The sequence below is a fragment of the Gordonia sp. BP-119 genome (genome assembly GCF_016924115.1).
Lineage (GTDB): Bacteria > Actinomycetota > Actinomycetes > Mycobacteriales > Mycobacteriaceae > Gordonia > Gordonia hongkongensis.
Window position 1 is genome coordinate 1 of record NZ_JAFFZF010000002.1, and the last position, 56,094, is coordinate 56,094.

Annotated in this window: 59 protein-coding genes; 29 read left to right on the forward strand and 30 right to left on the reverse strand. The window is 66.6% G+C overall.

What is annotated here, in order from left to right; all coding sequences use genetic code 11:
* The 4 genes from JW364_RS01300 to JW364_RS01315 all read left to right on the forward strand — a co-directional run.
* The coding region (locus JW364_RS01300; RefSeq protein WP_240198503.1) for an LCP family protein at positions 1-1,847 on the forward strand (1,847 nt) is incomplete at its 5' end.
* Entirely contained in the window at positions 1,835-2,551 is a 717-nt protein-coding gene (locus tag JW364_RS01305; RefSeq protein ID WP_055475040.1) for a TIGR03089 family protein, read from the forward strand. The genes JW364_RS01300 and JW364_RS01305, both read left to right, overlap by 13 nt.
* Positions 2,552-2,589: 38 nt before the next feature.
* Positions 2,590-2,964 (forward strand): nitroreductase family deazaflavin-dependent oxidoreductase, encoded by a 375-nt coding sequence (locus tag JW364_RS01310; protein ID WP_055475041.1) that lies wholly within the window; start codon positions 2,590-2,592, stop codon positions 2,962-2,964.
* Positions 2,965-2,968: 4 nt separating this feature from the next.
* Entirely contained in the window at positions 2,969-3,799 is an 831-nt protein-coding gene (locus JW364_RS01315; RefSeq protein ID WP_055475042.1) for a dienelactone hydrolase family protein, read from the forward strand.
* 12 nt (positions 3,800-3,811) lie between these two features.
* Here the strand turns inward: JW364_RS01315 and purE are convergent, their stop codons facing one another.
* Positions 3,812-4,324 carry a 5-(carboxyamino)imidazole ribonucleotide mutase gene (gene purE / locus JW364_RS01320; protein WP_055475043.1) on the reverse strand — a complete coding sequence of 171 codons (513 nt, stop codon included), beginning with the start codon at positions 4,322-4,324 and terminating at the stop codon, positions 3,812-3,814.
* Positions 4,321-5,517 carry a 5-(carboxyamino)imidazole ribonucleotide synthase gene (locus JW364_RS01325; RefSeq protein WP_171011628.1) on the reverse strand — a complete coding sequence of 399 codons (1,197 nt, stop codon included), beginning with the start codon at positions 5,515-5,517 and terminating at the stop codon, positions 4,321-4,323. The genes purE and JW364_RS01325 overlap by 4 nt, the downstream gene beginning before the upstream one ends.
* Positions 5,518-5,699: 182 nt before the next feature.
* Here JW364_RS01325 and JW364_RS01330 point away from each other — a divergent pair, with 182 nt between their 5' ends.
* Positions 5,700-6,260 carry a GtrA family protein gene (locus JW364_RS01330; RefSeq protein ID WP_197282748.1) on the forward strand — a complete coding sequence of 187 codons (561 nt, stop codon included), beginning with the start codon at positions 5,700-5,702 and terminating at the stop codon, positions 6,258-6,260.
* On the opposite strand, the gene JW364_RS01335 is transcribed toward JW364_RS01330, so the two are convergent.
* The 3 genes from JW364_RS01335 to JW364_RS01345 are packed head-to-tail and all read right to left on the reverse strand — an operon-like array spanning position 6,232 to position 8,928.
* Entirely contained in the window at positions 6,232-7,629 is a 1,398-nt protein-coding gene (locus tag JW364_RS01335; protein ID WP_055475045.1) for a sensor histidine kinase KdpD, read from the reverse strand. The two genes, JW364_RS01330 and JW364_RS01335, sit on opposite strands and share 29 nt — an antisense overlap.
* A gap of 7 nt (positions 7,630-7,636) precedes the next feature.
* A complete protein-coding gene (locus tag JW364_RS01340) occupies positions 7,637-8,311 on the reverse strand; it encodes a response regulator transcription factor (protein ID WP_004572230.1) in 675 nt (224 codons plus the stop codon).
* Entirely contained in the window at positions 8,308-8,928 is a 621-nt protein-coding gene (locus JW364_RS01345) for a PH domain-containing protein (RefSeq protein WP_055475046.1), read from the reverse strand. The genes JW364_RS01340 and JW364_RS01345 overlap by 4 nt, the downstream gene beginning before the upstream one ends.
* A 144-nt stretch (positions 8,929-9,072) precedes the next feature.
* Between JW364_RS01345 and JW364_RS01350 the strand changes: the two genes are divergently transcribed.
* Positions 9,073-9,693 (forward strand): hypothetical protein, encoded by a 621-nt coding sequence (locus JW364_RS01350; RefSeq protein ID WP_055475047.1) that lies wholly within the window; start codon positions 9,073-9,075, stop codon positions 9,691-9,693.
* Between the two features lie 35 nt (positions 9,694-9,728).
* Here JW364_RS01350 and JW364_RS01355 read toward each other — a convergent pair whose 3' ends face one another.
* Positions 9,729-10,520, reverse strand: coding sequence for a biotin--[acetyl-CoA-carboxylase] ligase (locus JW364_RS01355; protein ID WP_055475048.1), 792 nt, complete (start codon positions 10,518-10,520; stop codon positions 9,729-9,731).
* A gap of 158 nt (positions 10,521-10,678) precedes the next feature.
* Here JW364_RS01355 and JW364_RS01360 point away from each other — a divergent pair, with 158 nt between their 5' ends.
* The 3 genes from JW364_RS01360 to JW364_RS01370 are packed head-to-tail and all read left to right on the forward strand — an operon-like array spanning position 10,679 to position 13,229.
* Positions 10,679-12,307 (forward strand): acyl-CoA carboxylase subunit beta, encoded by a 1,629-nt coding sequence (locus JW364_RS01360; protein WP_055475049.1) that lies wholly within the window; start codon positions 10,679-10,681, stop codon positions 12,305-12,307.
* Between the two features lie 32 nt (positions 12,308-12,339).
* Positions 12,340-12,558: an acyl-CoA carboxylase subunit epsilon gene (locus JW364_RS01365; RefSeq protein WP_171011626.1), complete on the forward strand. Its 219-nt coding sequence runs from the start codon at positions 12,340-12,342 to the stop codon at positions 12,556-12,558.
* 2 nt (positions 12,559-12,560) lie between these two features.
* Complete coding sequence (locus JW364_RS01370; RefSeq protein WP_055475051.1) at positions 12,561-13,229, forward strand: nucleoside triphosphate pyrophosphatase; 669 nt, start codon at positions 12,561-12,563, stop codon at positions 13,227-13,229.
* 25 nt (positions 13,230-13,254) lie between these two features.
* Here JW364_RS01370 and JW364_RS01375 read toward each other — a convergent pair whose 3' ends face one another.
* Positions 13,255-14,238 (reverse strand): metalloprotease, encoded by a 984-nt coding sequence (locus tag JW364_RS01375; RefSeq protein ID WP_231632652.1) that lies wholly within the window; start codon positions 14,236-14,238, stop codon positions 13,255-13,257.
* A gap of 152 nt (positions 14,239-14,390) precedes the next feature.
* Here JW364_RS01375 and JW364_RS01380 point away from each other — a divergent pair, with 152 nt between their 5' ends.
* The 5 genes from JW364_RS01380 (at position 14,391) to JW364_RS01400 (ending at position 19,746) form a co-directional block, all read left to right on the forward strand.
* A complete protein-coding gene (locus JW364_RS01380) occupies positions 14,391-15,287 on the forward strand; it encodes a sulfurtransferase (RefSeq protein WP_055475116.1) in 897 nt (298 codons plus the stop codon).
* A gap of 13 nt (positions 15,288-15,300) precedes the next feature.
* On the forward strand, positions 15,301-15,738 hold the full coding sequence (locus tag JW364_RS01385; RefSeq protein WP_055475052.1) for a SufE family protein: 438 nt from the start codon (positions 15,301-15,303) through the stop codon (positions 15,736-15,738).
* Positions 15,735-17,273 carry a condensation domain-containing protein gene (locus JW364_RS01390; protein WP_055475053.1) on the forward strand — a complete coding sequence of 513 codons (1,539 nt, stop codon included), beginning with the start codon at positions 15,735-15,737 and terminating at the stop codon, positions 17,271-17,273. The genes JW364_RS01385 and JW364_RS01390 overlap by 4 nt, the downstream gene beginning before the upstream one ends.
* Before the next feature lie 206 nt (positions 17,274-17,479).
* The gene (locus JW364_RS01395) at positions 17,480-19,282 is read left to right on the forward strand and encodes an acetyl/propionyl/methylcrotonyl-CoA carboxylase subunit alpha (RefSeq protein WP_055475054.1); all 1,803 of its coding nucleotides are present in this window, start codon (positions 17,480-17,482) and stop codon (positions 19,280-19,282) included.
* Between the two features lie 101 nt (positions 19,283-19,383).
* Positions 19,384-19,746: a GNAT family N-acetyltransferase gene (locus tag JW364_RS01400; RefSeq protein WP_055475055.1), complete on the forward strand. Its 363-nt coding sequence runs from the start codon at positions 19,384-19,386 to the stop codon at positions 19,744-19,746.
* A gap of 112 nt (positions 19,747-19,858) precedes the next feature.
* On the opposite strand, the gene JW364_RS01405 is transcribed toward JW364_RS01400, so the two are convergent.
* Positions 19,859-20,194, reverse strand: a complete 336-nt coding sequence (locus JW364_RS01405) for a hypothetical protein (RefSeq protein ID WP_055475056.1) — start codon at positions 20,192-20,194, stop codon at positions 19,859-19,861.
* Positions 20,194-20,388 carry a hypothetical protein gene (locus JW364_RS01410; RefSeq protein ID WP_137809921.1) on the reverse strand — a complete coding sequence of 65 codons (195 nt, stop codon included), beginning with the start codon at positions 20,386-20,388 and terminating at the stop codon, positions 20,194-20,196. Before JW364_RS01410 ends, JW364_RS01405 begins: the two co-directional genes overlap by 1 nt.
* Before the next feature lie 193 nt (positions 20,389-20,581).
* Here JW364_RS01410 and JW364_RS01415 point away from each other — a divergent pair, with 193 nt between their 5' ends.
* Together JW364_RS01415 and JW364_RS01420 are read left to right on the forward strand one after the other, a co-directional pair.
* Positions 20,582-21,499 carry a hypothetical protein gene (locus tag JW364_RS01415; protein WP_055475058.1) on the forward strand — a complete coding sequence of 306 codons (918 nt, stop codon included), beginning with the start codon at positions 20,582-20,584 and terminating at the stop codon, positions 21,497-21,499.
* Positions 21,500-21,607: 108 nt separating this feature from the next.
* Positions 21,608-23,068, forward strand: a complete 1,461-nt coding sequence (locus JW364_RS01420; RefSeq protein WP_240198504.1) for a DUF222 domain-containing protein — start codon at positions 21,608-21,610, stop codon at positions 23,066-23,068.
* Between the two features lie 75 nt (positions 23,069-23,143).
* On the opposite strand, the gene JW364_RS01425 is transcribed toward JW364_RS01420, so the two are convergent.
* The 7 genes from JW364_RS01425 to JW364_RS01455 all read right to left on the reverse strand — a co-directional run bounded on the left by JW364_RS01425 (position 23,144) and on the right by JW364_RS01455 (position 30,633).
* Positions 23,144-23,389 carry a hypothetical protein gene (locus JW364_RS01425; RefSeq protein WP_137809920.1) on the reverse strand — a complete coding sequence of 82 codons (246 nt, stop codon included), beginning with the start codon at positions 23,387-23,389 and terminating at the stop codon, positions 23,144-23,146.
* Between the two features lie 277 nt (positions 23,390-23,666).
* On the reverse strand, positions 23,667-25,115 hold the full coding sequence (locus JW364_RS01430) for an aldehyde dehydrogenase (protein WP_137809919.1): 1,449 nt from the start codon (positions 25,113-25,115) through the stop codon (positions 23,667-23,669).
* A gap of 25 nt (positions 25,116-25,140) precedes the next feature.
* Positions 25,141-26,253 (reverse strand): NDMA-dependent alcohol dehydrogenase, encoded by a 1,113-nt coding sequence (locus tag JW364_RS01435; protein ID WP_055475060.1) that lies wholly within the window; start codon positions 26,251-26,253, stop codon positions 25,141-25,143.
* A gap of 154 nt (positions 26,254-26,407) precedes the next feature.
* Positions 26,408-26,560, reverse strand: a complete 153-nt coding sequence (locus tag JW364_RS01440) for a hypothetical protein (protein ID WP_205333738.1) — start codon at positions 26,558-26,560, stop codon at positions 26,408-26,410.
* 30 nt (positions 26,561-26,590) lie between these two features.
* Entirely contained in the window at positions 26,591-27,574 is a 984-nt protein-coding gene (locus tag JW364_RS01445) for a helix-turn-helix domain-containing protein (RefSeq protein ID WP_165630250.1), read from the reverse strand.
* Between the two features lie 116 nt (positions 27,575-27,690).
* On the reverse strand, positions 27,691-28,851 hold the full coding sequence (locus JW364_RS01450) for an acyl-CoA dehydrogenase family protein (RefSeq protein WP_055475062.1): 1,161 nt from the start codon (positions 28,849-28,851) through the stop codon (positions 27,691-27,693).
* 120 nt (positions 28,852-28,971) lie between these two features.
* Positions 28,972-30,633, reverse strand: coding sequence for a long-chain-fatty-acid--CoA ligase (locus tag JW364_RS01455; protein ID WP_223258868.1), 1,662 nt, complete (start codon positions 30,631-30,633; stop codon positions 28,972-28,974).
* Between the two features lie 108 nt (positions 30,634-30,741).
* Between JW364_RS01455 and JW364_RS01460 the strand changes: the two genes are divergently transcribed.
* Positions 30,742-31,362 (forward strand): TetR/AcrR family transcriptional regulator, encoded by a 621-nt coding sequence (locus tag JW364_RS01460; protein WP_055475064.1) that lies wholly within the window; start codon positions 30,742-30,744, stop codon positions 31,360-31,362.
* Positions 31,363-32,089: 727 nt separating this feature from the next.
* Here JW364_RS01460 and JW364_RS01465 read toward each other — a convergent pair.
* A complete protein-coding gene (locus JW364_RS01465) occupies positions 32,090-32,800 on the reverse strand; it encodes a creatininase family protein (RefSeq protein ID WP_055475065.1) in 711 nt (236 codons plus the stop codon).
* Positions 32,797-34,008, reverse strand: coding sequence for a helix-turn-helix domain-containing protein (locus tag JW364_RS01470; protein ID WP_055475066.1), 1,212 nt, complete (start codon positions 34,006-34,008; stop codon positions 32,797-32,799). Before JW364_RS01470 ends, JW364_RS01465 begins: the two co-directional genes overlap by 4 nt.
* Before the next feature lie 158 nt (positions 34,009-34,166).
* Here JW364_RS01470 and JW364_RS01475 point away from each other — a divergent pair, with 158 nt between their 5' ends.
* From JW364_RS01475 to JW364_RS01500, 6 genes are all read left to right on the forward strand, one after another.
* A complete protein-coding gene (locus tag JW364_RS01475) occupies positions 34,167-34,493 on the forward strand; it encodes a hypothetical protein (RefSeq protein WP_055475117.1) in 327 nt (108 codons plus the stop codon).
* Between the two features lie 128 nt (positions 34,494-34,621).
* Positions 34,622-36,022 carry an FtsK/SpoIIIE domain-containing protein gene (locus tag JW364_RS01480; protein ID WP_055475067.1) on the forward strand — a complete coding sequence of 467 codons (1,401 nt, stop codon included), beginning with the start codon at positions 34,622-34,624 and terminating at the stop codon, positions 36,020-36,022.
* Between the two features lie 15 nt (positions 36,023-36,037).
* Positions 36,038-37,363 carry a replication initiator gene (locus JW364_RS01485; protein WP_083229338.1) on the forward strand — a complete coding sequence of 442 codons (1,326 nt, stop codon included), beginning with the start codon at positions 36,038-36,040 and terminating at the stop codon, positions 37,361-37,363.
* Positions 37,360-37,521: a hypothetical protein gene (locus JW364_RS01490; protein WP_156354182.1), complete on the forward strand. Its 162-nt coding sequence runs from the start codon at positions 37,360-37,362 to the stop codon at positions 37,519-37,521. Before JW364_RS01485 ends, JW364_RS01490 begins: the two co-directional genes overlap by 4 nt.
* A gap of 29 nt (positions 37,522-37,550) precedes the next feature.
* Entirely contained in the window at positions 37,551-38,405 is an 855-nt protein-coding gene (locus JW364_RS01495) for a hypothetical protein (protein WP_055475070.1), read from the forward strand.
* 243 nt (positions 38,406-38,648) lie between these two features.
* On the forward strand, positions 38,649-39,092 hold the full coding sequence (locus JW364_RS01500) for a hypothetical protein (RefSeq protein WP_137809918.1): 444 nt from the start codon (positions 38,649-38,651) through the stop codon (positions 39,090-39,092).
* Between the two features lie 31 nt (positions 39,093-39,123).
* Here JW364_RS01500 and JW364_RS01505 read toward each other — a convergent pair whose 3' ends face one another.
* Positions 39,124-40,518 (reverse strand): recombinase family protein, encoded by a 1,395-nt coding sequence (locus JW364_RS01505; protein ID WP_055475072.1) that lies wholly within the window; start codon positions 40,516-40,518, stop codon positions 39,124-39,126.
* Between the two features lie 170 nt (positions 40,519-40,688).
* On the opposite strand from JW364_RS01505, the gene JW364_RS24075 reads away from it, so the two are divergent.
* Entirely contained in the window at positions 40,689-40,859 is a 171-nt protein-coding gene (locus JW364_RS24075; RefSeq protein ID WP_223258865.1) for a hypothetical protein, read from the forward strand.
* A 39-nt stretch (positions 40,860-40,898) separates the two neighbouring features.
* Here JW364_RS24075 and JW364_RS01515 read toward each other — a convergent pair whose 3' ends face one another.
* Positions 40,899-41,753, reverse strand: coding sequence for a sigma-70 family RNA polymerase sigma factor (locus JW364_RS01515; RefSeq protein ID WP_055475073.1), 855 nt, complete (start codon positions 41,751-41,753; stop codon positions 40,899-40,901).
* Positions 41,754-41,908: 155 nt separating this feature from the next.
* Between JW364_RS01515 and JW364_RS01520 the strand changes: the two genes are divergently transcribed.
* Complete coding sequence (locus tag JW364_RS01520; RefSeq protein ID WP_055475074.1) at positions 41,909-42,271, forward strand: DoxX family protein; 363 nt, start codon at positions 41,909-41,911, stop codon at positions 42,269-42,271.
* Positions 42,272-42,293: 22 nt separating this feature from the next.
* On the opposite strand, the gene JW364_RS01525 is transcribed toward JW364_RS01520, so the two are convergent.
* Genes JW364_RS01525 through JW364_RS01535 form a run of 3 tightly spaced genes read right to left on the reverse strand, consistent with a single transcriptional unit; the run spans position 42,294 to position 45,514 of the window.
* Positions 42,294-42,851 (reverse strand): nuclear transport factor 2 family protein, encoded by a 558-nt coding sequence (locus JW364_RS01525; protein ID WP_055475075.1) that lies wholly within the window; start codon positions 42,849-42,851, stop codon positions 42,294-42,296.
* Positions 42,848-44,020 (reverse strand): flavin reductase family protein, encoded by a 1,173-nt coding sequence (locus JW364_RS01530; RefSeq protein WP_055475118.1) that lies wholly within the window; start codon positions 44,018-44,020, stop codon positions 42,848-42,850. Before JW364_RS01530 ends, JW364_RS01525 begins: the two co-directional genes overlap by 4 nt.
* A gap of 39 nt (positions 44,021-44,059) precedes the next feature.
* Positions 44,060-45,514, reverse strand: coding sequence for an MFS transporter (locus JW364_RS01535; protein WP_055475076.1), 1,455 nt, complete (start codon positions 45,512-45,514; stop codon positions 44,060-44,062).
* 157 nt (positions 45,515-45,671) lie between these two features.
* Here JW364_RS01535 and JW364_RS01540 point away from each other — a divergent pair, with 157 nt between their 5' ends.
* The 3 genes from JW364_RS01540 to JW364_RS01550 are packed head-to-tail and all read left to right on the forward strand — an operon-like array spanning position 45,672 to position 47,903.
* Positions 45,672-46,967: an amidase gene (locus tag JW364_RS01540; RefSeq protein WP_055475077.1), complete on the forward strand. Its 1,296-nt coding sequence runs from the start codon at positions 45,672-45,674 to the stop codon at positions 46,965-46,967.
* A 25-nt stretch (positions 46,968-46,992) separates the two neighbouring features.
* Complete coding sequence (locus JW364_RS01545; RefSeq protein ID WP_055475078.1) at positions 46,993-47,271, forward strand: hypothetical protein; 279 nt, start codon at positions 46,993-46,995, stop codon at positions 47,269-47,271.
* Positions 47,268-47,903: a response regulator transcription factor gene (locus JW364_RS01550; protein WP_374100783.1), complete on the forward strand. Its 636-nt coding sequence runs from the start codon at positions 47,268-47,270 to the stop codon at positions 47,901-47,903. The genes JW364_RS01545 and JW364_RS01550 overlap by 4 nt, the downstream gene beginning before the upstream one ends.
* 32 nt (positions 47,904-47,935) lie before the next feature.
* Here the strand turns inward: JW364_RS01550 and JW364_RS01555 are convergent, their stop codons facing one another.
* The 6 genes from JW364_RS01555 to JW364_RS01580 form a co-directional block, all read right to left on the reverse strand.
* The gene (locus tag JW364_RS01555) at positions 47,936-48,886 is read right to left on the reverse strand and encodes a PDR/VanB family oxidoreductase (RefSeq protein ID WP_055475079.1); all 951 of its coding nucleotides are present in this window, start codon (positions 48,884-48,886) and stop codon (positions 47,936-47,938) included.
* A 41-nt stretch (positions 48,887-48,927) separates the two neighbouring features.
* On the reverse strand, positions 48,928-49,680 hold the full coding sequence (locus JW364_RS01560) for an SDR family NAD(P)-dependent oxidoreductase (protein ID WP_055475080.1): 753 nt from the start codon (positions 49,678-49,680) through the stop codon (positions 48,928-48,930).
* Between the two features lie 14 nt (positions 49,681-49,694).
* Entirely contained in the window at positions 49,695-50,192 is a 498-nt protein-coding gene (locus JW364_RS01565) for an aromatic-ring-hydroxylating dioxygenase subunit beta (protein WP_205333736.1), read from the reverse strand.
* Positions 50,185-51,462, reverse strand: coding sequence for a Rieske 2Fe-2S domain-containing protein (locus JW364_RS01570; protein WP_055475082.1), 1,278 nt, complete (start codon positions 51,460-51,462; stop codon positions 50,185-50,187). The genes JW364_RS01565 and JW364_RS01570 overlap by 8 nt, the downstream gene beginning before the upstream one ends.
* 76 nt (positions 51,463-51,538) lie before the next feature.
* A complete protein-coding gene (locus tag JW364_RS01575; RefSeq protein WP_205333735.1) occupies positions 51,539-51,904 on the reverse strand; it encodes a hypothetical protein in 366 nt (121 codons plus the stop codon).
* 50 nt (positions 51,905-51,954) lie between these two features.
* Positions 51,955-53,130, reverse strand: coding sequence for an acyl-CoA dehydrogenase family protein (locus JW364_RS01580; RefSeq protein ID WP_205333734.1), 1,176 nt, complete (start codon positions 53,128-53,130; stop codon positions 51,955-51,957).
* A 175-nt stretch (positions 53,131-53,305) separates the two neighbouring features.
* Between JW364_RS01580 and JW364_RS01585 the strand changes: the two genes are divergently transcribed.
* Entirely contained in the window at positions 53,306-54,832 is a 1,527-nt protein-coding gene (locus JW364_RS01585) for a PAS domain S-box protein (protein WP_159371874.1), read from the forward strand.
* Between the two features lie 49 nt (positions 54,833-54,881).
* On the opposite strand, the gene JW364_RS01590 is transcribed toward JW364_RS01585, so the two are convergent.
* Positions 54,882-56,009, reverse strand: a complete 1,128-nt coding sequence (locus JW364_RS01590; protein ID WP_055475085.1) for a nitronate monooxygenase — start codon at positions 56,007-56,009, stop codon at positions 54,882-54,884.
* Positions 56,010-56,094: the final 85 nt, after the last annotated feature.

Sequence of the window (56,094 nt, forward strand, 5' to 3'; positions counted from 1 at the left end):
ACCCCCGGCGTCGGCCGGCCGCCGACACCCGCAACTCCGAACGTCGCGCCCCCGGCGGTCGACGAGCCACGCCAGAAGCCGTGGAACCCACCCCTACCCGGCAGCGCCGCCCCGGCGAGCCGCGGCCCGTCCGACGCACCTCCGGCGAGATCCACACCCGCCCGGCCCCGGCCGCTAAGCGGACGTCCGAGCAGAAGCCGGGCGACCCCAAGACGAGCCCGCGGAAGCCGACCGCACGTCAGTCCACCGACCCGAAGCCGACCGGACCCAAGCAGACCGGACCCAAGCAGATTGGACCGAAATCGGCCGGACCGAAGCAGACCGGACCGAAGTCCGGCGACCGACGCACGGCGGCGACGTCGTCGACACCGGAACCACCGTCGAAGCCGCCGGCGGACAGCCGACGCAAAGGTGCCCGGACCCCGGGGGCCGGCTGGGGTCGTGCGCTCATCGCGGTCGCCTCGGTGGCGGTGCTGTTGTGCACCGGATACGCCTGGAACACGATGTCGGATCTGCAGACCCGCATCACCCAGCTCGGCGGACTCGATCTCGGCGGTGGCGCCGAAGACGGGGCCGTCGACATCCTCCTCGTGGGCACCGATTCGCGGACCGACGCCAAGGGCAATCCGCTGTCGCCGGAGGAACTCCGACTCCTGCGGTCGGGCGACGAGGTGGCGACCAACACCGACACCATCCTGCTGATCCGCATCCCCGACGACGGCTCGTCGGCGACCGCGATCTCGATCCCCCGCGACTCGTATGTCGACGTACCCGGTGTCGGGATGAGCAAGATCAACGCCGCCTACGGCACGACGCGCGAAACCGTTCGCGCGCAAGCGGTCACCGATGGCAAATCCGAGAGCGAGGCCGAGTCCGAGGGCACCCTGGCTGGCCGGAAGGCGTTGGTGGACACCGTCGCCAACCTGACCGGCGTGCAGGTCGACCACTACGCGGAGGTGGGCCTGCTGGGGTTCGTGCTGCTGACGAACGCGGCCGGGGGCATCGACGTCTGCCTGAACGACGCGGTCCGGGATCCCTTCACGGGCGCGCGGTTCCGCGCCGGCCGTCAGACTCTCGACGGGCCCAAGGCGCTCAGCTTCGTGCGCCAGCGCCACGGCCTCCCCCGCGGCGATCTCGACCGCATCACCCGTCAGCAGGCGTTCATGGCGTCGCTGACGCAGAAGATCATCTCGGCGAACACCCTGACCGATCCGGGTAAGCTGTCGGAGCTGCAGGACGCGGTGTCGCGATCGGTGGTCATCGACGACGACTGGGACATCATCCGGTTCGCCGAACAGCTCAAGGATCTCAGCGGCGGCCGGGTGAAGTTCGCGACCATCCCGATCGTGACCGAGCAGGGCTGGAGCGAGGACGGTCAGCAGAGCGTCGTCCAGGTGGACCCGCGCGAGGTCCAGGCCTTCACCGGTGACCTGCTGGCACCGAAGCAGACGCAGGGCATCCAGCGCGGCGACTACACGGTCGACGTGGTCAACGCCGGCACCATCGACGGGCTCGCCTCGAACGTCGCGAACATCTTGACCAACAAGGGTTTCCGGGTCGGAGCCACCTCCAGCGGCAAGGCCGACACGAAGGACTCGATCGTGTACGCCAAGGAGGAGAGCGACGCCGCTCGGCTCCTCGCCAAGGATCTCGGCGGCGCCCAGGTCGTCGCCGATCCCGCCCTCGGCGACGATCAGTTGAAGGTGGTGCTCACCAACACCTACGCCGGTCCGGGCTCGATCAGCGACACCGGCGACCAGACCGACAACACGCCGGCGAGCGAGCGCGTCGGCAACAAGCGCCCGCCGATCACCGCGGGCAACGAGGGGCCCATGTGCGTGAACTGACTCCGAACACTCTCACCGACGCGATCTTCGCCGCGGTCGCCGATCATTCGCGTCCGCTGCTGACCTACTACGACGACGCGACCGGTGAGCGCACCGAGCTCTCGGCGGCGACCCTCGGCAACTGGGCGGCCAAGACCGCGAACTACCTACGCGACGAGATCGGGGTCGCCGAAGGCGATGTCGTCGCGGTCGATCTCCCGGAGCACTGGCAGACGGCCGGCATCCTGCTGGGCGCGCTCTGGGCGGGCGCCGAGGTGCACTTCGACTCCACCGAAGACCCGATGATCGTGTTCACCAGCCGTGATCGCCTGGACAGCCATCCCGACGTCGACGAGGTCGTGGTCGCCTCGCTCGATCCGTTCGCGCTGCCGCTGCGCGACCTGCCGCCCGGCGTCGGCGACTACGGCAGCGTCGTCCGCGTCCACGGCGATCAGTTCTCGTCTCGGTACCCTGCATCGGCCACCCTGGAGGGCGCCCCCATCGGCGAGGTGCTCGACGACGCCCGGGCGACGGCTGAGCGCGAGGGAATCGGACCGGGCGCCCGCGTGGTGTCCACCCGGCCGTGGTACTCCGGCGACCGGGTGATCGCTCACCTCCTGGCACCTCTGCTGGCGGGCGGCAGCCTCGTCCACGTCTCCGCGGCCTCACCGGAACGGCTCGCGGCGATCGCCGAGATGGAAAAGGCCACCCTGATCCTGTCGTGAACCCCGCGGGCACGCCGCCGATCGGGCACAGTGGGGACATGCGAATCCCCCGCGTGGTGGCCCGGCTGAACAAGCGAGTGACCAACCCCATCCAGCGACAATGGGCGCCCAGACTGGCTCCGTACGCGATGGTCGAGCACGTCGGACGCAAGTCCGGCAGGCACTACTCCATCCCGGTGATGGCGTGGGTCGACGGCGATCGTCTCACCATCATCCTCACGTACGGGCGGCACACCGATTGGGTCCGAAACGTGCAGGCCGCCGGGACCTTCGGCCTGATCCGCAAGAACCGGCACTACCGGGTGACCGGTCCGCGGGTGGTGCCGTCGGACTCGCCGGACATCGCCCAGGGTGCCCGCATCCCGGCGCGACTCTTCGACTCCGCGCTCCTCGGCACACTGCACGCGGCGTGATCTGATGGCCGACGACCCGCTCGACGACTTCGTCGCCGAGGACGTGACCCTGTACGGGACCACCCGCCGGGTGCATCGCCTCGGCAGTGGTCCCGCCGTCATCGTCATCGCCGAGATGCCGGGGATCAGCCCCAAGGTCGCCGACGTCGCGCGCCGGGTGGCCGGGGCGGGCGCCACCGCGGTGCTGCCGTCGCTGTTCGGCGTCGACGGCCGTGATCCTCGCCCGGACAACCTCGGCGCGGTCGGCTCGGCGACGAACATGCTCGGCACCATCGCCCGGGCCTGCATCACCCGCGAGTTCACGATCCTGGCCACCGGCAAGACGTCACCGGTCGCGTCGTGGCTGCGGGCGTTGGCCGCCCGCGAACACGACCGGTGCGGCGGCCCCGGGGTCGGTGCCGTCGGGATGTGTTTCACCGGCGGGTTCGCACTCGCGATGGCCACCGACGAGCGGATGCTCGCCCCGGTGCTGTCCCAGCCCTCACTGCCGTTCGCGGTGTTGCCGGGACGCGCGCGGGCCATCGACGTGAGCGAGTCGGATCTCGCTCTGGTGCAGGCGCGGTGCGCACGCGGCCTCGAGGTGATGGGTCTGCGTTTCCAGGGCGACCGTCTGGTGCCGGGAGCCCGATTCGCGTATCTCCGGGAGATCCTCGGCGACGCCTTCATCGGCATCGAGCTACCCGACGAGTCCGCGAACCCGGATTCGATGCTGCCGCGGCCACATTCGGTGCTCACCGAGGACCTCCGCGACGAGCCAGGGCAACCGACCCGCGAGGCCTACGATCGGGTCATCGACTTCTTCACCGCGAAGCTCGGCCTGCAGCCGACGATCTGATCGGCGGAAGTGCTACTCCCCCAGCAGTTCCTGCTGGAGTGCCGCGTCCTTGTCGAGAACCATCTGTTCGAGCCCCTGCTGGAATTCGACCATCCGGGCGCGCAGGTCGGCGTCGGCGGCGGCGAGGATGCGGACCGCGAGCAGCCCGGCGTTGCGGGCGCCGCCGACCGACACCGTGGCCACCGGGACCCCGGCGGGCATCTGCACGATCGACAGCAGCGAATCCAGTCCGTCGAGATGCCGCAACGGGACCGGTACCCCGATCACCGGCAGCGGGGTCGCCGACGCGACCATGCCCGGAAGATGCGCGGCGCCACCGGCTCCCGCGATGATCACCTCGATGCCGTGGCCCGCCGCCCCTGCCGCGTAGTCGAGCATGCGCTGCGGTGTGCGGTGAGCCGAGACGACGCCCACCTGGAACGGCACGTCGAACTCGGCGAGGGCCTCGGCGGCCGCCTTCATCGTCGGCCAGTCCGAATCACTGCCCATGATCAGGCCCACCCGCGGGCCGTGCGTCTCACTCATGAATGTTCATCCCATCCGTCGGTCCACGTCGCCCGCGACATCCACTGGGCCGCGCGTTCGGCACGCTCCCGTACCGACTCCGGCGAATCCCCTTCGCGCCCGACGATGTTCACATGCCCGATCTTGCGATCGGGCCGCTCGCCCTTGCCGTAGAGATGCACCTTGGCCTCGGGCATCCGGGCCATGAGGTGGTGCAGCCGCTCGTCCATCGACATCGCCGGTGCGTCCGCCGCGCCGAGGATGTTGGCCATCACCGTCACCGGCGCACTCGGTGCCGTGCTGCCCAACGGATAGTCGAGGACGGCGCGCAGGTGCTGCTCGAACTGCGAGGTCACCGCGCCGTCCATCGTCCAGTGCCCGCTGTTGTGCGGACGCATCGCCAGCTCGTTGACGACCAGCTCGCCGTCGACGGTCTCGAAGAGTTCCATCGCCATCACACCGACCACACCGAGCTCGTCGGCCAGCCGCAACGCCATCTGCTGTGCCTGCGCGGCGACCTCGTCGTCGAGCCCGGGAGCCGGTGCCAGGACGACCGCGCACTGCCCGTGGCGCTGGATGGTCTCGACCACCGGCCACGCCCCACCCTGACCGAACGGCGACCGCGCGATCATCGCCGACAACTCTCGTCGCATCGGCACCTTCTGTTCGGCGAGCAGCGCCGGTGCGTCGTCGGGGTACTCGTCGAAGACCGCGAGAGCGTCGTCCGCGCCGTCGACGAGCCACACCCCGCGGCCGTCGTAACCGCCGCGGACCGCCTTGACGACGATGGCCCAGTCGTTGGCCTCGCCGAACTCGATCAGACGAGACCGGGCCGCGGCCCGGTCCCCGGACAGGTCGGCGAAGTCGGGCACGGGCAGTCCGAGCTCGGCCAGCCGGACCCGCATGGCGAGCTTGTCCTGCGCGAAATGCAGCGCCTTCGACGGCGGCAGCACCGCGACGCCGTCGGCTTCGAGTGCCTGCAGGTGCGCCAGCGGGACGCCCTCGTGGTCGAAGGTCACCGCGACCGACCCGGACGCGGCGCGCCGCAGATCGTCGAGGTCGTCGTGCGACCCCAGGACGATGTCGGCGCTCACCTGGGCGGCCGGATCGGATTCCGAGGCCGCCAGTACCCGCAGGCACTGGCCCAGGGCGATGGCGGCCTGGTGGGTCATCCGAGCGAGTTGGCCGCCGCCGATCATCGTCACGGTCGGCATCCCCGACGCCCGGCCGCCCGGGCGCCCCGATTCAGGGACCGGCGGCACCTGCGACGACGGGGACACGGCCCCGCCGACCTGCTCGCGTGAATTCACGCGCACCATCGTGGCATGTATGCGGCATCATTCGCACAACCGCCCGGCACGTGTCCCGGCGGTTTCGTTTCGTACACTCGGATCTTGTGCCATTGATCGACGAGATGATCGCCCGCCTCCCAGCGCCGGTCCGTCGGCTCGTGATGCGGCACCACGAACTGATCAAGTTCGCGATGGTCGGCGGGACCACCTTCGTCTTCGACCTCGCCATCTTCTACAGCCTGAGCCTCACGGTCCTGGAGACCAAGCCGGTCATCGCCAAGGTCATTGCCGGCGTCCTGGCCACCATCCTGAGCTACATCCTCAATCGCGAGTGGGCGTTCAAGAACCGCGGCGGCCGCGAACGTCACCACGAGGCGATGCTGTTCTTCGCCATCAGCGGTATCGGCGTCATCCTCCAGGCCGCTCCACTGTTCGTCGCCAACAACATCTTCGACATGCGCTCCAACCTGAGCGTGTCCGAGATCGTGGTCATCGACTTCGTGCTCGGCTACATCATCGGCAACCTCATGCAGATGGCGTTCCGGTTCTGGGCACTGCGCAAGTTCGCCTTCCCCGAAGAACAGTTGCGCGGCGGGGACGCCGGATCGACCGACCTGCACCCCTCGCTCGCCGAGCTCAACGATGAGGAACTCGGTCACGCCTGACGCCCGATCGCGGGGACCGGCCGGAGTTCTCGTCGATCTCGTCGGCGAGTTCGGAGTCGCCCCGGTCGGTGCCGAGCTGATCGCGTCCGGTGACCAGCCGCGCGGGCACGACGATCGCGAACACCGGCGGTCGCCGGACGGTCAGTTCGAGTCGGCCACCGTCGGATTCGATCAATGCCCGCGCGAGTGACAGGCCGACCCCGCTCCGGCCCGCGCCGGGCCGTCGCCCGGCCGAGAAACCCCGACGGAAGATGTGTGCGGCGATCTCGTCGGCGACCCCGTCACCCTCGTCGGCGACGGTGATGCGCACCAGATCGCCCGCGGGCAGGGTGCCGACGTGGATCCGGCAGGTCCCGCGGCCGTGCTGCAGGGCGTTGTCGACCAGCACACTGACCGCCTCCCGGAGACGACCCGGGTTCGCGGTCAGCGCGTGCGGGACGCCGTCGAAGGTCGCCAGCAGTTCGCGGCCCCTCGCCTCGAAGGCGTGCCGGAAATCCCCGACCAGCGTCGTCAGCATGTCCGACACGTCGACGAACTCGGGCGCGGGTTCGTCGGCCCGGGACGCCTCGACCAGCTCGTCGAGTTCGGCGGAGAGCCGCTCGATCTGATCGAGGGCGGCCTCGGCCTCGGTGACGACCGCGGGGTCATCGTGCAGGGAGAGTTCCTCCAGGCGCAGCTGGATCGCGGTGAGGCGGCTGCGCAACTGGTGGGAGGCGTCACCGGCGACCTCTCGCTCGCGCTCGAGGCGTAGGGCGAGTTCGGCGTTCGCGTCGGCCAGTGCACGCGACACCCGATCGAGTTCGGCGATGCCGTACATCTTCCACTGGGTCCGGAAGTCGCCCCGGCCCATGGTCGCGGCCCGATCGGCGAGATCGGTCAGCGGATCGACGATCCGACCCGCGGTGACCGCGGCGACGAGCGTGCCGCCGATGACGGACGCGACGACGATGACGGCCACGATCGAGGCGGCGGTGAACTGGTCGTTGCGCACCTCGTCGCGCGGGATGGACAGGGTCAGCGTCCCGGCTGCGCCGAGCGCGATGGACTCCGAGAGCCGGGGCTCGCTGATGTCCGCCCCGACCACCGTGCGCTGCAGGGTGCCGGTGAGGTCGGGGAAGGTGACGATCAGGCTGCCGTTCGGCGGCAGCAGCAGCTGGAACGCCTCACGGTCGAGGGACTCCGGCGGGATCCGGCCGTCGGCCCCCTCCTGCCGGATCAGCTGGTCTGCGATGACCTTCAGCCGATTGTCGAGGTCCTGATGCGCGTTGTCGGCGACCCACCACCACGCGACGACACTCAGCGGGATGCCCAGCAGCCCACCGACCGCCAGCAGGACGGCGATCATGGTCGTGAGCAGGCGACGGCGCATGAGACGACTAGGGGTCGAACCGGAATCCGACGCCGCGCACGGTCACGATGTGGCGGGGACGGTCGTGGCGGTCGTCGCCGATCTTCCGGCGCAGCCACGAGATGTGCATGTCCAGGGTCTTCGACGACCGCAGGTCGGCCGAACCCCACACCTCGGTGAGGATCTCCTCGCGCGTCACCACCTCGCCCGCGCGTTCCATGAGGAAGCGCAGCAGGTCGAACTCGCGGTTGGCCAGGGTGAGGTCGTGTCCGTTCACCAGGACGCGGCGTGCCCGCGCGTCCAGGCGTAGGGCACCGCCCTCGAGGACGACGTCGCCGGGCTGGCGACGCCGCAGGAGGGCACGCACCCGCGCCAGCAGCTCGGCCAGGCGGAACGGCTTGCCGACGTAGTCGTCGGCGCCGGCGTCGAGGCCGACCACGAAATCCACCTCGTCGGTGCGTGCGGTCAGCATCAGCACCGCGAGCGCGGGTCGCTGGGCCCGTACCCGCCGGCACACCTCCAGACCGTCGAGCACCGGTAGCCCGAGGTCGAGGATGAGCAGTTCATAGCGGGTGTCGAGGGCTTTCTCCAGGGCATCCGCCCCGGTCGAGACCACCTCGCAGCCGTAACCCTCACGCGACAGCGCCCGCGCGAGCGGTTCGGCGATCGCGGCGTCGTCCTCGGCGAGCAGCACGGTCGTCATCGGTCGCGGACCCCCCGGTTCTCCGCCCGGTCACCGGGGTGCACGGGACCGTCGGCGGGCTGGTCGTGGGAATCGCGCCGGTGTCCGTCCCACGGATGATCTTCGTCGTCGTGGACGTCGAGCACCTCGTGGTACAGCAGCGCGTGCACCCTCTCCACCTGCGGGATGTCGTCGAAGGACAGCGGTTCGTCGGAGGCCGACTCGATGACCAGCGTGCCGGTGCGCAGCATCCGGTCGACGAGGCCGTGCCGGAACTCGACGGTGTTGATCCGGCGGATCGGGATGTCGATGCCCGACCGGGTGATGATTCCGTTGCGGAACATCACCCGCCGGTCGGTGAGCACGAAATGCGTTGTCTTCCAGGACATCAGCGGGCGGACGAAGTACCAGCAGAAGCCGATGGCCCAGACCGCCGCGACCGCGATGAGCAGCACGGTCTGCGGTGTCGACCGCAACCCCGACGACGTGATGACGCCGAGGAGTACGCCGGCGGCGGCGGTGAGGAGCCCGAACAACAGGAACGGCCCGAGCAGGCATTTCCAGTGCGGGTGCCGATGGAGTACGACGCGTTCCCCCGACGCCAGGTTCTCCCGCGGATAGGCCATGCGGCTCAGCATAAACGGCCGGGTGCCGCAGTAGACTGCCAATCACGCCGACCGCCGCCGTCCTCGTGCCGTGAGCATGCCAGGGCCCTGACACCAGATCCGACCGACACCAGATCCGACCATCGGCTTTCACGACCGGTCGGGGAGGAGAACGCCATGAGCTACCAGGATCCCCGCGACCCGCGGACCGCGCGCTACGAGTCCGGTTACACACCCGAGTCGCGTGCCTACAGCAGCCAGAACGACCCCTATGCGCGCGATCCGTACGCCGCCGATCCCTATGCGGGAGATCCGTACGGGGGCCAGGGCGCCTACGGCCGGCCGGGCCAGCCCGCCAAGCCCCGTCGTGGCCCGGACATCAATCCCGTCACGTTCGCCGGCGGTGTGGTCATGACCGGCGTGGTGACCGGTCTCGCGGCATGGCTCGTCGCCTGGATCATCTCCGCATTCGTGGAGAAGGTGAACGAGTCGGGCAAGTTCGGCGTGTGGAACCCGGTCGCCGCCAGCGAGCTCTGGTTCGGCGTCGTCGGCTTCCTGTGCGCGCTTGCCGCGGGTGCGCTCTGGTACGTGCTGCACCTGGTCACGCCGTCACCCGATCAGTTCTACCGGTGGATCGTCGGCCTGCTGCTGGTGGCGGCCGTGCTGATCCCGATCCTGACCTACAACCAGATCTCGGTGGGCATCGAGACCGCGATCGTGCATCTGGTGATCGGTCTGCCTTCGCTGACGATCATCCCGGCGATGGCCGGCAAGAGCGTCCAGCGCCCCGCCGGCTGAGCCGGCGAGGAGCGGAGCGACGAGCCGAGTCGAAGTCACTCCGGCCGCAGGTGGGTGACATCGCCCGCGGCGGCCACCACCTGCTCACCGTCGGCGTCGACGACGATCCGGCCGGAGGGGTCGACACCGGTCGCGGTGCCGACGACCTCACGATTGCCGGGCAGGACCAGCCGTACGCGGCGGCCGATGGTGTCGCTGTCGTCGCGGTACCGCGCCGCGAGCCCGTCCAGGTCGTGCGGCCACAGGTCGAGCAGCTCGGAGAGCGCCCGCAGGTACGACGCGGCGAGCTCGGTCAGGGGGACGTCGCGGCCGGTGGCGAGCCGGAGCGAGGTGGCGGTCGGGACCGGCAGCTGCTCCTCCGCCATCGTGGTGTTGAGCCCGGTGCCGATCACCGCCACGCCTCCCGGGCCACCTGCGGCATGCTCGCTGCGGGTGTATTCCGAGAGGATGCCCGCGACCTTCTTGCCGTCGATCAGCACGTCGTTCGGCCATTTGAGCGTCGGACGGATCCCCATCGCGTCGTCGACACCCTGCACGGCGGCGAGTCCGGCCAGCAGCGACAGCCAGCCCAGGTCCTCGGTGTGGTCGGCGACGTCGAGCGCGGCCGACATGGCCAGCTGCGTGCCGGCCGGCGCGGTCCAGGTGCGGGCGTGGCGGCCACGTCCGGCGGTCTGGTCGGTGGTGATCCGCACGGCGCCCCCGACGGATTCGCCGGCGGCGCGCGAGACGAGGTCGGCATTGGTCGAACCGGTCGCCTCGACCACCTCGATGCGGTGCCAGCGGGTGCCGGTGAGACGGGTGCGGAGCAGATCGGCGTCGAGACTCATACCTGACGAAACTACTGGCCGCCGCCTCCGCACGAACGGATACCACCGGTTTCACGGTCGACCCGCCGGCCCACCGACCGATCGCTCGTAAACCTGAGGGATATCTCACGTTGATCCGGTTGACGTGGCTCACACTCGGGTAGTTAGCATCGTCAGTCATGACCACTGCTTCGCGCGACGACGCCGCCGCTCCCGACATCCACACGACGGCGGGAAAGCTCGCCGATCTGCGCAATCGTCTCGAGGAGACCAAGCATCCGGTGGGTGAGGCCGCCGTCGAGAAGACCCACGCCAAGGGCAAGCTCACCGCGCGGGAACGGATCACCCACCTGCTCGACGAGGGGTCCTTCGTCGAACTCGACGCCCTCGCCCGGCACCGCAGCACCAACTTCGGACTCGCCGAGCGCCGCCCGCTCGGTGACGGCGTCGTCTCGGGTTACGGCACCATCGACGGTCGCGAGGTCTGCGTCTTCTCGCAGGATTCGACGGTCTTCGGCGGCAGCCTCGGCGAGGTCTACGGCGAGAAGATCGTCAAGGTCATGGACCTCGCGATCAAGACCGGTCGCCCCCTGATCGGCATCAACGACGGCGCCGGCGCCCGCATCCAGGAGGGCGTGGTCTCGCTCGGCCTCTACGGCGAGATCTTCCACCGCAACGTGCGTGCTTCCGGTGTCATCCCGCAGATCTCGCTGATCATGGGCGCCGCGGCCGGCGGTCACGTGTACTCCCCCGCGCTCACCGACTTCGTGGTCATGGTCGACCAGACCAGCCAGATGTTCATCACCGGTCCGGACGTCATCAAGACGGTCACCGGTGAAGAGGTGACGATGGAGGAGCTCGGCGGCGCCCACACGCACATGTCGAAGTCGGGCACCGCGCACTACGTCGCCTCCGACGAAGAGGACGCCCTGGAGTACGTCAAGGAACTCCTGAGCTACCTGCCGAGCAACAACCGCGCCGATGCCCCGCGTCTGCCCGTCGCGCAGCCGGCCGCCGGTTCCATCGAGGACACCCTCACCGAAGAAGACCTCGAGCTCGACACCCTGATCCCGGATTCGCCGAACCAACCCTATGACATGCACGAGGTCATCCGTCGCATACTCGACGACGACGAGTTCCTCGAGGTGCAGGCCGAGTACGCGACGAACATCATCATCGGCTACGGCCGGGTGGACGGCCGCAGCGTCGGCATCGTCGCCAACCAGCCGACGCAGTTCGCCGGCTGCCTCGACATCGACGCCTCGGAGAAGGCCGCCCGGTTCGTGCGCACCTGCGACGCCTTCAACATCCCCATCGTCACCCTGGTCGACGTCCCGGGCTTCCTTCCCGGCACCGATCAGGAGTACCGCGGCATCATCCGTCGCGGTGCGAAGCTGCTCTACGCCTACGGCGAGGCGACGGTCGGCAAGATCACCGTCATCACCCGGAAGGCCTACGGCGGCGCGTACGACGTCATGGGCTCCAAGCACATGGGTGCCGACGTGAACCTGGCGTGGCCCACCGCCCAGATCGCCGTCATGGGCGCCTCGGGTGCGGTCGGGTTCGTGTACCGCAGCCAGCTCAAGGACGCGGCCGCCAAGGGTGAGGACGTCGACGCACTGCGTCTGCAGCTGCAGGAGGAGTACGAGGACACCCTCGTCAACCCGTATGTCGCGGCCGCCCGCGGATACGTGGACGCGGTGATCCCGCCGAGCCACACCCGCGGTCAGATCGCCACTGCGCTCAAGCTGCTCGAGCGCAAGATGGTCAACCTGCCGCCCAAGAAGCACGGCAACATCCCCCTGTGACACCAGCGGTCAGTTCCGAGAGCGAGAATTCCGTGAGCGAAGACTCCACGAAGTCCGAGCGTCCGTTCCTGACGGTCGTCGGCGGCAATCCGACCGACGAGGACCTCGCCGTGCTGGTGACCGTCCTCGCCGGTGCCGGTTCGGGCGGCGGTTCGGCCGAGCCCGAGACCCGGAACGACTGGGGCCACCCGATCGACCGGCTGCGTCCGCAGTGGGGCGGCCCGGGAAGCTTCACCAACCTGCGTTACTGACGATGACATCCGAATCCGAGATCGGGCCGGGTACTCCCGGCCCGATCTTCGTACTCGGTTCGGCCTCCCCTGCCCGGCTCCGCATCCTTCGGGCGGCAGGCGTCGAGCCGGTCGTGCGGGTGTCGGATGTCGACGAGGATGCGCTCCTCGCCGCGCTCCCCGATTCCACACCGGCCGGTGTGGTGGTCGCCGAACTCGCCCGCGCGAAGGCGGAAGCCGTTGCGGCACTTCCGGAGATCGCCGAACTCGCCGGGTCCGGCAGCGCCGTGGCCGTCATCGGCTGCGACTCGATGCTCCATCTAGGCGGCCGGCTGCTCGGCAAACCGCACACCCCCGAACGCGCCGTCGCGCAGTGGTCGGAGATGCGCGGTCGTAGCGCGGACCTGCTGACCGGCCATCACCTGATCCGCCTCGACCGGCCCGCGACCGCCGGCGGGACGAGCTCCACCACGATCCATTTCGCCGCCGCCGACGACCACGTCATCGAGCGGTATGTCGCCAGCGGTGAACCTCTACAGGTGGCCGGCGCATTCACCCTCGACGGTCTGGGTGGCTGGCTGGTCGAGCGCATCGAGGGCGACCCGTCGTCGGTCATCGGTATCGGCCTGCCGCTGGTCCGCACCCTCCTGGCCGACGTCGGGCTCTCGGTCACCGACTTCTGGCGCCACTGACGACGACCCGCTCCCTGAGGTGGCCCTACTCCACCTCGAAGAATTCCGGCCAGTACCGCTCGATGCAGTCGACCGGCTGACCCTGGCGGTTGAACTGCGGGCCGGTCAGTCCGACCGTCAACGCCACCGCACGTTCGCGCGCCGAGCCGTGTCCGGACGCGCCGCCGGTGTCGCCGATGATCGGCAGCAGCGTCGCGACCTGCAGGATCTCCCGCGCGCCGAGCGCATCACGCTGGTAGGCGGTTGCACCCCAGTTCGCGGCCAGGCAGTCGGCGATGAGCTCGCTGTTCTTGCCGGCCGGGAGACGGCTGTCGGGGATGTCGAACGCCTCGGCCATCCGGAACACGACGTTGTGGCCGTATTCGTGAGCGACCACGATCGCCGCGGTGAAGTCGCCGACGATCGGCGATGGCACCCCGAAGACGTTGCCGTCCCAGATGGCCGCGAAGGTGTCGACCGGGAGCACGATGCTGCCCTCGGTCGGGGTGCCCTCTCCGTTCGGTTCGGTGTCCACTCCACAGAAGAACGCGTTGGCCTCGTCGGACGGGATCGGTACGGGGTTCGAATCCTCGTCGCCGGCAATGCACTCCGTGGCGAAGGAGGTGCCGGACTCGATCAGCACCCGTCCCGGTGCCGGGTCGCCCCAGCCCAGTTCGTCGAACCACCCACCCCATGTCTGGTCGAGGTCGTCGAGGAGCGTGGTCAGGTAGTCGGGCACCGCGGTGTCCACGTTGGCCGGGGTGACCCCGCTGGTCATGAGTTCCGCGGTCGGCGTCGGCAACTTCGGGCAGTCGTCGGGCCGGCACTGCGCCGCGTCGGCGTCGCCGGTCGGGTCCGTTGAGCGCGACGGCGTCGGACTCGGTGCGCTGCTTGTCGACGCGGACGACGGACGGGACTCCCCGGAATTCTCGGACGGGATGAGTGCGCATCCGCTTCCGACGGTCAGTGTCACCACGGCGGCCAGAGCGACCGCCCACCGCATCGCGAGGGGCCCGCGTCGATCGATCATTCGGCGAACGTAGCAGGCGGGACCCGCTTCACCTGGGGTTTGTCGTCTGATCGAAGCACGCTCCGGCCGATGCCCTACGCTTTATCAGCGGGACCGCAGATGGTCCGCGCGTGATCCACGCGGAACGTCCGAACAGCGAGCTGGAGAGCACCGTGAGCGTTGACACCGACCCGAATCCGGCCTTCGCCGACTACGCCCACCCCGAGCGGCTGGTGACGACCCAGTGGCTGTCGGCGCATCTCGGCGCCAAAGGACTCAAGATCATCGAGTCCGACGAGGATGTGCTGCTCTACGACATCGGCCACATCCCGACCGCTCAGAAGATCGACTGGCACCTTCATCTCAACGACCCGGTCACGCGCGACTACATCAACGGCGAGCAGTTCGCGGAACTGATGCGCAGCAAGGGAATCGAACGCGACGACACTGTCGTGATCTACGGCGACAAGAGCAACTGGTGGGCCGCCTACGCGCTGTGGGTCTTCACCTTGTTCGGCCACGAGGACGTCCGCCTGCTCGACGGTGGCCGCGACGCCTGGATGGCCGAGGACCGTGACACCTCCTTCGACGTCCCCGATTACCCGCGGTCGGACTACCCGGTGGTCGAGCGCGACGACGCCAAGATCCGCGCGTTCGCGCCGCAGGTCCTGGAGGCCCTGGGCACCGAGCCCCTCGTCGACGTCCGTTCCCCGCAGGAGTACACCGGCGAGCGCACGCACATGCCGGACTACCCGGAGGAGGGCGCGCTGCGCGGCGGGCACATCCCGACCGCCATCTCGATCCCGTGGGCGAAGTCCGCTGCCCCCGACGGCCGTTTCCGCAGCCGCGCCGAACTCGACGAGATCTACGCCGGGCTCGACCCGAAGACGCCCACGATCGCCTACTGCCGCATCGGTGAGCGGTCGAGCCACACCTGGTTCGTGCTGACACATCTGCTGGGGCACACCGCGGTCCGCAACTACGACGGATCGTGGACCGAGTGGGGCAACGCGGTGCGCGTGCCGATCGCCGTCGGCGAGGAGCCGGGCGCCGTTCCCGGCACCGAGTGAACCCGACCGCACGATGAGTCTGCCTCCAGCCCTGGCCGAGATCGTCGACGACTTCGGCGCACTCGACGACTCCGACAAGGTCACGCTCCTGCTCGAGTTCGCCGGCGAATTGCCGGACATACCGGCGCATCTCGAGCAGGATGCGATGGAACCGGTACCCGAGTGCCAGTCGCCGGTCTTCCTGTCCGTCGACGCCGCCGACCCGTCGTCGGTGCGGCTGTATTTCAGCGCTCCGCGCGAGGCGCCGACGACCCGCGGTTTCGCCGCCATCCTTCATCAGGGACTCGACACCGCGTCGGCGCGCGAAATCCTCGACGTGCCATCGGATTTCTATTACGACCTGGGACTCGGCAGCGCCGTGAGTCCGCTGCGCCTGCGGGGTATGGCGGGCATGCTGGGCCGCATCAAGGCGCAGGTTCGCGCCCAGGTGCCCGACACGCCCGGGGCATGAAGTTCATCCAGATCCGCGACGAACCCATCGCGCCCGGCGGTCTCGTCGAGTGGACGCCGTATGTGCCGGGCGGACTGGGTAATTGGGACTACGACTCGCGCCTGACCTCGCACAATCACGAGCAGCATCTGCGGGCGGCGTTCGAGTACCGGGTCCGCACGCGTCGCGAGGGCGGACGTGAGGCCTGGCTCGGGTTGAGCATCGAGTTCGACGAGCCGCTGTCGATCCCGGCCATCCGGTCGGTGCTGACCCAGTGGATCGACCGGCACGAGGTGCTGCGTAGTCACGTCGTGATCAAGGGCTCCGGCCTGCAGCGGCTGACCACCGCGCCGGGGACCGTGAAACTCAAGATGGGCCGGGTCGGCTGGTACGCCGAGTCGGGTCCGCTCGTGGAGCAACTGGCGGGCTCGTTCGATCGCGCCACCGCGCCGCTGCACTGGCCGGCCTACCGGTTCGCGACGGTCGGACGCGAACGCTCGTTCACGCTCCTCTTCGCCGCCGATCACTCGCTGGTCGACGGGTACTCGCTGATCATGGCCCAGCAGGAGCTGGTGTCGATGTACCGGGCGGCGCGGGAGCATCGCGGCGCGAATCTGCCCGAGGTCGGCAGTTATGTCGACTTCAGCGCCGCGGAACGCCGGCTCGCCGACCAGACCGGGCGCGATCATCCGGCCGTCGGCCTGTGGTCGGAGTTCCTGGCCGCCGGCAACGGTGACATGCCCGGCCTGCACACGGCTGACCCGGCCAACGATCACCGCACCCCCGACGATGTCGACACGGACGCGGCACTCCCCCAGGAGTCGCTGTGGGGTGTGGTCGCCGACGACGCGACGGCCAACCGGTTCACCGCGATCTGCTCGGAGGCCGGCGGCACGCTGACCGCCGGAGTGCTGGCGGCCTTCGCCGTGGTGCACCACGAACTGACCGGCGATCGGCAGTTCCGTTGTGTGCTGCCGCGGCACACGCGCGACGACGCCCGCTGGCTGACCTCCCTCGGCTGGTTCGTCGGGGTCGCTCCCTTCTGTCTCGACATGTCCGACTCCCCGACGTTCGACCAGGCCGTCGTCCGATCCACCGCCGCGCTCAAGCACGGGCGTCAGGGCGCTTCGCTGCCGTTCCTGCGGGTGGCCGACCTGATCGGGCACGAGGGTGGCCCGCGGTTCGTCATCTCGTTCATCGACACGCGCTATGCACCGGGCGCCGGGGCCGCCGACGCGGGGCGTGCGAAGGTCCTCCGCAGTCACAGCTATTCGCCCGACGAGGTGTACATCTGGATCAACCGCACCCCGTCGGGACTGCGGTACTCCGCCCGGTTCCCGCGCGAGTCGCCGCTGCGTGAGCTCGGCGTCACCGCCTCGGCGAACACTCCGGGTGCACAACATGAGGGAAACGTCACATTTCCCGCCGCCGAGGCCCGTTCCGAAGACGGTTGGGCGATCGACCCGACAGGTGGTCCCGTCCACGCCTACCTGCGTGCTTTCGCCGAACTGGTCCGACGCCTCGGTGATGCGAGCACATTCTCTCCGGCGTTGTGACCCAGGGCTCCACCGAACGATTGCTCGGTGGGCTAGGGTATTGCCCGGAAGGTCGCGACACCTGCACCGCGAAGGTGTCGCATCGCCCTCGCCGTCCGCATCCCGGCCGGTGACGGCGGGCCGCCAGACTTGACCGACGTCCGCCCAACGTGTCGCGTGCGCTACCGCGTCGTGCACCTGAGTACGAGTAAGGCCCAGGAGAACAAGTGCCCAGTACCTCTGCGAACACTCCGTCCGCAATCAGCAAGGTCCTCATCGCCAACCGTGGCGAAATCGCTGTCCGCGTGATCCGCGCCGCCCGGGATGCAGGCATCGCGAGCGTCGCGGTGTACGCCGAGCCCGACGCGAACGCACTGTTCGTCAAACTCGCGGACGAGGCTTTCGCACTGGGCGGGCAGACATCGGCGGAGTCGTACCTGGTCTTCGACAAGATCCTCGACGCGGCCAAGAAGTCCGGCGCCGACGCGATCCACCCGGGTTACGGCTTCCTGTCGGAGAACGGCGACTTCGCGCAGGCCGTCATCGACGCCGGGCTGATCTGGATCGGTCCGTCCCCGCAGTCGATCCGCGACCTCGGCGACAAGGTGACCGCGCGCCACATCGCGCTCAAGGCCGACGCACCGATGGCCCCCGGCACCAAGGATCCGGTGAAGGACGCCGACGAGGTCGTCGCCTTCGCCCAGGAGCACGGCGTGCCGGTCGCCATCAAGGCGGCATTCGGCGGCGGTGGACGTGGCATGAAGGTCGCGTACACGATCGAGGAGATCCCGCATCTGTTCGAGTCGGCCACGCGTGAGGCCGTCGCGGCGTTCGGTCGCGGCGAGTGCTTCGTCGAGCGCTACCTCGACAAGGCCCGCCACGTCGAGGCCCAGGTCATCGCCGACCAGCACGGCAACGTCATCGTCGCCGGCACCCGCGACTGCTCGCTGCAGCGTCGATTCCAGAAGCTGGTCGAGGAGGCCCCGGCCCCGTTCCTGACCGACGAGCAGCGCACCAAGATCCACGAGTCCGCCAAGGCCATCTGCCGCGAGGCCGGCTACTACGGCGCCGGCACGGTCGAGTTCCTGGTCGGCAGCGACGGGCTGGTCTCGTTCCTCGAGGTCAACACCCGCCTGCAGGTGGAGCACCCGGTCACCGAGGAGACCGCGGGCATCGACCTGGTGCGTCAGCAGTTCCGCATCGCCAACGGCGAGAAGCTGGAGATCACCGAGGACCCGACCCCGCGCGGTCACGCCTTCGAGTTCCGCATCAACGGTGAGGACGCCGGCCGCAACTTCCTGCCCGCCCCGGGACCGATCTCGGTCTACAAGGAGCCGACCGGCCCCGGCGTCCGCGTCGACTCCGGCGTCGTCGAGGGTGACGTCATCGGCGGCCAGTTCGACTCGATGCTGGCCAAGCTGATCGTCACCGGCGAGACCCGCGAGCAGGCGCTGGAGCGTTCGCGTCGCGCACTCGCCGAGTTCGAGGTCGAGGGCCTGGCGACGGTCATCCCGTTCCACCGGCACATCGTCTCCAACCCCGCCTTCATCGGCGACGGCGAGAAGTTCGACGTCTACACCAAGTGGATCGAGACCGATTGGGAGAACCCGATCGAGCCGTACACCGGCGGCGAGCCCATCGAAGACGACGAGGCCGCCCCGCGGCAGAACGTCGTCGTCGAGGTCGGCGGCCGTCGCGTCGAGGTGTCGCTGCCCGGCGATCTCGCCCTCGGTGGCGGTGGCGGCTCGGCCAACGGCGTCGTCCGCAAGAAGCCGAAGGCACGTTCGCGCAAGAAGGGTGGCGGCGCAGCCGTTTCCGGCGACGCCGTGGCAGCTCCGATGCAGGGCACCGTCGTCAAGGTCGCCGTGGAGGAGGGCCAGGAGGTCGCCGCCGGCGATCTGGTCGTCGTCCTCGAGGCCATGAAGATGGAGAACCCGGTCACCGCCCACAAGGACGGCGTCGTCACCGGCCTCACCATCGAGGCCGGTGCTGCCGTCACCCAGGGCACGGTGCTGCTCGAGCTGAAGTAAGACACACCGCTCCCTCGCTGCCTGAGGTGCGAGCGCCCCTGCTCCCTGAGGTGCGAGGAGCGCAAGCGACGAGCCTCGAAGGGCGGGCGTACAACAAGGCAATGCAACCAGTCGAGATCAACGCCGGGACGTGGTATCTGCGTGCGCTTCGTGCGGACGAGCGGATCACCGACGTCCCGGCGTTGTCTCATCTCGAGGTCGACGACCCCGCCGCGTACGTCGCTGCGGCGCAGCGTGACTGGGAGTCGGAGACACGATTCGTCTGGGCGATCTGCATCCCCACCACCGGTGAGCTCATCGCCCTGATCGGGGTCACGCCGAACGGCTCGTCGGGCCGCCTGTGGGGCGAGGCACGCGACGGCTACGACGAGGCGCTGGACACCGCCGTCGGGCCGGTCTCGAGGTTTGCCGAGGGTGCACTCGGTCTGGTTGTCGGGCAAATGCTGTCGCGCGGGATCGGCTGAGACGCGGAGTCAGCACACGACCATTCGTCGTACCCGGGGCGATCTTCGTCCATTCGGCGATCTGCGCGCCGCTTCAGATGACCCAGGTCTTGCTCACCGCCGAACGTTACGGTCAGCAATCTCCGCAGGTCGTCTTGATCCAGGAAAGGTCGTACCGGGTTTCTCCTCGGTCGCCGCAGAATTCGCATACGGTGCTCGACTCGTCGGTTGTCGCGTCGACCAGGAGCTCGCAAAGGCTCCACGTGAAATCGTCGACCGAGTTTCCGTAATTGAGGTAGCAGCGCAAAACCCCGAACTTCTCTTTGATCTGCGCGTAGGTGAAGTCGTCGGTGACGGCTGAGAGCCGGCGATGGAGGCGAACCAAGAGCGGATACCAGCCGGCGTTCACAGTGCAGCCGACTGCCGGGGACGCCATCGCGGCGGGGAGTCGGACGGGTTCGGGCGCCATCAGGCGACGCCTCGCTCGGCCTCCGCGGGCCCCTCGAAATCCACGCCCGTCAGTGGGCTCATCGAGTCGATCGCAGACGATGAATGGCGGTGTCGATGGGAACGGCACATCTCTCCGGTCTCGCGCACGATGCCCGCGCGAGCGCCGGCCTCGGCCGAATCAATGAATTCTGCGAGGGCTTTCGAGTTCACCATGTCGCCTCCTCTCGGTTCGGCCGAGTTGACCTGTCGGCTTCCGTCACCAGAATGCGACGCGGCACCGACATCCACCACAACGATCGCCGTCCGATTGCGACGAGTCACCCCACGATTGATGTCACTGGCCCCGAGTAGGTTCTCGGCGTAGGAATGGACGACCGAGACAGAACGTCAGGGAGGAGGTGCCGCGTTGGGCACGTTCACGAACGATCACTGGATCGACTCGTCCGGCGAAGGCTCCGATCGGTTCACTCGGATCATCGCCGAGTTGCAGGAGCAGTCGCTGATCCCACACTCGACATCCGGCGAATCAGCCAGAGCTCTCGCGTGGGAGTTGGTCGACCGGCGCGATCGGATCGCCGCCGAGTTGTGGGACTGCCGGACATCGGGAATCTCTGTGCCGGTTGGGAAGACGGCACTCCGCTTGGCATCCGGAGCGCTCTACGACGCCGAGCAAGCGGTGGTCGACGAACTCGTCTCGCGGATCCCGGCGAGAGCGGTTCATGAGCGGATGAACTCCGCCGCCTACCTGGCAGCGGATATCGACGCTGCGACAGCCGAGGCCGCAGTGCTCGACACACATGAATCCGTCGGTCGGGCAACGCAGCACGAGGCCACCGATACCGAACTGCTCGGCGATCCCGCCGACTACGCCGGAATCGACCCCATCGAGGACGTGGCGATTCCACCCCGGATCGAATGGACCGAAGCCGACCGCAAGGCCGTGCTCGACGAGGCCATCGGAACGTACGGAATCGCTGCCGGCGAGTGGTACTCGGTGGAATGGCCGCCGACGGAGGGCTCCCTGTGGGACCCCGGATACCTCGTCACCTCGGACTGGGAGCCATGCGACGAACACGCCGACGATCCGGACAGTGACGCAGCACTCGACTGTGTCCGATGCGAAGACTCGGTCACCACTGAGGTCGAAGCGATGGCCGTCTGGAAGTTCACGACCAGGTTGACTCACCACCGAATCGGGTTCGACAGCAACGGTTCTCTGATCGTCGATCGGGTGGCGGAGGAGATCGACCCGACATTCGAGGTACGCGAGATCACGCAGGACCCACGCCTGATCCGCATCGGCCTGCCACGCGGACATCGCTGACCTCGATCTGAGGATGACCTGTCGGTGCGTCGTGGTTGCATCATCGGATATTCGAAGGAGAAACAAATACACCCTTGACTCGAACATATATTCGAGTATCGTGGAGGTATGTCATCGGGGGCGGGGGCCGGGTCCACTACATCTGTGGACCCATCACAGGAGTCGGTCGAGCCGCGCTTTCGTCCCGACCATGAACTCTCCGCTGCCGAACTCGTCGAGGTCCTCAACCACTGCGCGGGTTTGGCGGCAGCGTCGGCGCATCGAATGATGGTCGTTGCCAGCCTCATTCACGACGAACGCGAGATGGACTACGCGCAGCGGCGCGCCGAGACGCACAGCGGCGAACTCGACTCCATCGAAGCCTTCGAGCACCTGTCCGCGCGGGTGGCCGCTGGTGAGAATCCCTACGAGCAGTTCGGGCCCAACGGTCTCGAACAGGCCATCGCCGAAGTCGGTGCCACCCTCACCGTGACGCCGGCCGAGGCGAAAGATCTCATCGAAGCCGGCGACGCACTGCGCTACCGACTCTCCTTCACCGGACACGCACTCGCGTGCGGTCGAATCGACAAGCGCCGCTTCCTCATCGCCCTCAAACGCACCGACCTCATCACCGACGACGAAGAGATGCAGACCGTCGACGCCCATCTCGCCGAGGCGATCTTCGCCCGCGCACCGATGTCCACGGCCCGGTTCACCGCCATGGTCGATTCCATCGTCGCCAAGTGGGCACCCGACGCGATCCGCCGACGCAAGGAGCGAGTGAAATCCGACCGCAAGGTGACCGTCACCCCCGACCGGTTCACACCCGGGCAGTCCCGGATCTCCGGCACGCTGCCCACTGCTGATTCCGCCGAGTTCGACGCCCGCCTGACGGCGATGGCCACCGCGGTCCACGCCGGTGACCCTCGAAAGTTGGCCAACCGCCGAGTCGATGCTCTGAAAGCGCTCGCGCGGGGCGAAGCTTCTATCGCGTGCGAATGCGACGACTGCCGACCTGCCGCAATGGACATTGAAGCCAACACCACCGGCGACGTCGACGCAGCGACAGTGGACACCGCCGACCACACGACTGAGGCACCCGCGCGCCACTCCGGGAACGATGACACCGACACCCCGGACAGCGACACGGTTGTCGCCGACCCTCCGGGTCCGGACGCGTCGCCGTCGTCATCGCCGGCGCCGCGCGCGACCTTTCACATCGTGGTCAACCTGTCGACCCTGATCGGTCTAGACAACGACCCCGCATTCCTCGACCGCCACGGCATCCTCGACGCCGACACCGCCCGGCAGCTGCTCGCCGAAGCCCGACGCACCTACATCCATCCCGCACCGAACCCCGCCGCGCCCGACGCGCCACCGGTATCGCCTCCCGAGGCGGACAGTTCGACAACGCGGTACACCCCGTCGAAGAAGCTCCAGGCCCTGGTGCGTGCCGGCGAACTGTGCTGCACCTTCCCCGGCTGCAACGCCCCGGTCTGGCAGATCGACCTCGACCACACCGAACCGTTCGACCACACCGACCCGCGGCGCGGCGGCCCGACCGATGCACGCAACCTCGCTAGTCGCTAACAACACCCCTTCCGGTGGCCGGATCAGGCTGCTTCGTGCCTCTGCTCGCAGTGTCTTCGTCGTCATCGACGGGCTTCACTGGAACTGCGCCGGAGAAACGGCCACCGGCCATGGGCGTATCGAAACGGGTCTGTCTCCGCCGTGAATGACGGATCGTTTGGTCAGGGCAGGGCAACCTATTTCGACGCCGATGGTTCCGGGCGCACCTATATGGCTGGTGTAGGTCCGGGGCGAGACGAAGTCGGAGCCCGGCGCCGGCACCGCGCGCGAGTGCGCCTTGAAAATAAAGTAGAGAATGTCCTCAAAAATATCGTCAGGCATCCTAATACGGTTCACCATCTTGCTAGCCGGACGAGTGCATCCGCGTGATACCAGCATGCGGATCCGTCATCCAGGCGAACAGGGATAGATCCCAAACGGTCGGGTTTGCCGATCACATAGCCAAACGCTGGCACCGCCGCTGCGTGCCGTGCGCGCACGATGACTTTGTCCCCGTAGCGCCAGCCGTCATGTCTCTCCGTGATGTCAGGAACCTCCCCTCAGTCCGTGTGTCGTTCCTGCCCGGTGGGCACTGCGGCAGGAACGACACACGGGGTGGCTACGCGCTGGTCGACAGATATGTCGTGTGGGTTCGCATGCATGCCGCGAGGCCTTCGGGGCCGAGTTCGCGCCCCAAACCGCTCGCTTTGATACCGCCGAATGGCGCAACCGGGTCGAGCATGTAGTAGTTGACACCTACCGTGCCAGATTCGATCTGCTCGGCGATCTGGATACCGTGAGCCTCATCTGCGGTCCACACGGTGCCGGCCAACCCGTATGCCGAATCGTTAGCGATCTGAACCGCCTGACCGACGTCGTCGTATGGCATCAGAGCGAGTACCGGTCCGAACACTTCTTCTTGCGCAAGGGGACTCGACGGATCAACATCCGAGAAGAGGGTGGGTTGTACATACCAACCACGATCGAGGTGGGCCGGCCGACCGCCGCCGGCAACAACGCGAGCGCCGTCGTCCTTGGCTCTTGCGATGTGTGCCTCCACCCGGTTGCGGTGCGCATCAGTGACCAGTGGCCCGACCTGTGTACTCGGATCAAGTGGATCGCCGATGACAGCACCATTCACGAGTCCGGCGAAGACCTCAAGCGACTCGTCGAACCTGTTGCGAGGGACAAGAATTCGGCCATTCAGCACACAGGTCTGACCGTTATTCAGTAACGTCGCCTGAAACAGTCCTTCGATGTTCGCAGTGAGGTCAGCATCGTCGAGGATGATCGCTGCCGACTTTCCCCCGAGCTCGAGGGTCACTGGGCGGAGTAACTCACCACAGGTCTTTGCGATTTGGCGGCCGACGGTGGTCGATCCGGTGAACGTGACCTTGTCGACGTCTCGGTGTGACACGAGGTAGGAGCCAGTGCTCGCCCGCCCGGGAACGATGTTGACGACTCCCGCGGGTATGTTCGCGGCGGCGACCGCTTCTGCGAAAACATAAGAGTCCAAGACTGTTTCCGGGCTGGGCTTCACCACCACGGTGCAGCCAGCGGCCAACGCAGGCGCCACCTTCAAGGCAGTGACCAGGTTTGGATAGTTCCATGGCACGATCGCGGCGACCACACCGACGGGGGACTGCCGAACAATGGCGCGGCCACCGAGTACGCCTGGACGTGTCTGCTCCAGTTCTGTGGTCCGAATGAGGTTGGCGTAATACCGGTACACGGTCGCGGGAAGCCCGGATTCGAGCGTTCCGGCGATGGCAATCGGCATCCCGTTTTGCGACGAGACCAATTCGGTGAGTTGCGGCGCGCGCGCCTCCAACTCGTCGGCAAGCCGCTCGATCGCCGCTGCGCGGTCGTCGGGGCTCCACGCCGACCAACCACGCGGATCGTCGAATGCACGTCGTGCCGCGGCAACCGCGGCGTCGACGTCGTCCTCATCTGCTGCTGGTGCGCGTCCGATGACTTCTTCGGTGGCCGCGGACAATATCTCGATGCGTTCGGGCGCGTGGGCTGGTGACAATGCGCCATCGATGAACAGTGCGTTCTGGTCGATCATGTGTTCCTCCGTGAGTGCTTGCATCTCAGTGGCTGTGCGTGATGATCCCGCGAATGTTCTTGCCATCGAACATGTCTTGATATCCCTGATTGATATCGCCGAGTTGGTACTCGGCGGTGACGGTCTCGTCGAGCTTGAGTTGGCCGTCTCGGTACAGTCGGAGCAGCCGGTGAATGTCGGCTCTCGGGTTAGCTTCGCCGAAAAGACTTCCAGCCAAACGCTTTTGGAAGAGTGTGAACATCATCAACGGGATAGTTGCAGTGTTCTCAGTTGCCGGGGCAATACCGGTGACAACACCCACACCGCCTTTTCGCACCAACTCCAGCGTCTGCCCGATCATTTCGCCGGCGACGACTCCGACTGTGAGAATCGCCGAGTCCGCCATTACACCGCGGGTGAGGTCGGCCACAAGCGCGGTGGCCTCCTCGAAGCTTGTGCAGAAATGCGTTGCCCCGAGTGGCATTACCTGCTGCCTCTTTGATTCGACAATGTCCACCGCGACGATATTCTCGGCGCCCGCTATCCGGGCGCCCTGGATCGCGCTGCCGCCAATGCCGCCGCAGCCGATGACGACGACGGTATCGCCCGGTTGGACCTTTGCGGTGTTCACCGCCGAGCCCCACCCCGTGGTTACTCCGCAACCAAGTAGACACGCTCGCTCAAGTGGTACGTCGTCGTCTACCTTCACCACGGACTCTTGGTGCACCGTGCCGTACTCAGCGAAAGTTCCCAGCAGCGATAGGGCGCCGAGATCCTTTCCGCGGGCGCGGCGACGGTAGCTGCCGTCGAGCATGGTGCCGGCAAGGATGAATGCGCCCATGTCGCAAAGATTCTGCTGTCCAGTCGAGCACCACCGGCACTGTCCGCATGCGGGAAGAAACGAACACACAACCTTGTCACCGGGCCGTAGGTTCTTGACTCCTGGACCGACTTCTTCAATGACACCTGCCCCCTCGTGGCCGCCGACGGTGGGGACGGCGATCGGCATGTCGCCGGTGCGAGCGTGATCGTCGGAGTGGCACAGCCCGCTCGCTTCGTAGCGGATGAGCACTTCGCCTTCCTGGGGCCCGTCGAGCTCGACTTCTTCGACACTCCAATCCTGGCCGGGACCCCAGAGAACTGCGGCTTGCATTTTCATTACTTGCTCCAATCAATGAAAGAATTCGGGCGATCGCCCATCGTGGATAGTGTGCTGCGTCACACACGCGCGAAGCGTGGATCGCAACGCCACGTGCTTGAACAGGAGCGCCATTTGCGGGCGGACCAATTCGTCGCGTTCGGCTAGTGGCTGTTCACCGGTTGCTTGTCATCGACCGGCGCGTCGGGCGCAGATCGCCGCCGCACGGAAATTTGGTAGCACTCGGCACGACGACAAACCAGATGGCCAGGGCCAGGGCAATGAGCAAGACGCCGACTGCCGACCAGACCTTCGAAGAGAGTTTCATGATTCCTCCTCGATCGGGGGCCTTCCCCAATCAAGTCAGAGTGTTCTGCCTCACAGTCGTAGGTGCGTGAACCCTAGTGCCATGCGATTGGACTGCAACGCCGTTGCCCACAACCTCGCCTTCGCGGCCCTCGTCGTCTTGTCGACATAGTGCGCGGTGATCAGTTGGCGACATGCCGAACTGGTGCTTGAAAGTTCGGGTGAAGTGGCTCGAGTCCGAGTACCCCCAGCGCGACGCGATCGCCGTGATCGAATGGTGAGTGCACTCAAGCTCGCGCCGGGCACGCATCAATCGCCGCAATCGCACAACTGAGCCGAGAGTATCCCCGGTTTCGGCAAACATCCGATGGACGGTGCGGACTGAGACCGCGTGTGCCGCTGCCACTGACGCAGGAGTGATCACTGTGTCCGGAAGATGATGGTCGATCCAGTCTTCAATCGCTGGTCGCAAAGCCATCGACGGTGCCGGACCTCCCCCGCCGTCGCTCGGGTGCAGCGAACCGACGAGAAGCTCTAGCGCGGCATTGCGGACGGTGCATACCGCCGTAGAACCCAGATCCTCGCCGGCTACGAGCAGCGATTCCAGGAAATGGTCCAGCAACTCGGTCGCCGGTGATCGTCGCCTAACGATCAGACCAGACTCGACCAATCGGCTGGAGCCCACTGCGGTCAGTAAGCCAGTAGGGACCACCATTAATCGCTTTTCGACGAGATTGCCCACCGTAAATCGGGCGGGTCGCTCGCAGTTCCACAAGAGCAGGTCACCTTTCCGCAGCAGAGTCGTCGAATCGTCCTGTCCGATCAATTCGGTGCCAGAACGGACCAGGAGTGCAGTCATGAGAGCACCATCCGACTCGGCGGCCTGCCGGCTTGTGCGTGCAGCCGACAGAGGGCCACACTGCATATTGACCACCGCCAGCTCGCGATAAGTCCGCTTTTGCATGCCAAGGTCGATACCGCGAGTTGGGTCGGCCGGTGGGACGCGTACCGCGAGGGCAACATTGATGCCGGCCATCGCCTGCTCGAGCTGTGATGCACGGTCCAGAACCGAGACACGGTCCGATACCTGGCCCGCTGCCGGTACTCCGTGGACGGGCCTAGTGGCACTCGATTGCATCGGATTCTCCTGCCTTAGAGGGATCTACTGATGAGTTCCTTCATGATCTCGCTGGTGCCGCCGTAGATCTTCTGGACCCGCGCATCGGCGTACATCCGGGCGATCGGGTATTCCATGATGTAGCCGTAGCCGCCGAAGATCTGCAGGCAGCGATCGGTGACCTCGATCTGCTTCTCGGTGCCCCACAGCTTCGCGATCGACGCGGTCGCCGGGTCGAGCGTCCCGTCGATCGCCCGCCCGATGCAGTGATCGATCAGCGTCTTGCCGGCCAGCACCTCCGCCTTGCATTCGGCCAGAACGTATTTCGTGTTCTGAAAGGACAGCAGCGGTTTACCGAACGCCTCGCGCTGCTTCGCGTAGGCGACCGCCTCGATCACCGCGGCCTCGGCGGCGGCCACCGCGCCCAGCCCGATGGCCAGACGCTCCCGGTGCAGCTGGCTCATCAGCTGGATGAAGCCCTGCCCCTCGACGCCGCCCAGCAGGTTCGCGGCCGGCACCCGCATGTCGGTGAACGACAGCTCCCGGGTGTCCTGACCGTGCTGGCCCATCTTCTGCAGCACCCGGCCCCGCTCGAATCCTTCGAGCCCGTCGACCTCGGCCACCAGCAGCGAGATGCCCTTGGCGCCCTGGGACGGATCGGTCTTGCAGACGATGACGAGCAGATCGCAGTGGGTTCCGTTGGAGATGAACGTCTTCGAGCCGTTGACGACGTAGTGGTCGCCGTCGAGGCGTGCGGTGGTGCGCACCGACTGCAGGTCCGATCCGGTGCCGGGTTCGGTCATCGCGATCGCCAGCACGCTCTCGCCCGTGGCGCAGGTCGGCAGCCACCGCTGCTTCTGCTCCTCGGTCGCGTAGGAGAGCAGATAATGCGCGACGATCGTGGAGTGCACAGCGATCGCCAGCGCGCTGTCGTGGGCGAAGGCCAGCTCCTGCAGCACCACCGCCTCGTGGCCGAAATCGCCTCCGCCGCCACCGTATTCCTCGGGCACATCGGTCAGCAGCAGGCCGGTGGCGCCGGCCTTGGTCCACACGTCTCGATCGACCTGATGCTGCTGCGCGAACCGTTCCTCGTGCGGCGTCAGCTCTTTGGCGAAGAAGTCACGCGCCAGATTGCGCAGCGCGGCGTGCTCGTCGGTCTCCCACGGGGAGCGGTAGTCGGGAAAGAGTGTGCTCATTGCGTTCTACTTTCAGTGAGATGCAAGTACGCTCCCGGCTCCACGTGTGCGTTGCGGACAGTGGTGTGTCCGATAGTGACAGCCAGGACCGGGCAGTCGACGGATGCTGTCACAGCGCCATCACGACCGCGCAGCGTAGACGTCCGCATGATTCACGCGCATAACCTTCTTGTCGAGCTTGCCGACGCTGGTGCGTGGCAACGATTCCAGACGGATAATGACGTCGGGCAGCTGCCATTTGGCGAACTGGCTGTCGAGTAGCGCGTGGATCTCGGCCAGCGGCAGGTCGGCGCCGTCCTTGGTGGCGACCAACACCACGGGCCGTTCCTGCCATTTGGGATGTGGCACGCCGATCACTGCCGCCTCAACGACATTCGGGTGTGCGACGATCGCGTTCTCCATGTCGATCGAGCTGATCCATTCGCCGCCGCTCTTAATGACATCCTTGATGCGGTCAGTAACCTTGAGATAGCCGTACTCGTCGATGGTGCCGACATCGCCGCTACGCCAATAGCCTTCGAAGAACCGCGAGTCGTTGTCGTCGAGGTCGTAATAGCTCTCGACGATCCACGGCCCGCGCACCAGGATCTCGCCGGCGGATGCCCCGTCGTGCGGCAGGTCGACACCGCCAGCGTCGACGATCCGGATATCAACACCGGTCATCGGAAGTCCCTGGTAACGCTTGTGATTCCACTGTTGCTCGTCAGATAGCCCCCTCAGCGATGGCTTGATACCCCGATTGGTGGTGACCAATGGTGTCGTCTCAGTGGCACCGTATCCCTGGACGATGTCCGCCCCGGTCAGGTCGTGGAATCCGCGCATCATCGTCAGTGGCGGCTCAGTGGCGCCAGACAACAGCCGGGTCCTGCCGAAATCGGGTTTCGTGGTCAGGGTTTCGATATATCGGAGCATCGGCTCGAAGATGGCGGGCGCACCGTTGGCAACGGTGACGTCCTCGGCGATCATCGCGTCCACCAAGGTGGATGTCTCCTCCGCGGCGTAGCGACCGGGGAGCACGAACCGCGTGGCCGCGAACACGCCGGCCTGCGGCAGACCCCAGCAGTTGCCATGGAACATCGGGGTGATCAGCATGATCGTGTCGTCGACCGTCAGAGACAATCCCTGCGCCTCCGAGACCGAATGCAGGTAGATCCCGCGGTGAGAGTAGTAGATACCCTTGGGCTTGCCGGTGGTGCCGGTCGTGTAACAGGCGCTGTAGGCGGAGGTTTCGTCGATCATCGGGAAGTCGATGTCCTCGGACGCATCGTCCATCAGCTCCTCGAACGACACCGCATTCGGCAGCGTGGTGGCCACCTCCGACAGCGGCTTGTCGGTCATCACGACCCAGGTCTGCACGCCGACGCCGGCCGCGGCGAGCGCTTCGGCGACCGGGAGCAGTGTCTCGTCCACGAAGATCACCTTGGCGTGACTGTGGTCGGTGACGAACGCGAGATCGTCGGTTGCCAGCCGTAGATTCATCTGCAGCATCACCGATCCCAATGCTGGTATCGCCCAATACAGTTCGAAATGCCGTTTACTGTTCCAGTCGATCACCCCGACGACGTCCGCCGGGCCGACGCCGAGGCCACGCAAGGCGTTGCCCAGCCGGCGCACCCGCCGATAGCAGTCCGCGTAGGTGTAGCGGCCCCAGCCGCCATCGGTGGTGCGGTAGACGATCTCCTGCTCCGGGTAGGTGCGTGCGGCATGCCGGATCAGTGTGTCGGTGTTGAGCTGGTAGTGGTCGCCATGCGTGGACGGCAGGCCATGAACGATGTCGTGCACCGCGCCTCCTACTATGAATGTGATGATCGAACTATACATTCGTACTGTATAGTCTGCAAGAACTCGAAAATGAGTTCACTTGTATAGTGGTTGATATGGGGAGACGACATGGGCAGTGGTGAACCACTCGAACGTGACCTGACCACAAAGGCGCGGATCCGCAACGCCGCGCTGGAACTCTTTGCTGCCGAGGGGGTTACCGCCATATCAATGCGGGCCGTTGCTGCGCACGCGGGCGTTGCCGTCGGGCTGGTTCAACACCATTTCAAAACCAAAGACGGGCTGCGATCAGCCGTCGAGCAGTACATCGTCGACCGTCATGCCGCCGCCATCGACTCCATACGCGGCGACGGCAATCCCGAGCAAGTGGCAACCGGCCGAAACAACGCAGTACGCCAGATGTACGACGAGCACCCAGCGCTGGTCGACTATATGCGTCGCGCGCTCCTCGATCCCGGCGATGACAATCATCTTCTCGAGCGTCTCACCGAGCTTGCGCGCGAGCAGGTCGTCCAAATGCGAGCATCTGGCAGCGCCTCGACTAACCGAACGATCCCCGACCAGGTCGTCCGCATGATGGTCAGGCAACTGGGGCACCTATTCCTGCAACCAATGATCGACGCCATGTGGGCTCAGCTTGATACGGCAGAAATGCGCAAGCCGCAGCTGGTCGTGCACGCATACGCAGATGACAGGGAATCCCGCGCGCTCAGCACGGACGCTTCCTAGTAGCCGGACGATCTGGCCACATTCCCCGGCTCCTCGGTCGACCGCGAACCTCGCACGACTCTCGCTGGAAATGGAACGACGCCCTTGAACTACATTTCCGCTGTTCACGGGGCATTGTCAACGTGGTGCGCCCGAGAGGATTCGAACTCCTAACCTTCTGATCCGTACTCGTCCGCAGGCCCCATCCGGTCCACATTTGTGCCGAATCGCTTGCGGTAGTTTCGTCCGCCTTGTTCCGAAAATGTCTAAATGCAGTCCGACTCGGTTGGCTCCCATTTTGGCTCCTCGATCACCGATGTCCGTCGATCCGATATCTGGCTGCTTGACTCGCCGGCAGCCGGGGTCAATGGTGGCCGGTGGTCATCCCGCTGGGACGCGAAGCGTCGTTGACGCTGGCTGGCGGCGAATACATGGTGTCGAATCGGGTCGGTCTCCGCTGCGAGTAACGGATCACTTGGTCGGGGCAGGGCAACCTGGTTTCGACGCCGATGGATCCGGACCTATGTGGCTGGTGTCGGCCCGGGGCGAGACGAAGTCGGAGCCCCGGCGCCGGCACCGCGCGCGAAGCGCGCCTTGATAGCAGTAGAGAAAGTTTGAACACGCCGCTGACTTGGTGGTCTCCACGTGGATAGGGGTCGGGGCGGCCGCACGGCGGGCGTAGCGGGAGCGAGTGGCGCGGACGGGAGCGCAGCGGACGGGAGCAGAACGAGCGGAGGCGGAGCCGCTGTTAGGAACTCTGGTTAAGGATGCTGATGATGTGGTCGGAGTTGGACGCTAGGTAGTCGAGCGCGGCGGTTCCTTTGTCCGCGGTTGCTGCCGAGGGGCGCCCGATGACGCCGGAGTTGGAGTAGGCGTGCATGCCGAGGGTTGCGAGGTGGCGCCGGTCGGACACCTCGTGATCATCGTTCTGCCAGCCGTCGCGCAGGTACTGGGGTGTGGTGGCGAGCAGGATGGATGTTTCGAGTTCGCCGGCGTGCATGTCGTCGTGGCTGTTCGTGATCATCTCTGCTGCTGTGCGTGCTTGATCCCAGTCGTCGCGGCTGGGGTAAAGCGCGGTCGTGGGCGCGCTGGTGGTGGCTTGCTGAACGATGTTGGACAGCACGTAGTTGCCGCCGTGTGCATTGACGATCAGCAGGCGGCTGATTCCCTGGGCGTTAAGTGATGCGGTGATGTCGGCGATCACCGCTGTAAGGGTCGCTGCGCTAAGACTGACGGTACCGGGAAACGCGATGTGCTCGTGTGAGCAGGAGAAGGTGATCGGCGGTAACTGAAAGAGGTTGTGGCGCAGGCAGACCGCTTCCGCGATGGCGGTGGCGATGAGAGTGTCGGTGACCAGTGGCAGATGTGGGCCGTGTTGTTCGAGCGCGCCGACCGGGAGCACTGCGATCGCAGCGCGGGCAGCGTCGTCGGTGCTGGTGGTGGTTGGCAAAACGGTCATGTGGCGGCTCCTTCGCTCAAAACGGTGGTGATATGTCGCCGGATGGCTGTGGCGATCGAGGTTTGGCATGAACCAGGCCGGGCGATCGCCGCAGTCGCGAGGACGCCGCGCAGGGAGTTGCGGGCCCGTGCTGATGGCGCACCACTGTAGGCGGCCAGCGTTGTCTCGTATTCAGTGTGGGCACCGGTGTAGTCCCCGGCGAGGCAGAGCGCATGTAGATAGCGTGCCCGGGCGACGGCGTGGTCGCGTGCTTGACCGGGATTGCGCCATTGCGCGACATGGTCGGCCAGCAGTGTCATCGCGGTGGCCGCGTCCCCGAGGAGCAGATGGGCGTATGCCATCTCGCTGTCGATATAGGACCGGTCGACGTAGCCGACCAGCTTGTGTGGTGTCGCGTCGACATAATCATCCGCGCGGGCTTGGTGGTCGGCGACGGCATGCTGATCACCCATGTGTGCGGCAGCGAGCGCTGACTGGCGGGCGAGGATGGCATGTAGACGGGATTCGGCCTCGCGTGCCGCGAGGTCATGGGCCTTCTGTGCGTACATGCCCGCCAGCTGCGGATTGCTTACGGTCAATGTGTTCGACAGACGCATCGTGACCATCGCGTGCAGCGCAGGGTCGCCGGACATTTCGGCGTACATCTTGGCCTGATCGGTCCTCATGACCGCCTCGGTGGTGTGCCCGGATTCCTGCAGGGTCCAACCCTGCAGCTCCATCAGCCGGGCAACCAAATGGATCAACGTTGAACGGTGCTGCTCTGGGGCGATTTTCAGGAAGTCGAGCGCCATCGCCACATCGTCGCTGAGCTGGCGAATGGCCCAGTACGGGCCGAAGGTGTGTTCGGTACGCACCGTCACCGACCGCCGATCCTCCAACAACGCCAGTGTTTCTGGGGTGACACGCGCTTCCAGGATTAGTGGCCGCGGCAGCTGTGAATCGGTGGGGAGGCCGAACAATTCCTCGACGCTAGTTTCGAACACTTCCGCCAGCATCTCTCGTGTCGCCGGCGACGGATTGACAACATCATTCTCCCACCGCGAAATCTGCGATTTGTACGATTCGACGTCGGCGATCAGTCCCCGGTCTTCGCTGACCCTGGCGATATGCCGTGCCAGCGTCTTCTGCGACCACTTACGCCGGGCGCGTGCAGCGCGAATCGCCTGACCCGGCGTCATCGGCTGCAGATTCGGAAGCGGCGCTGTCATCGCTTTCCGATTGTGCCCGATCACCAGCGGTCGATGGTGTCATCGCGTGTCCGAATGTTGACCCCTGCTAACCCCTGTCAATTTTCTGCGGCGCCGGCGACGGCTGTGCTGAACAGGTGGCCGAACACGCGGCCACCAGCACAGAAGGCAGGAACATCATGCGTTTGAAGATCGATACCGCAACCACGCGGCACCTCGTCACCAAAGAGCCGGAGCCGAAGACGAATTTCGACACCGGCGGCGCCAAACTCGACCCGGTCACGGGTCTGGCCCAGTACGGCGTGCAGCTGCTCGCCCTGGACGAGTCCGGCGGCGAGATCATCACCGTGACCGTGGCCGGTGACCCGAAACTGACTGTCACGCAGCAGGTGACCGTCACCGGGCTGGTAGCGATTCCATGGAGTCAGGGCGACCGCTCGGGTGTCGCGTTCCGCGCCGACTCGATCGTCCCTGCCGACACCGCTACCGCGGGGCGGCAGAAGTAACCCGCTCGGCCAGGACGATCCCGCGAGTGATCGCCCTGGCCCGCCGGCCCGCCGAGTCGTTACCGACCGGCCATCAAACTCAGCCATCCCCAAGTTGACACTCTCTTGCACTCCAAAGGATTCCACTCATGAACGACACGCCCTCGCCGACGCCGAACAAAGGCGGCAAACCCGATACCACCGCCGACGAGATCGCCGGATCGATCGCCACCGGGCTATGGCGTCTGGCCCGCTTCATCCTGGTGTGGGCGTGGCGGCTACCCGTCGTATCCGTTCCGGCGATCGGCCTCGGCGTCATCTATTGGCGGACCGGAGCCGTGTGGACCATCATCGCGGCCATCGCCACGGGTGCCGCCGTCATCGCGTGGTCGGTGTACTCGCCGATATCGTTGCGGCGCTACACCATTGACCGCATCCGGTTCCATCATCTGGTGTGGCGGCGCTACCGGTCGTGGACCGCGGTCTGCACCGACTGCGGGCTATCGCGCACCCGCAGTGATCAGGTTCTCGTGCCGAAACTGCTGCGGGTGCAGTTCGCCGCGACCGATGATGTACTCACAGTGCACCCGCTACGCGGCCAAACCGTTACCGACTTCAACAAAGCCGCAGACGCACTCGCTGACGCCTTCGCTGCCGACAGCGTCACAGTGACCCGTCCGGGGCCCGCGGTCATCGAGCTGGCCGTGCGCCGCGCTCAGCCGCTCGCAGAACCCATCACGCCGACCCCGACTGGCTCGGGGTCGGTCAGTCGTGGTGGGTCGCGGCGGTGGACACTGCAACTCGGGCAGCGCGACGACGGGTCTCCGTGGCGGTTGCCGATCCTGGGCACCCATCTGCTGATCGGCGGGGTCACCGGCTCCGGCAAAGGCTCCGTGTTGTGGTCGTTGATCGGTGCCATCGCACCCCTGACCGCTACCGGCGACGTGCAGCTCTGGGTCGCCGACCCGAAGGGCGGCATGGAATTCGGTGCCGGGGCACCGCTGTTCGCGCGGTTCGCCTACACCCCCGACACGATCGCCGACATGCTCGCGGACGCCGCCGCGCTGATGACCGAGCGGGCGGAGCGGCTGCGTGGGGTCACTCGGCTGCACACCCCAACACCGGCAGACCCGCTGATCATCCTCATCATCGATGAGTTGGCGGCGCTGACCGCGTTCACCGACCGCACCACCAAAACCGCCATCGACAAGCACCTCGGGCTGCTGCTCACACAAGGGCGCGCGGTCGGGGTCAGTGTGGTTGCCGCCGTGCAAGATCCGTCTAAGGAGATTGTGCCGATGCGGCAGCTGTTCCCGGCACGGCTGGCGTTGCGGATGGCCGAACCCACCCAAACCACCATGATCCTCGGTCCCGGCGCCATCGACCGTGGGGGTGCCGCCAATCAGATCCCGGATGATCTGCCCGGGGTCGGGTACCTCGCCGTCGACGGCGCGGCCGCACCCATCCTCGTGCGCGCCTTCCACTACACCGACAACGACGTCGCGGCCCTCGTCCGCCGCTACGGCCACCCCGACCACGGCCAGAAGTAGGGAAAGGCCGATATCGTGTCGTCCAACCCGCCACCCACGCTGCTGCCCACACCCGCAGCAGACTTGGATGCCGCCACCGTCCGGGAGATGCTGCGCCGCGCCGGCGGCCAGCACTACCCGCGGTGGGCAGCGAGGGTACGGGCGACCGGTTACTGCCTGCACCCGATCCACCTGCAGCGGCGCCACGGTGTCGTCGCCGCCGACAGGCTCAGCATGCGGTGCGGGAATCGCCGTGCCGCGGTCTGTATCTCCTGCTCGCGGTTGTATGCCGGGGATACCTGGCAGCTGGTGCACGCCGGCATTCTCGGTGGGCACCACAACATCCCCGACACCGTCACGCAGCATCCGCAGGTGTTCCTGACCTTGACTGCGCCGTCGTTCGGGGCGGTGTATCCGACCGCGCACCGCACCCATGCCGGTCAGCCCCGCCGGCCCGACACCTACGACTATCGCGGGCATGTGCTGTTCACCTGGTGGGCGCCCAGCTTGTGGCAGCGGTTCACCATGCGACTGCGACGACTGCTTGCCGCCCAGCTGAAGGCGTTGGGGTTGGCGAAAGATGCTGTGCGGCTGTCATTCCTGAAAGTGCACGAAAACCAGACCCGGCTCATCCCGCACTACCACGCGGTCGTTCGCCTCGACCACCCCGACACCACCGGAAAGCAATGCGGCGCAATCGATTTTCCGGTCAGCAGCAGCGACCTCGCCGCACTCGCCGCCGAAGCCGTCCGCAGCATCGTCCTCCCAGTCCCTGACACATCGATGCCGGATGGTGTGCGGGAGCTACGGTTCGGGCCCCAAATCGATGCCCGCCCCCTCGACGCCTCGATCCCGGAGCGGCAGCGACGCAAGATCGCCGGCTACCTCGCCAAATACGTCACCAAATCCGTCACTGATGCCGGGATCAGTCCGCGGCCGATCAGCCCCGCCGCGATCGATGACCCGACCATCGCTGTCCAGGTCAGCCGTCATGTCCTGCAGATATGGCACACCCTGCGCGACCTCGCTGACCAACAACCCGATGAGTACGCGGCGATGGTCCGTTGGCTCCACACACTGGGCTATCGCGGACACGTCACCACCAAATCCCGCCACTACTCGACCACCCTCGGGCACCTGCGCCAGATCCGCGCCGTCTGGCGCCAGCAACACGGCACCGCTGACAACGCCGACGGTCACGGTGACAACCAGGGTGAGAGTGATTGCGAACCTTGGGAATTCGCCGGCGCAGGACATTTCACCCACGGCGACTATCAACTCACCCTCGCCGCCGCCCATCGCCACATGGAGCAACTCTGGGCAAGGCGCGAACACGCATGGCCAGCGGGTGGTCCGCCATGATCGCAGCGCTGGACCGACCTGTCCACACTCAGTCACACCGACTGGACGAGAGCGTGTTTCGGAAATGGTTGACCGATTCTTGCAAGCAGCAAGGCGTTCCTGTCACCATCACCGACCCCGCCATCGTCAACCAGATCGCCGTACTTCTCAAAACCTGAGGTAACCAACGACCGCAGAGGGCAAGACGATGCTCGCGGCGTCGCGGCAGCACCATGCGCCGCCGACAACCAATCACCGGTACGCGCATCAATATCTGCCACGCGAACACCAAAACGGTTTTGTCCGTGGCGATTTCACCCAACATTCGTCGATCGGCACGAGGATCGGGCAGGGACTGCACAGCGTATACCAGGTTGTCGGATACTCCATCGCACTGGCGAGCTGGCCGAATCAGGCGATCGCCCGGGCGGCCTGTTTGACCGACGAAAACTGGATGGCGGCGATCAGCAGCTGGTGCCACACTGGCTATGTGCCAGAAGAGCTGTCGGCCACTGAGGCCGCACGGTACCGCGCCGCATTCGCCGCCGGCGCGGATATGCGCTCTGCCTATACGGGCGGCGATACGAACGAGCGCCAGGCCGCGGCTGCCGCCCTCTGGCAGTCGCTGACAAAGATCGATCCGGAACACACCGGCGACAAGCTACACATTCCGGACGATGCCGGGCCCTACCGGGAGGCGTTGACGGCGATACTGTGCCGCATCCCCGACGGTTGGGGCCGGTGGATCTCCTGCGACGCGGGCTGGTATCGGCTGATCTGCCAGCTGGACCGCCAACTCGCCGCCATCGACCCCGGCTACGAAGTGCACCAGGTGAAGGAAAAGTTCGGCGCACTGCGATATTACTTCGCCACCTCGCCGGGCCTGCCCGCCACGAATGAGCAGCGGATGGACGACCTCGTCGCAGCCGCCGAAACCGCCAGCTGCAACACATGCGAACGCTGCGGGCACGGCGGGATCCGGCAGCGCAGCACGGGACAAGGGATCAGAACACTCTGCGCGGACTGCGCCGATACCCTCGGCGGATACTCACAAACGGCGTGAACCGGCCGCGCTGACAGACACCAGCAACGAGCAGGCGGCCGCAGATCACCTCCACGGCAACGACCACGCCGATCGTTCGTGTGCGACCTGACTGCGGCTCCGCATCAACGTATTCATCCCGGACGACGCGGAAGCGACTGGCGGCGCCTGCACGTCGCCGCAGAGCAGAGTTGTCGGTGGCACCTGCGACGATCGGCGGACACCCCAGAAAGCGGACACCCCGGAAAATTGTGAGGAGCACCGATGACTGTCTATGGCCGATTCATGGCGATCTTCTGCATCACTCTCATTGCGGTCATCCCGTTGGACGCGCTCATCTGGTCAGTCGAAGGCCCGCTCAGGCAGGTCGACCGCAGTGGAGCGCTGGCCCTGGTCGCCGCGTTCATTGCGGTGATGGGCACCGCTACTTGGCTGCGGCCCCGGTGGCGGCCGACGATCGCGACCTATGTCGGATGGATTCTCGCCGGAGCAGCATGGTTCACCGCGGTGGCGACCGACTTTTCCAGCCACGACGCTAGCAGCGAATCCACGTCACTGCTTCTCGCCGTGATGGTCCTCGCATTGAGCTATGCGGCAGGATTCAAACCGTGCGGAGACGAACAACGCCAACATGCCGATGATCAGCGGCTGCGCCTGCTGATCCGCGAGGAAATCACCGCCGCCGTCCGCGACACGCAGCGCATCTGACCGGCCACCGCCGAATGGCCCAATTGATCGGTCATACCCGCCACTGCGGCTGGACACGGTTGATGTCCAGTGTTCGGGCGCCTTTGGTGCCCGGCGCGATGACCGCGTGATCGAGGACCGTTTTGATGATGGCGTGTTGCCGGTCTATCGACAGGATCTCCCAACCCTCCCGGAGTGACTGTCCAGTCCCGGCAAGCTCATACAACGCACCGTCGGACGATATAGCCGCAATGTCCTTCTGCACGCGACGAATTCGCTCCTCGATCGGGTTGCGAGCTGCCATCCACTCACGTGCGGTGATCGCCCCATCCGCATACAGCCCGGCCAACTCATCAAGCTTGGCCGTGTCGGCCGTGGCCTGCGCAGTCAACTGTGCGGTGTCCGGGCTCTGGGCAGCCTTGCCGGCCAACGCTTTCCGCAGCCCCGGCGAATCGAGCCGGGTCAGCACCGCGTCCACCAACAACTCCTCGACCGGAACCGCAACGACCGTCAGCCGACCGCAGCCACCGAAATCCGGACCGGAATTGCACACATACCGGCGTACTCGCTTCTCGGCTTTCGTCTCAATGCGCGCTACCGAGTACAGCATGTGCCCGCAGCGGCCGCACCGCAGCATCCCCGAGAACACATAACGGCGCGGCACCCGCTTGTTCGCCCGCGCTTTCGCCGCGAACACCGCCAACACCTGATCCCGCTCGGCAGGAGTGATGATCGGCTCCCACACCCCCGGCGCGATCACCTCACCATGCAACTCACGCAAACCTGCGATTCGACCCGAACGCACCAACGTCCGCAGTGTCGAGGTAACCCACGGCTTGCCACTGACGGTCGGGATCTGCTGATCATTGAGCCACTGCGCCAGCGACCGCATCGACTCCCCGGCGATCGTCCGGGCCACCAGATCCCGTACCACCGCCGCTTCGGACTCACGCAGCACCAGATTTCCCTGCTCGTACCCGAATGCGCGCTGCGCCGTTCCGTGCGGTAGTCCCGCCTCCGCATTCGCCAGTGCCTTGCGCTTGATCCGGGCAGACCGGCGACCCGATTCCTTCGCCGCAAACGCAGCGAAGATCCGCGCCATGAACAAGCCATCGTCATTGCCAAGATCGATGTCGGCGGTCACCGTCGCAACCTCGCGCACCCCGACCTGTTCACACAATGTGACGAACTCTTCGAGCTCGACCGGCCGGCGATGGAGCCGATCCAAGTTGTAAACGATCACCGCATCGCGCGACCCATTCGCCAGATCGTCAACCATCTGCCGGTAGGCCGGCCGCATTTTCCCCGAGTACGCGGACACGTCGTTGTCGACGTATTCACGACCAATAGTCCAGCCACGTCCTGCCGCCAACTTCCGACAGTCTTCCAATTGTCGTTGTACGCCAAGGCCTTTCCCCTCCTGATCGGCCGAGACTCGGGCGTACACTGCCGCTGACTGGACCCGAGTTTTCGAACTCCTCACAGAGGTTAGTTTAGCGACTAGCTAGCAACCTCAAACCGCTGTGCCGGTTCCATCACCGCATCAAGACCTTCACCAGCTGGCAGGACCACCAAGACGAGTCCCGCACCGCCTGGTTCACCACACCCACCGGGCACATGTTCGTCGGCAACGCCTTCAGCGGACGCGACCTGTTCAACAAGCTCTTCCCCAGACGGTCACCCGATCATCCCGCCCGCGACAGACTCGACACGCAGCGCGACAACGACTTCCGGCGCCACCAACGCGCCGAGAAGCGCTGGAACGACGCCAACCCGCCACCGTTCTAGAGATTCCGCTCCGGACGGAGCAGCTCCCCATATCGCCGGTCAGGACCACTCTGACACGGTGGCAAATGTCATGCGACGGATGTCGACTCTCGCGACGCGGCCGTCGACCACAACAACATCGATGACGGCGAGCGGGTGACCGCCCGGTGCGATCACATGAACCATCCGACCTCCCAGCCACATCGGCGTGCTTGCCCGGATACGGTCGGCGAAGAATCGGGTCTCCTCCGCGACCGCCCGGGCGCCCCGGACCACGGTCGGTGTGTCCGGCGGTACCAGTGACCGGTCGGCGACACGGATGCAATCCTCGGCCAACAGCGCGACCATCGCATCAAGACTGCCGCCGCGCGCCGCGGCCAGAAAGGCGTCGACGACCAGGGACGCATCACCCGACGGCAGTTCAGGGTCCAGCTCGGAGTTCAACCGCGAAGACGCGATCCGGCCGCGTGCCCGGCTCGCATGCTTCTTCGCACCGTCCACACTGGTGTCGAGGATCGTTGCGACCTCGCCGAACGGCACCGCAAAGAGGTCATGCAGCACATAGGCCACGCGTTGCGAAGGCGTCAACCGATCGAGGACCACCATCAGCGCGCGCGACACGTTCTCGCGTTGCAGGTAGAGCTCGTCGGCCGCGACAGCCTCCGCGGGGAGAGCGTCGGCGAACAGCGGATCTTCCTGTCGTCTGCCGCGGGCGCGCAACTGATCGAGACACACCCGGGTGAGTGTTGTCGTCAACCATGCGGCAGGGTTGCGGATCTCGGTGCCGTCGACACGCAGCGAGTTGAGCCACGTGCTCTGCACGGCGTCCTCGGCGTCGTGGATCGAGCCGAGCATCCGGAACGCCATGGTTGTCAGCTGCGGTCGTAGATCTTCGAACTCTGAGGTCGGTACCACCGGGTGTCACCTTCTCGTGGGGCAGGACGTCGGTACGGATGAGAGCACCACACTCACATCGTCCATCCGACAACCCACCTCAGAGGAGGACACATGTCGACCGTACCGACCCGGCCACCGCGCGGCGGAACCCGACCAGCGAAGGGCCCCCGGCGATGACCATTCCCCTGTTCGTCGCCACGATCATATGCATCGTGGCCAATGCCGGTATCGCCATCGCCGACTTCGCCCGGGCCGAGTTCGTGCTGGACAATTCGGCCGAGGTCCACGTCCCACCTCGGTTCCTGCCCCACCTCGCGACACTCAAGGCCGCCGGAGCAGCAGGGCTCGTCCTCGGGTTGACGATCGAACCCTGGATCGGCGTCGCCGCCGGAACCGGGCTCACTCTGTTCTTCGTCGGCGCGGTCATCGCCCATGTGCGGGCCCGCATCTTCTACAACATCGCGTTCCCGGGCGCCTTCCTGCTCCTCGGCGTGGCGGCAACGGTCTACATGATCCGACTGACCACAGGCGCGTGACCCGTCACCGGCGTCGAACGCCTCAGCCCATCAACACCGACGCCGAGGGGTAGCTCTCGGCGAATCCGTCGGGAAGCGGGGCGATGAAGACGTTCTCGGTGCGGGTGCGGGTGATCCGCCACCGGCCCTCATCCCTCCGGAAGGCGTTGTTCAGCCGGCTCGACCGCAGCAGGGCCGAGCCGTCGCCGAAGAGCCACGGCTGCATGTGAATCCACTGTCCCTCGGCGTCATCGCCGTCGACATGGATCTGCTCCGACGTCAGGTAGTGCGCGTTGAGCACCAGTGCCGGGTCCCGCTTCTCACTCCAGAAGCGCTGGAAGTGTTCGCGGATCGCCTGCTTGCCCTCGGCACGCCCGAACTGTCCGTCGTAGTACTCGCCGACGCCCTCCCACACCGCGTCGTCGGTGTAGAGGTCAAGGATGCGCTCGATGCGCTCGGCGTCATCCGCGAGACCGGGTTCGGGACACGGGGTGTCGCAGAGGAACATGTATCGAGCCTGGATTCGCCGGATCTCGGCTTCGGCCTCCAGGGTCTCGACCCGCGCGACGAGCGCCGAGATCCTGGCATCGTCGTCGCTCATCGGCCAAGCACCTCGACCACCGCACGCGCCTCCGAGATCCAGGCCTCGACCTCAGAGCCGTTCACGCCCAGCGGCAACTGCGACAACCGGAGCGTCATCGAGTATCCGCCGCGTGCGTCCCGGATCGGCAGGACGACGGAACCGACGTCGTAGGTCTGATCGGGTCGCACCTCGCGGAGGCGATAGTCGACGGCCGACTTCCCGATGGACTCGCAGATCTCGCGTTCCTGCGAAGGCGTCAACCGCCCTCGCTCATAGGATTTCGTCGCCTCTCGCATCTCCTCGTACGCAGTCGACGAGGCATCGGGCAGAAAGGACACCAGGTAACCGTGCCGCCGCACGAAGTCGAGACGGTCGCGATGTACCTGTCGCACATCATCGTCGGCATGCCGGAGCTTCGCCAGCCACCGCTCCCGGGTCTCGTCGTCCTGGTCGAACACGTACGTGTCCCCGATGGGCGGCACCATCGGGATGCGGTACGCGAGGCCTTCCTCACGGTCGACGCCCGGCGCGGTGGCCGACAACACGACGGCCATCTCGTCGCGGCTGACCGCGGTGAGGACCGACACCTCGCAGCCGACGGACGTCGCCAATGCCTCCACCTGCGGGCGCGCCGCGTGCGCGGCGTGGATCGTCGGCAGGATCTCGTGGTCCATTCGGGCCATCAGCGACGTCGACACGAAGCTGCCGTAGCCACCCTGGAAGAAGATCAGCGGCGACACCGGGTTGGTCACGGCCAGATCCCGCACCTCACAGAGCGTTATCCAGTGATCGCCCGCTTCGACGACGTTGCTGATGCGGGTGTCGATCCAGGCCACCGAATCCGCGAGAACCGGATCGCCCGACGGCGAAGGGAACCAGTCGATGCCCGCGAGCTTGTCCTTCCAACGCTGCGCGATGGTGAGGACGACGTCCTCCTGTTCACCGCCGAGGATGTTGATGCACAACGACTCGCAGGCCCGCATCTTCTCGAAGGTGCGCGAGGTCTTCATCGGCATGAAGGACACCAACGGCGGGTCCATCGACACCGAACTGAAAGTCCCGACGACCATGGCCAGCACGGAGCCGTCGTCACCTCGTCCCGTCACCACGACCACGCCGGTGGGATAGTGCCCCATCACATTTCGGAAGATGCCTGGGTCGATGGCACTGATCACGTTGTCGGACATGTCTTCTCCTGGGATCGAATCGTCGCGGTGGTCGGGCACTCAGGCGGTCCGGGCCTCGACCGGCTCCTTGACGTAACGCTTCTGCAGAATGGCACCGAGTCGCTCCGGCCGGAGGAAGGCGATGCACAGTGCGCCGCCGATCAGCAGGACGATGCCGGTGATCGTGAACGCCTGGTGCACGCCGGCCGCCATGTTGTCGGCCATCTCCGCGCTGGGCTTCTCACCCTTCGGCGGCGACACATACCCCGCGTCGGTCATGAGCCAGCCGACCAGGATCGGCGAGATGACCGCGCCGAACGACGCCACGCCTCCGAGGGTGGCCATGAGGATCGGTCGCTGCCGAGCGCCGACCGCGTAACCGATCGCGGTGGCGGTCATCGGGAACGCCAGGCTGCATCCACCGGCGAGGCACAGCAGTGCAACCGCAGTGATCCCGGACGACGCCTGGATGGCGATGAAGCACAACCCGGCCAGGACCGCGGCGCAGCCGAACGGGACGGCGATCGCCCGATGTGCCGAACTCCCCCGGTGCAGCATCCGGTGCCCGAGCGCACCCAGTCCGAGCAGGACGAGCGCGCCGACCACCCACGGCACGGTGGTCACCGCACCGACCTCACCGAGCGACAGCCCGACCACGGTGCCCAGGTACTGGGGCAGCCAGGTCGTCAGGAAGCCCTGCACCCAGAAGTTCGACGCCCCGCCGATCACGGCGGAGATGAACGCCAGGCTCAGCAGCGCACGCCAGATCTTGACCGGCTTCTGCTCGTCGACCGCGGAGGTCGCGACCTCCTTCGCATCGGCAACCGTCTCGTCGGTGTCGAGTGCCGGCTCGTCCGGCGACGAGGCCTTCTTGGGACGGTAGGGACCGTCCGCGCCGATCGCCCACCAGGCGATCACCCACACCAGGCCGATGATGCCCAGAACACCGAACGCCCAGCGCCAACCCCATACGGCGATGACCCAGGCCAGCAGCGGCGCCGCGAAGACAGGACCCAGCGTGGAGCCGGCGGCGATCAGGTTCGACGGCAGCGCACGACGTGTGGGCGAGAACCAGGTGTGCGCGGAGGTGAGCGACATGGCCGTCGCGGGACCCTCGGCGCCGCCGAGGATGATCCGCGTCACCAGCAGGATGGCGGCGCCGCCGCCGAGCAGCATCGGGAATTGCAGCACCGCCCAGGTGACGCCCATCGCGAACAGGATCCACTTCACCGAGATCTTCGACGCCAGGAACCCGGTGACGACCGAGACGATCGCGTACAGGAAGAAGAAGGCACTGCCGATGAATCCGAATTCGGTTGCGGTCAAGCCGAGTTCGGGCATCGCGTCGGCCGAGACCAGGCCGAGCACCGCCTTGTCGGCGAAGGCGATGATCTGGAACAGCACGAGCATGCCGGTGACGATCCAGGCCCGTCTCGACATGCGGCCGAAGTCGATTCGTCGATCGGGGGCGGTCGGCGACGACGGCGTCGTCACCGCGGGTTCTCTGAGGCTCATTGGGTTTCCTTGGACTGGCAGGGTGCGAAGACGCCGGGCTGTCGGGGGCTGGCAACGACGTTATGGCCACCCGTCCCTACGGGGATACGAGGGAAATCTTTACTGTCGCCGCGATGCGCGACAGGGCAGACTGGTCCCATCACATGAAGGAGGAACGGTGAGCTCGGCCTACTGGAAACAGCCCATCAGTGAGCAGGCGACCGCGGTCCACGAGAAGGTGGTGTCGGCGGAGATTCTCGCGGAACAGGTCCGTGAGGAGATCGTCGGCACCGACACCGATCTGCGCGCGTGGGTCGAGCTGTCCCCGGGCGTCGTCGACGAGGCACGACGGCAGGATGGGATACCGGGTCGCCGGCCCCTGCGAGGCGTCTCGCTCGGGGTCAAGGACCTCATCGACGTCGAGGGTCTGCCGACCCGTGCCGGTTCACCCGTCACGTCGTCGTCGCCGGCGGCGTCGGATGCGCCCTGTGTCAGTCGTTTTCGCGATCTGGGCGCGGTGATCCAGGGCAAGACGGTCACGACCGAGTTCGGCTACTTCTCGCCCGGGCCGACGCGCAATCCGCACCACCCCGGGCACACGCCGGGCGGGTCGTCGAGCGGTTCGGCCGCCGCCGTCGGGGCTGGCGTCATCCCGGTGGCGCTGGGTACGCAGACCGCCGGCTCGTTGACCCGGCCGGCCGCCTACTGCGGCGCCGCGGGCATGGTCCTCGCGCACGGCTCGACGGATCTGTCCGGCGTCACCGGACTCTCGGAGTCGCTGGACTCGCTGGGCATCCTCACCCGCGACATCGCCGACCTGCAGTACGTGTACACCGCCTTCACCGGCCGCTCGCCGATCGTTCCCGGTCGCTCCACCGTCCGGACCGTGGTGGTGTGGGGCGGCAGCGACCTGCACCCGATCGACCCGGCAATGGCAGACCTGGTCGACCGGCTGCCGGACCTGCTCGAGCGAGCCGACGTCGAGACCCGCGCACTCGAATTCGACGATCATGTCCGCACCCTGGCCGACGACCACGTGACCGTCATGTCCCATGAGGCGGCCGAGACCCTGGACGAGGTCGTCCGGGACCATGCGGCCGCGCTCAGCCCCGCGCTGCTCGACCTCGTCGACGCCGGCCGCGCGGTCCGGCCCGCGGACCACGCGGCCGCCCTCATCCGCCGCGACCGCTCGCGGGATCTGCTGGCCGAGACGCTCGGCGATCACACGGTGATCGTCGGTCCCGCCGCACCCGGCCCCGCACCGAGCGGCCTCGACGCGACCGGGTCGCCGGTCCTGAGCCGACCGTGGCAGCTGCTCGGCTGCCCGGTCGTCGTCGTCCCGGGGGCGACCACGGACTCCGGGATGCCCCTCGGACTACAGGTGATCGGCTTGCCGGGGCGGGAGTCGGCCCTGTTCGAGGTCGCCGCGGTGCTCGAGAACGAGCTCCGGTCCCATCCGGTCGTCCCGGTCTGATCCGGTTGCGAGAGAGAAGATCTGCATGACAGTCAAACCCCGTCCCGAGACGCACCACCGGATGTTCCTCACGTGTTACGAGGACACCTTCAACTACGGCTGGCACCATGTCGACCTGTTCGTGCACGACGAGTACGGCCGGGAGGTCAACTGGGTGCACTGGACCGTCGAGGCCGACGGCCCGGAGGCGGCCGACGAGTCGGTCCGGCGCGAGGAACCCTGGCTCAACCGGACGTCGGAGTGGCGCCATCTGGTGAGTGCCGTCGGGATGAACTACTGGACGGCCGACGCGGCGTGGACGTGACCGCATCGGATGTGACCGCGGCGGTGTACGTCGTCGACGACGACCCGGAACTCTGCGAATCGGTCGACTGGCTGCTCGGCAGCATCGGGATCTCGCCGCGGATCTGCCACAGTGCCGACGACTTCCTCGCGCAGTACTCCGGGGACACCCCCGCGTGCATCGTGCTCGACGTCCGCATGCCGACGATGAGCGGCCCGCGGCTGCAGGAGAAGCTCAACGAGTTCGCACCGCACGTCGCCATCATCTTCGTCTCCGCGCACGGCGACATCCGGATGTCGGTGTCCACCCTGCAGGCCGGCGCGATGGATTTCCTGGAGAAGCCCTACGACCCGCAGCGGCTGCTCGACGCCGTCCAGGCGGGGATGGAGAAGGCGGTCGAACGCTTCCGCACCCACGCGCAGAAGCGGTGGGTGGAATCGAAGGTCGCGCTGTTGACCCCGCGGGAACGCGAGATCCTCGCGCTGGTCGTCGAAGGTCTACCCAGCCAGAACATCGCCCGCCGCCTCGACATGAGCGTCAAGACGGTGGACGTGCACCGTGCCCGGATCAAGAGCAAGACCGACGCCGACAGCATCAGCACGCTGGTCCGGGACATCCTGCGGTTCGACGTCGAGGTGCCGACCAACCCCTAGGGCAACGGATAGGGGTGGCCGGCGCGCTCGGGTCAGTAATAGTCGAGCACGATCTTCTCGCCGGTGGTCCGCGAGACGCAGACCGCCATCACCTCTCCGGACTCTCGCTCGGCCTTGGTCAGCACGTTGTCGCGGTGCTCGGGATCACCGGAGAGGACCTGCATGATGCACGTACCGCAGATGCCCTCCTGACACGAGGTGTCGACGTCGCAGCCGTTCTCCTCGAGGACCTCGACGATGCTCCGGTCGGCCGGGACGTGATAAATCTCGCCGTCGAGTTCGACGTCGAAGGACGTGTTCTCCGACGCATCCGGCTGATCGGTGGCGTGGAAGTTCTCGAAGTGGACCGCGTCGGCCGGGATGAACTGTTCGGCCAATTCCCGGACCTTGGTCATGAACCCGTCCGGGCCGCAGACATAGACATGCGAGCCCTGCGGCGCCGATTCCAGCGCGGCGGTCAGGATCGGTCCGTGGGCCTCACGACCGACGCCGACATGCGCGTGCAGCTTGTCCGGGCAACGCTCCCGCAGCAGCGGCAGGAACGCCGCGTCATCGACTGTCCGGGCGAAGTAGTGCAGCTCGAAGCCGATCCCGTGCACGTCCATGTAGCGCGCCATGCTGAGCATCGGGGTGATCCCGATGCCGGCCGCCACCAGGACGTGATGCGTTGCTGTGGAATCGATCCCGAGCAGGTTCCGTGGCTCGCTGATCTGCAGCCGGTCGCCGACGCGCAGTTCGTGCAGTGCGGCCGAACCACCTCGGGACTGATCCTCGCGCTTGACGGCCACGGCGAAGGACTCCCGCCCGTCGGGCCGGCTGCACAGCGAGTACTGGCGGGTGATGGCGGTCGGCCCGACGACATCGATGTGCGCTCCGGGCGTGTACTCCCCCATCGTCGAGCCGTCGGGCCTCGACAGGTAGAAGGTCTTGATGCTCGGGGTCTCCTGGACGATCGCGGAGACGACGACGTCGGTGAGGGCCATGGCGGTGCTCCTGGTGGTGGCGAATAATTCTCGAGGTGCGATCAGCGGACGAAGAGCCCGCCGTTGACGTCCCAGCACGCACCCGTGACGAAGAAGGCGTTCTCGGCGGTCAGCAGGCCGACCATGTCCCCGATGAACTCGGGGCTGCCCAGCTTCCCGACGGGGATGCCGGCGATCACGGCGTCGAGTTTCTCCGGCGGCACGGTCGCCTTCACGACGGGCAGGTCGTGCGGCCCGGGCGCGATCGCGTTGACCGTGACACCCTTGGCCGCAAGCTCTTTGGCGAAGATCTTGGTGACCGTCAGGATCGCGCCCTTGGACGTGGCATAGTGCGCGCCGGTGGCGGTGCCGCCGTTCTGACCGGCCAGCGACGCCATGTTGACGATGCGGCCGTACCCCTCGTCGGCCATCGCGGCCCCGAAGACCTGGCAGCCGAAGAAGATGCTGTTGACGTTGGTGTTCAGCACGCGGGTGAAGTCCGGCTCGTCGAGCGTCATGAGATCGGCCGCCTGGGTCAATGCCGCGTTGTTCACGACGATCGTCGGTGTGCCCCAGACGGATTGCACATGCGCCAGCGCGTCGACGAAACCCTGCCGGTGCGCCACGTCGAGGACGGCCGCCCGTGCGGTCGACCCGTCGGGCGAGAGTTCTTCGGCGATGCGCTGGGCCGGATCGAGGGCGATGTCGGTGAGCAGGACGCGATGACCGTCCCGGTGCAGCCGGCGGGCGATGTGCGAACCCATGCCGCCGGCGGCACCGGTGACGACCGCGATCCCCTTGTTCGTCGAACTCATGTCCAGGTCCGTCCTCACACCAGGTAACCGGAGGCGCTGACCGCGTCCTCGCTGTCGATGAGACGGGCCACCTTCAGACTGATCCGGTCGTCACCGTCGGAACCGAGGCTGATGGTGTGGGTGAGCTCGGCGCCGATCGTCGAGAAGGCATCGCGCTTGAACGCGTTGAGGATCTGCGCGGACCGCAGGATGACGGTGTCGTCGCTGACGTCCGACACGGTGAACCGCGAGATGACCCGGACCGTGCGGGCAGCGGCGACCGCCGACGGCGCGTAACCCTGCATCATCCGTTCGACGCGCAGGCGCCGCATCCGCTGGTCGTCGTACACCATGTTCAGCGACGAGTCGAAATCGTCGGTGTCGGGATCGATCGGGATGACGTAGTGCGCGTCATCGGTGTAGAGGGCCTCCCACGCCGGGTAGTCCTTGGCGTCGAGGAGTTCGGCTTCCTTCCACACGAGCGCGATCGCGCGCAGGACGCGCGGGTCGTTGAAACTGTGCAGTTCAGTCATCGCTCATCATCTTCTTCCACATGGCGTAGGACTCGCGCATCCCCGTCTCGTCGGTGACATGCGATGTGGGCCAACCCTCTTCGGTCGTGTACTCGCGGTTCTCCCCGCGGTTGACCAGGATCGGCATGTTCGGGTTGCCACCGGCGCCGATCTGGACGCGATCCCATCCCTCGGCGTCGTCGGGGCTGCCGAAGCCGAAGGGGCCCTGGAAGTGCTCGTGGATCCGGAGGCGCTCGCGGTTGATGCTCTCCGGCCCACCGTCCATGCCGATCGCCATGTGCCACACCTCGGTCACGTCCACGCTGATCGGGATGAGAACCCGGAAGAACGACGACGACATGGCGATGTTCGGGAACATGTTGAGGTTGAACCCGCAGCCGTGCATCGAGCGCATGTAGCGACGGATGCGTTCGGGACTCTCCCCCGCCTCGGCGAGTTCGTCGACGAGATGCTGGAACCGCGGCTGCACCTCCTCGGAACCGTCGTCGATGTCGAGGTCCGCGTGCGCGGCCGCCATGATCGCGACGCTGTGACCGTTGCCGAGCGCGTGCGTCTCGGCGGCCGGATCGTCCATGAACGACATCATGTTCGCGGTCTCGGCGTCGACAGAGGCCATCCACGACTTGTGCACCATCGGGAAGTGGTAACCGTCGGTGGTGTTCTCGAGCTGGATCTTCCAGTTGCCCTTGAACCGGAACTTGTGACTGCCGAGGACCTTGGTGGGGAATCCGTTGGACTGCTTCAGGAATCGCTCCATCCAGATCTTCGCATCACCCAGGTGGTCTTCGAGCGGTTCGATCTCGGTGTTGAACGTCGCGAAGATCATGCCGAGATAGCTCTCGGTGCGCAGCTTCTGCAGGGGGAAGTCGTTCTTCTCGACGACGCCCTCGTAACCGTCCGGGTACGGGATGCCGCGCAGTCGACCGTCGAGGGTGTACGACCAGTTGTGGTACGGGCAGGTGAAGCCGTTGGCCTTGCCGCTGCGCTGGTCGCACACCGTCGCCCCGCGATGCCGGCACCGGTTGAGCAGGGTGTTGAAGTTGCCCTTGCGATCCCGGGTCACGATGACCGGTTGGTCCCCGACCTGGGTGGTCTTGAACGAGCCCGCCTCGGGGACCTCGCTCTCGTGCGCGACCCACACCCAGGTGCGGTAGAAGATCTTGCGCATCTCCTCGGCGAAGATCTCGGGATCGGTGTACAGCTGACCGGCGACGCGGTCCTTCTCGGCGAGGTCCGCGAAGCCGCGGGTCGGCCGCTCGATGGTGGTCATCGATGTTCCTTCGTGTGTCGACCGCGCCGGGGCGCGGAGAGGGGCTGTCGGTGCGCGAGAGATCAGGAGGCGGTGCTCATGAGGGGACGTCGTCGCGGATGGTGAGGGCTCGTCCCATCCGCGCCTCGACCTTGAAGTACTTCCAGAGCGCATGTTCACCGACCATGATGGTGCGCAACAGGTTGCAGGCCGCCCGGACGGTCGGCTGGTCGCGCACGTCGGCGAGGACGTAGAACGTCCACGGCCAGCCGTCGGACGGGCCGACCATGTGGGCGTCGTCGTCGTCGAAGGTCCCGATGATCTCGACACCGTCGAGGTTCTTCAGACTCGTGAGGAACTCCATCGTGGCCTCCCACACCGGACCGATGTCGGCCTTGGGCAGGTCGAAGAAGTTCTGGTTGTTCCCGACACAGAACAGCGTGCGCAACGGTTCGTCGGACATGGGTGATGGTCTCCTCGCGGTCGTGACGTCTGGGCTGGATGACGGGTGGGTCAGGGAAAGCTGGGGATTCCGGCCTCGAGGCCGAGAAGCAGTGCACCGGCGGCCTCGTAGGTGTTGGTCTGCAGCATCGCGTGCTGCGCGGGCACCAACGCGTCCTGCAGGAACCGCTGCAGCGGATGGGTCTCGTAGATGGCCCCGGTGCCGGCGAGGTCGAACACCTGCAGCACGACGCTGCGCCCGACGTGCGCGGCGTGGGTGGCACTCAACCGCAACAGGGCCTGATCGTCGGTCGAGATGTGCTGTCCCGCGACGGCCTTGGCCCACACCCGGTCGGTGCTGTCGTAGAAGAACGCTCGCGCCGAACGCAATTCGGCCTCGGCGACCGCCAGGCCGCTCTTGTACGCCGGCCGGTTGCCCTTGCTGGCACCTCCGGTGATCGAGGTCCGCGCCGCGCCGACCTCGACGGCGTAGTCGAGGGCGCCGCGGGCGGCACCGAGGGTCACCACGGCCAGCACCTGGGCGGCGTAGGCCAGCGCCGGGTACCGGGTCAGCGGTTCGTCGATCTGCGGGGCGCCGCCGCGCACGAAGGTCATCTCCTCGGGCACGAACACGCGGTCGGCGCGGATGGCGTGCGATCCGGTCGCCTTCATCCCGGCGACGTCCCAGTTGTCGACGATCTCGACCTCGGCCGGATCGACCAGCGCCGTCAGCGGTTTGCCGCCGGTATCGGGTCCGCCGGCCAGACCGATCCCCAGGAGGTCGGCGCCGCGGCACCCGCTGGCGAACTGCCAGACCCCCGAGCACAGGTAGCCACCGTCGACCCGCTGCGCCTCCTGCATGGGGAACAGTCCGCCCGCATAGGCGACGTCGGGTCCATGGGCGTAGATCTTCCGCTGCGTCTCGGCCGGTAGCGCGGCGAAGTACACCAGCGACGACCCGAAGCTGGACACCCACCCGGTGGCGGGGTCGACGGCGGAGATGCGTTCGACCAGCGACATGAAATCCGACGGTGCCATCGGCTCGCCACCGAACGCCGCCGGCGTCGAGGCCCGGTACATGCCGGCACGCTTCAGCAACGCGATGAAGTCGGCGGGCACGTAGCGCTGCGAGTTGAACTCGTCCCGACGATCCCGGAGCACGTCGAGCGCGTGGTCGAACGCGGCGTCGCGCGCCGCCCCCGCCGGTTCCGCACACACCCGTTCGGTCAGGCTCTCCGCGGTCATCATTGTCTCCGTTCGGAATCGAATCTCGATCTCGAGTCCGACACTATGGACGCGGGACCCGACGCGGTATCGGGACTTCCCGCGCCGCGGGTAAGCAATTCCTTACTTGCGTGTCCTCACCTGCATGGCATCGTGGCGGGGGCGAAGATCAGAACTCGGCGAAGGTGAGGTGATGGCGATGTTCCCCGCGCGTCGGGACTTCGAGCAGATGATCCTGCACACCGGCACCGGCATCCTCATCCACGAGGCGAGTTCGAAGAACATCCTGTGGGCCAACCCGGCCGCCTGCCGCATCTTCGGGTTCACCCTGGAGGAACTCAAGCCCCTCAAGGCACACCACATGAGCGCCCAGGAGCGTCAGTACCGCCGCGAGGTCGGCGTGGCGTGGCTCCAGTCCGCGGTGGTGCACGGGTCGAGCCGCAAGCAGTGGAAGTACCGCGCCAAGGACGGCACCGAGTTCCTCACCGATGCCCGCGCGACCCTGGTGCGTTGCGAGGACGGGCCGGTCGTGATGGTCGAGTTCCGCAACATCTCCGACGAGGTCGAGTTGCAGGAAGAGCTGACCTGGGTGTCGGAGTCGTTGCAGCGCATCATGACCCACACGTCGGCCGGGATCGTCGTGCTCGACGACGACAACTGCATCGACGACATCTCCCCACTGGCCGCCAAGCTGTTCGGCCGCACCCCCGCGGAGCTGTCGGGCGTCCATCTGGAAGACCTCGGCCGGTGTGAACCCCGGCTGACCAGTGACCCCGTCGTCGAACGGCTGACGGACGGAGCGGGCTCGGTCGAGATCCAGCAGGAGATCATCAAGGACGACGGCAGCACCGTGTGGCTGGCCGGCGAACTCGAGATCGTCGCCCACGACGGCATCTCCTCGCGGGTCCTGACCGTGCGCGACGTGACCGACCGCGTGGAATGGGAACGCCGCAACGCCTACCAGGAGGCCAATCTCCAATATCTGAGCCGCTACCACGCGATGGGTGACATGGCGATGATCCTGGCCCACGAGCTCGGGCAGCCGCTCGCGGCGTCGACGAACTACCTGAGCGGACTCAAGGCCCGCGTCTCCGCCGAGACCGTCGACGCCCGCAGCCTCGCCTACGGCATCGACCAGATCGAGAAGCAACTTCACCGCGCCGCCGACATCGTGGCATCGGTCCGCCGCTACGTACGACGCATCGAGAGCACCTCGACGCTCATGGATCTCAACGAGACCGTCGAGGAGAGCCTGTACTTCGTGCGACTACGCGCGGCCGAGCAGGGCGTGCGCGTGTACGCCGAGATCCCCGACCGCGACCTGCCGATCCAGGGCGAGAACGTGCTCATCGGACAGGTCATCATCAACCTGTGCGTCAACGCACTCGACGAGATCGTCCGTCCGACAACCGAGGTGAAGGAACTGACGATCCAGACCGGCGAGGCCGACGGACTGGCCTCCGTGTGGATCCGTGACCAGGGACGCGGCATGACGGGCGCGCCCACCGATCGCCTCGCCTCCGGCGCGTTCTCGTCCAAGCAGGACGGTTCCGGAATCGGGCTCATCATCTCCGAGCACATCGTCGAACGCCACGGCGGGACGATCCGGTACCTGCCGAACGAACCGTCGGGCACCACCGTCCAGGTGACTCTCCCCCTCGCGACGATCGCCGAGGACGGCGCCGGCCACTCCCCGGCTCCCGCGTCGCCGTTTCCGTCCCGCTGATTGAATCCAATCAGCGGGACGGAAACGAGGCCGCGCGAATTAGCCCCGGCTAGGCGTTCGCGTTGGCGAACGAGTCCAGGCTGCTCGTGGCGTCGATGTACTCGGTCACCCACCGCTCGATCACCGCAGAGGTCTTCTCGACCTTGCGGAACTGCCCGACCACCTGCCCGACCGGGTTGAAGGCGACGTCGATGCTCTCGTCGGGGTACTTGTGCGTCGCGGCCACCGCCATCCCGGAGACCATGTACTGCAACGGCATCCCCAGCGGATCGGGATTCTTCGGATCCTCCCAGGCCTCGGTCCAGTCGTTGCGCAGCATGCGGCACGGCTTGCCGGTGAACGATCGGCTCCGTACGGTGTCCCGGCTGGAGGCGTCGATGTAGGTCTGCTGCTGGACCGGGGTGTTCTCAGCCTCCTCGACCATCAGCCACTGCGATCCGGTCCACGCGCCCTGCGCCCCGAGGGCCAGCGCCGCCGCGATCTGCTCACCGCTGCCGATGCCACCGGCGGCCAGAACCGGAACCGGCGCAACCTCTTTGACGACCTGCGGCCAGAGCACGATGGAGCCGACCTCGCCGCAGTGACCGCCGCCCTCGCCGCCCTGGGCGATGATGATGTCGACACCCGCATCGGCGTGCTTGCGGGCCTGCTTCGGCGATCCGCACAGCGCGGCGACCTTGCGGCCGGCGGACTGGATCTTCTCGATCATGTCGGCGGGTGGCGTCCCGAGGGCGTTCGCGATCAGGGTGACCTTGGGGTGCTGGAGCGCGATCTCGACCTGCGGCGTGGCAGTGGCCTCGGTCCAACCGAGAAGCTGCAGGGAGTTGTCACTGTCCTCGTTGAGCGGCACGCCGTGGTCACGCAGGAGCTTGCGTCCGAAGTCGAGGGTCTCCGCCGGCACCATCGACTGCAACATCTTGGTGAGTTCCTCGCCCGACATGTTCGAGTCCATGCCCTCGTACTTGTTCGGGATGACGATGTCGACGCCGTAGGGACGGTCGCCGATGTGCTCGTCGATCCAGTTGAGCTCGATCTCGAGCTCCTCGGGGGTGAAGCCAACCGCGCCGAGCACTCCGAAACCGCCCGCCTTGCTCACCGCGACCACCACGTCCCGGCAGTGGGTGAACGCGAAGATCGGGAACTCGATACCGAGCTCGTCGCAGATCGGGGTGTGCATGGAGGACTCCTCGCCCGTCAGAAGAACAACCAAAATTAGAACGTGTTCTACTCTCAATACCAGGCGAGGCGGTCACGGACAAGCA

Excerpts from the sequence above, each read along its gene's own strand:
- JW364_RS01310 (WP_055475041.1), top strand. The coding sequence starts at position 2,590 with ATGCGAATCCCCCGCGTGGTGGCCCGGCTGAACAAGCGAGTGACCAAC.
- JW364_RS01315 (WP_055475042.1), top strand. The coding sequence starts at position 2,969 with ATGGCCGACGACCCGCTCGACGACTTCGTCGCCGAGGACGTGACCCTG.
- purE (WP_055475043.1), bottom strand. The coding sequence starts at position 4,324 with ATGAGTGAGACGCACGGCCCGCGGGTGGGCCTGATCATGGGCAGTGAT.
- JW364_RS01325 (WP_171011628.1), bottom strand. The coding sequence starts at position 5,517 with ATGCCGACCGTGACGATGATCGGCGGCGGCCAACTCGCTCGGATGACC.
- JW364_RS01335 (WP_055475045.1), bottom strand. The coding sequence starts at position 7,629 with ATGCGCCGTCGCCTGCTCACGACCATGATCGCCGTCCTGCTGGCGGTC.
- JW364_RS01340 (WP_004572230.1), bottom strand. The coding sequence starts at position 8,311 with ATGACGACCGTGCTGCTCGCCGAGGACGACGCCGCGATCGCCGAACCG.
- JW364_RS01345 (WP_055475046.1), bottom strand. The coding sequence starts at position 8,928 with ATGCTGAGCCGCATGGCCTATCCGCGGGAGAACCTGGCGTCGGGGGAA.
- JW364_RS01350 (WP_055475047.1), top strand. The coding sequence starts at position 9,073 with ATGAGCTACCAGGATCCCCGCGACCCGCGGACCGCGCGCTACGAGTCC.
- JW364_RS01355 (WP_055475048.1), bottom strand. The coding sequence starts at position 10,520 with ATGAGTCTCGACGCCGATCTGCTCCGCACCCGTCTCACCGGCACCCGC.
- JW364_RS01360 (WP_055475049.1), top strand. The coding sequence starts at position 10,679 with ATGACCACTGCTTCGCGCGACGACGCCGCCGCTCCCGACATCCACACG.
- JW364_RS01370 (WP_055475051.1), top strand. The coding sequence starts at position 12,561 with ATGACATCCGAATCCGAGATCGGGCCGGGTACTCCCGGCCCGATCTTC.
- JW364_RS01375 (WP_231632652.1), bottom strand. The coding sequence starts at position 14,238 with ATGATCGATCGACGCGGGCCCCTCGCGATGCGGTGGGCGGTCGCTCTG.
- JW364_RS01385 (WP_055475052.1), top strand. The coding sequence starts at position 15,301 with ATGAGTCTGCCTCCAGCCCTGGCCGAGATCGTCGACGACTTCGGCGCA.
- JW364_RS01390 (WP_055475053.1), top strand. The coding sequence starts at position 15,735 with ATGAAGTTCATCCAGATCCGCGACGAACCCATCGCGCCCGGCGGTCTC.
- JW364_RS01400 (WP_055475055.1), top strand. The coding sequence starts at position 19,384 with ATGCAACCAGTCGAGATCAACGCCGGGACGTGGTATCTGCGTGCGCTT.
- JW364_RS01405 (WP_055475056.1), bottom strand. The coding sequence starts at position 20,194 with ATGGCGCCCGAACCCGTCCGACTCCCCGCCGCGATGGCGTCCCCGGCA.
- JW364_RS01410 (WP_137809921.1), bottom strand. The coding sequence starts at position 20,388 with ATGGTGAACTCGAAAGCCCTCGCAGAATTCATTGATTCGGCCGAGGCC.
- JW364_RS01420 (WP_240198504.1), top strand. The coding sequence starts at position 21,608 with ATGTCATCGGGGGCGGGGGCCGGGTCCACTACATCTGTGGACCCATCA.
- JW364_RS01425 (WP_137809920.1), bottom strand. The coding sequence starts at position 23,389 with ATGCCTGACGATATTTTTGAGGACATTCTCTACTTTATTTTCAAGGCG.
- JW364_RS01430 (WP_137809919.1), bottom strand. The coding sequence starts at position 25,115 with ATGATCGACCAGAACGCACTGTTCATCGATGGCGCATTGTCACCAGCC.
- JW364_RS01435 (WP_055475060.1), bottom strand. The coding sequence starts at position 26,253 with ATGAAAATGCAAGCCGCAGTTCTCTGGGGTCCCGGCCAGGATTGGAGT.
- JW364_RS01440 (WP_205333738.1), bottom strand. The coding sequence starts at position 26,560 with ATGAAACTCTCTTCGAAGGTCTGGTCGGCAGTCGGCGTCTTGCTCATT.
- JW364_RS01445 (WP_165630250.1), bottom strand. The coding sequence starts at position 27,574 with ATGGCCGGCATCAATGTTGCCCTCGCGGTACGCGTCCCACCGGCCGAC.
- JW364_RS01450 (WP_055475062.1), bottom strand. The coding sequence starts at position 28,851 with ATGAGCACACTCTTTCCCGACTACCGCTCCCCGTGGGAGACCGACGAG.
- JW364_RS01460 (WP_055475064.1), top strand. The coding sequence starts at position 30,742 with ATGGGCAGTGGTGAACCACTCGAACGTGACCTGACCACAAAGGCGCGG.
- JW364_RS01465 (WP_055475065.1), bottom strand. The coding sequence starts at position 32,800 with ATGACCGTTTTGCCAACCACCACCAGCACCGACGACGCTGCCCGCGCT.
- JW364_RS01470 (WP_055475066.1), bottom strand. The coding sequence starts at position 34,008 with ATGACAGCGCCGCTTCCGAATCTGCAGCCGATGACGCCGGGTCAGGCG.
- JW364_RS01475 (WP_055475117.1), top strand. The coding sequence starts at position 34,167 with ATGCGTTTGAAGATCGATACCGCAACCACGCGGCACCTCGTCACCAAA.
- JW364_RS01480 (WP_055475067.1), top strand. The coding sequence starts at position 34,622 with ATGAACGACACGCCCTCGCCGACGCCGAACAAAGGCGGCAAACCCGAT.
- JW364_RS01490 (WP_156354182.1), top strand. The coding sequence starts at position 37,360 with ATGATCGCAGCGCTGGACCGACCTGTCCACACTCAGTCACACCGACTG.
- JW364_RS01495 (WP_055475070.1), top strand. The coding sequence starts at position 37,551 with ATGCTCGCGGCGTCGCGGCAGCACCATGCGCCGCCGACAACCAATCAC.
- JW364_RS01500 (WP_137809918.1), top strand. The coding sequence starts at position 38,649 with ATGACTGTCTATGGCCGATTCATGGCGATCTTCTGCATCACTCTCATT.
- JW364_RS24075 (WP_223258865.1), top strand. The coding sequence starts at position 40,689 with ATGTTCGTCGGCAACGCCTTCAGCGGACGCGACCTGTTCAACAAGCTC.
- JW364_RS01520 (WP_055475074.1), top strand. The coding sequence starts at position 41,909 with ATGACCATTCCCCTGTTCGTCGCCACGATCATATGCATCGTGGCCAAT.
- JW364_RS01525 (WP_055475075.1), bottom strand. The coding sequence starts at position 42,851 with ATGAGCGACGACGATGCCAGGATCTCGGCGCTCGTCGCGCGGGTCGAG.
- JW364_RS01530 (WP_055475118.1), bottom strand. The coding sequence starts at position 44,020 with ATGTCCGACAACGTGATCAGTGCCATCGACCCAGGCATCTTCCGAAAT.
- JW364_RS01535 (WP_055475076.1), bottom strand. The coding sequence starts at position 45,514 with ATGAGCCTCAGAGAACCCGCGGTGACGACGCCGTCGTCGCCGACCGCC.
- JW364_RS01545 (WP_055475078.1), top strand. The coding sequence starts at position 46,993 with ATGACAGTCAAACCCCGTCCCGAGACGCACCACCGGATGTTCCTCACG.
- JW364_RS01555 (WP_055475079.1), bottom strand. The coding sequence starts at position 48,886 with ATGGCCCTCACCGACGTCGTCGTCTCCGCGATCGTCCAGGAGACCCCG.
- JW364_RS01560 (WP_055475080.1), bottom strand. The coding sequence starts at position 49,680 with ATGAGTTCGACGAACAAGGGGATCGCGGTCGTCACCGGTGCCGCCGGC.
- JW364_RS01565 (WP_205333736.1), bottom strand. The coding sequence starts at position 50,192 with ATGACTGAACTGCACAGTTTCAACGACCCGCGCGTCCTGCGCGCGATC.
- JW364_RS01570 (WP_055475082.1), bottom strand. The coding sequence starts at position 51,462 with ATGACCACCATCGAGCGGCCGACCCGCGGCTTCGCGGACCTCGCCGAG.
- JW364_RS01575 (WP_205333735.1), bottom strand. The coding sequence starts at position 51,904 with ATGTCCGACGAACCGTTGCGCACGCTGTTCTGTGTCGGGAACAACCAG.
- JW364_RS01580 (WP_205333734.1), bottom strand. The coding sequence starts at position 53,130 with ATGATGACCGCGGAGAGCCTGACCGAACGGGTGTGTGCGGAACCGGCG.
- JW364_RS01585 (WP_159371874.1), top strand. The coding sequence starts at position 53,306 with ATGTTCCCCGCGCGTCGGGACTTCGAGCAGATGATCCTGCACACCGGC.
- JW364_RS01590 (WP_055475085.1), bottom strand. The coding sequence starts at position 56,009 with ATGCACACCCCGATCTGCGACGAGCTCGGTATCGAGTTCCCGATCTTC.